This is a genomic window from Virgibacillus sp. LDC-1 (assembly GCF_030137545.1).
GTDB lineage: Bacteria > Bacillota > Bacilli > Bacillales > Amphibacillaceae > LDC-1.
The window spans coordinates 1-57,671 of record NZ_JARUVL010000012.1 but is presented as its reverse complement, the minus strand read 5'-3'; the positions used below and the strand labels follow the sequence as shown (position 1 = coordinate 57,671).

50 protein-coding genes, 1 tRNA gene and 1 pseudogene (1 of these 52 running past the window's edge) are annotated in these 57,671 nt (G+C 37.9%); 5 read left to right on the top strand and 47 right to left on the bottom strand.

The genetic code is table 11. The features are described 5' to 3' along the window. The 8 genes from QBK89_RS11160 to secG form a co-directional block, all read right to left on the bottom strand. Positions 1-1,351, bottom strand: partial view of a M20/M25/M40 family metallo-hydrolase gene (locus QBK89_RS11160; RefSeq protein WP_284141133.1) — the 5' portion only. The gene continues 329 nt to the left of window position 1, outside the view; 1,351 of the gene's 1,680 nt are visible here — the first part of the coding sequence; the start codon lies at positions 1,349-1,351; its stop codon lies beyond the left edge, outside the window. Between the two features lie 118 nt (positions 1,352-1,469). Continuing rightward, the gene (gene smpB, locus QBK89_RS11155) at positions 1,470-1,937 is read right to left on the bottom strand and encodes an SsrA-binding protein SmpB (protein ID WP_284141132.1); all 468 of its coding nucleotides are present in this window, start codon (positions 1,935-1,937) and stop codon (positions 1,470-1,472) included. Between the two features lie 135 nt (positions 1,938-2,072). Beyond that, on the bottom strand, positions 2,073-3,008 hold the full coding sequence (locus tag QBK89_RS11150) for a metal ABC transporter substrate-binding protein (protein ID WP_284141131.1): 936 nt from the start codon (positions 3,006-3,008) through the stop codon (positions 2,073-2,075). Positions 3,009-3,035: 27 nt separating this feature from the next. Continuing rightward, positions 3,036-3,893 carry a metal ABC transporter permease gene (locus QBK89_RS11145; RefSeq protein ID WP_284141130.1) on the bottom strand — a complete coding sequence of 286 codons (858 nt, stop codon included), beginning with the start codon at positions 3,891-3,893 and terminating at the stop codon, positions 3,036-3,038. After that, positions 3,890-4,633: a metal ABC transporter ATP-binding protein gene (locus tag QBK89_RS11140; RefSeq protein ID WP_284141129.1), complete on the bottom strand. Its 744-nt coding sequence runs from the start codon at positions 4,631-4,633 to the stop codon at positions 3,890-3,892. Before QBK89_RS11140 ends, QBK89_RS11145 begins: the two co-directional genes overlap by 4 nt. A 302-nt stretch (positions 4,634-4,935) precedes the next feature. Beyond that, the gene (rnr, locus tag QBK89_RS11135) at positions 4,936-7,128 is read right to left on the bottom strand and encodes a ribonuclease R (protein WP_284141128.1); all 2,193 of its coding nucleotides are present in this window, start codon (positions 7,126-7,128) and stop codon (positions 4,936-4,938) included. A 49-nt stretch (positions 7,129-7,177) separates the two neighbouring features. Then, positions 7,178-7,924 (bottom strand): alpha/beta hydrolase, encoded by a 747-nt coding sequence (locus tag QBK89_RS11130; RefSeq protein WP_284141127.1) that lies wholly within the window; start codon positions 7,922-7,924, stop codon positions 7,178-7,180. A gap of 101 nt (positions 7,925-8,025) precedes the next feature. Continuing rightward, positions 8,026-8,256 carry a preprotein translocase subunit SecG gene (gene secG / locus QBK89_RS11125; protein WP_284141126.1) on the bottom strand — a complete coding sequence of 77 codons (231 nt, stop codon included), beginning with the start codon at positions 8,254-8,256 and terminating at the stop codon, positions 8,026-8,028. A 249-nt stretch (positions 8,257-8,505) separates the two neighbouring features. Between secG and QBK89_RS11120 the strand changes: the two genes are divergently transcribed. Beyond that, positions 8,506-9,420 (top strand): alpha/beta hydrolase, encoded by a 915-nt coding sequence (locus QBK89_RS11120; protein WP_284141125.1) that lies wholly within the window; start codon positions 8,506-8,508, stop codon positions 9,418-9,420. 166 nt (positions 9,421-9,586) lie between these two features. Continuing rightward, positions 9,587-11,299 (top strand): phosphoenolpyruvate--protein phosphotransferase, encoded by a 1,713-nt coding sequence (gene ptsP, locus QBK89_RS11115; protein ID WP_284141124.1) that lies wholly within the window; start codon positions 9,587-9,589, stop codon positions 11,297-11,299. A gap of 48 nt (positions 11,300-11,347) precedes the next feature. Here the strand turns inward: ptsP and QBK89_RS11110 are convergent, their stop codons facing one another. The 9 genes from QBK89_RS11110 to rpoN all read right to left on the bottom strand — a co-directional run bounded on the left by QBK89_RS11110 (position 11,348) and on the right by rpoN (position 20,924). After that, positions 11,348-11,932, bottom strand: coding sequence for a nitroreductase family protein (locus tag QBK89_RS11110; RefSeq protein ID WP_284141123.1), 585 nt, complete (start codon positions 11,930-11,932; stop codon positions 11,348-11,350). Between the two features lie 174 nt (positions 11,933-12,106). Continuing rightward, positions 12,107-13,393 (bottom strand): phosphopyruvate hydratase, encoded by a 1,287-nt coding sequence (gene eno, locus QBK89_RS11105; RefSeq protein WP_284141122.1) that lies wholly within the window; start codon positions 13,391-13,393, stop codon positions 12,107-12,109. A 1-nt stretch (position 13,394) separates the two neighbouring features. Further along, positions 13,395-14,945 (bottom strand): 2,3-bisphosphoglycerate-independent phosphoglycerate mutase, encoded by a 1,551-nt coding sequence (gpmI, locus tag QBK89_RS11100; protein ID WP_284141121.1) that lies wholly within the window; start codon positions 14,943-14,945, stop codon positions 13,395-13,397. Continuing rightward, entirely contained in the window at positions 14,942-15,700 is a 759-nt protein-coding gene (tpiA, locus tag QBK89_RS11095; RefSeq protein ID WP_284141120.1) for a triose-phosphate isomerase, read from the bottom strand. Before tpiA ends, gpmI begins: the two co-directional genes overlap by 4 nt. 44 nt (positions 15,701-15,744) lie before the next feature. Then, complete coding sequence (locus QBK89_RS11090) at positions 15,745-16,926, bottom strand: phosphoglycerate kinase (RefSeq protein WP_284141119.1); 1,182 nt, start codon at positions 16,924-16,926, stop codon at positions 15,745-15,747. A 178-nt stretch (positions 16,927-17,104) separates the two neighbouring features. Beyond that, entirely contained in the window at positions 17,105-18,112 is a 1,008-nt protein-coding gene (gap, locus tag QBK89_RS11085; RefSeq protein ID WP_284141118.1) for a type I glyceraldehyde-3-phosphate dehydrogenase, read from the bottom strand. A gap of 33 nt (positions 18,113-18,145) precedes the next feature. After that, entirely contained in the window at positions 18,146-19,174 is a 1,029-nt protein-coding gene (locus tag QBK89_RS11080) for a sugar-binding transcriptional regulator (protein WP_284141117.1), read from the bottom strand. A 215-nt stretch (positions 19,175-19,389) separates the two neighbouring features. After that, positions 19,390-19,632 (bottom strand): glutaredoxin family protein, encoded by a 243-nt coding sequence (locus QBK89_RS11075; protein ID WP_284141116.1) that lies wholly within the window; start codon positions 19,630-19,632, stop codon positions 19,390-19,392. Beyond that, positions 19,629-20,924: an RNA polymerase factor sigma-54 gene (gene rpoN / locus QBK89_RS11070; RefSeq protein ID WP_284141115.1), complete on the bottom strand. Its 1,296-nt coding sequence runs from the start codon at positions 20,922-20,924 to the stop codon at positions 19,629-19,631. The genes QBK89_RS11075 and rpoN overlap by 4 nt, the downstream gene beginning before the upstream one ends. A gap of 187 nt (positions 20,925-21,111) precedes the next feature. On the opposite strand from rpoN, the gene QBK89_RS11065 reads away from it, so the two are divergent. Continuing rightward, the gene (locus QBK89_RS11065) at positions 21,112-21,267 is read left to right on the top strand and encodes a hypothetical protein (protein WP_284141114.1); all 156 of its coding nucleotides are present in this window, start codon (positions 21,112-21,114) and stop codon (positions 21,265-21,267) included. A gap of 117 nt (positions 21,268-21,384) precedes the next feature. Here QBK89_RS11065 and QBK89_RS11060 read toward each other — a convergent pair whose 3' ends face one another. After that, positions 21,385-22,368 carry a diaminopimelate dehydrogenase gene (locus tag QBK89_RS11060; RefSeq protein WP_284141113.1) on the bottom strand — a complete coding sequence of 328 codons (984 nt, stop codon included), beginning with the start codon at positions 22,366-22,368 and terminating at the stop codon, positions 21,385-21,387. A gap of 212 nt (positions 22,369-22,580) precedes the next feature. Between QBK89_RS11060 and dpsA the strand changes: the two genes are divergently transcribed. Next, on the top strand, positions 22,581-23,465 hold the full coding sequence (gene dpsA, locus QBK89_RS11055; RefSeq protein ID WP_284141112.1) for a dipicolinate synthase subunit DpsA: 885 nt from the start codon (positions 22,581-22,583) through the stop codon (positions 23,463-23,465). A gap of 272 nt (positions 23,466-23,737) precedes the next feature. On the opposite strand, the gene QBK89_RS11050 is transcribed toward dpsA, so the two are convergent. Beyond that, positions 23,738-23,811 (bottom strand) — tRNA-Arg (locus QBK89_RS11050). A 265-nt stretch (positions 23,812-24,076) separates the two neighbouring features. Here QBK89_RS11050 and clpP point away from each other — a divergent pair. After that, the gene (clpP, locus tag QBK89_RS11045; protein ID WP_284141111.1) at positions 24,077-24,670 is read left to right on the top strand and encodes an ATP-dependent Clp endopeptidase proteolytic subunit ClpP; all 594 of its coding nucleotides are present in this window, start codon (positions 24,077-24,079) and stop codon (positions 24,668-24,670) included. A gap of 84 nt (positions 24,671-24,754) precedes the next feature. On the opposite strand, the gene QBK89_RS11040 is transcribed toward clpP, so the two are convergent. The 28 genes and pseudogenes from QBK89_RS11040 to secA all read right to left on the bottom strand — a co-directional run bounded on the left by QBK89_RS11040 (position 24,755) and on the right by secA (position 56,903). Continuing rightward, positions 24,755-25,009, bottom strand: a complete 255-nt coding sequence (locus QBK89_RS11040) for an HPr family phosphocarrier protein (protein WP_284141110.1) — start codon at positions 25,007-25,009, stop codon at positions 24,755-24,757. 145 nt (positions 25,010-25,154) lie between these two features. Then, positions 25,155-26,096: a DNA-binding protein WhiA gene (whiA, locus tag QBK89_RS11035; RefSeq protein ID WP_284141109.1), complete on the bottom strand. Its 942-nt coding sequence runs from the start codon at positions 26,094-26,096 to the stop codon at positions 25,155-25,157. A gap of 34 nt (positions 26,097-26,130) precedes the next feature. Next, on the bottom strand, positions 26,131-27,090 hold the full coding sequence (locus tag QBK89_RS11030; RefSeq protein WP_284141108.1) for a gluconeogenesis factor YvcK family protein: 960 nt from the start codon (positions 27,088-27,090) through the stop codon (positions 26,131-26,133). Positions 27,091-27,092: 2 nt separating this feature from the next. Then, entirely contained in the window at positions 27,093-27,977 is an 885-nt protein-coding gene (rapZ, locus tag QBK89_RS11025; RefSeq protein ID WP_284141161.1) for an RNase adapter RapZ, read from the bottom strand. Between the two features lie 45 nt (positions 27,978-28,022). Continuing rightward, a complete protein-coding gene (locus QBK89_RS11020) occupies positions 28,023-28,487 on the bottom strand; it encodes an NUDIX hydrolase (RefSeq protein ID WP_284141107.1) in 465 nt (154 codons plus the stop codon). Between the two features lie 296 nt (positions 28,488-28,783). Then, positions 28,784-29,737 carry a thioredoxin-disulfide reductase gene (gene trxB, locus QBK89_RS11015; protein WP_284141106.1) on the bottom strand — a complete coding sequence of 318 codons (954 nt, stop codon included), beginning with the start codon at positions 29,735-29,737 and terminating at the stop codon, positions 28,784-28,786. A 78-nt stretch (positions 29,738-29,815) separates the two neighbouring features. Next, the gene (locus tag QBK89_RS11010; RefSeq protein WP_284141105.1) at positions 29,816-30,823 is read right to left on the bottom strand and encodes a tetratricopeptide repeat protein; all 1,008 of its coding nucleotides are present in this window, start codon (positions 30,821-30,823) and stop codon (positions 29,816-29,818) included. Positions 30,824-31,166: 343 nt separating this feature from the next. Next, positions 31,167-32,840 carry a glycerol-3-phosphate dehydrogenase/oxidase gene (locus QBK89_RS11005; protein ID WP_284141104.1) on the bottom strand — a complete coding sequence of 558 codons (1,674 nt, stop codon included), beginning with the start codon at positions 32,838-32,840 and terminating at the stop codon, positions 31,167-31,169. A 256-nt stretch (positions 32,841-33,096) separates the two neighbouring features. Beyond that, positions 33,097-33,609 (bottom strand): acyltransferase, encoded by a 513-nt coding sequence (locus QBK89_RS11000; protein ID WP_284141103.1) that lies wholly within the window; start codon positions 33,607-33,609, stop codon positions 33,097-33,099. Beyond that, entirely contained in the window at positions 33,610-34,248 is a 639-nt protein-coding gene (gene ppaX, locus QBK89_RS10995) for a pyrophosphatase PpaX (RefSeq protein WP_284141102.1), read from the bottom strand. Beyond that, entirely contained in the window at positions 34,223-35,182 is a 960-nt protein-coding gene (locus QBK89_RS10990; RefSeq protein WP_284141101.1) for a nucleoside recognition domain-containing protein, read from the bottom strand. Before QBK89_RS10990 ends, ppaX begins: the two co-directional genes overlap by 26 nt. Before the next feature lie 36 nt (positions 35,183-35,218). Then, positions 35,219-36,052, bottom strand: coding sequence for a prolipoprotein diacylglyceryl transferase (gene lgt / locus QBK89_RS10985; protein WP_284141100.1), 834 nt, complete (start codon positions 36,050-36,052; stop codon positions 35,219-35,221). Between the two features lie 10 nt (positions 36,053-36,062). Beyond that, a complete protein-coding gene (gene hprK / locus QBK89_RS10980; protein WP_284141099.1) occupies positions 36,063-36,998 on the bottom strand; it encodes an HPr(Ser) kinase/phosphatase in 936 nt (311 codons plus the stop codon). Positions 36,999-37,162: 164 nt separating this feature from the next. Continuing rightward, positions 37,163-37,522: a phage holin family protein gene (locus QBK89_RS10975; RefSeq protein ID WP_284141098.1), complete on the bottom strand. Its 360-nt coding sequence runs from the start codon at positions 37,520-37,522 to the stop codon at positions 37,163-37,165. Beyond that, complete coding sequence (locus QBK89_RS10970; protein WP_284141097.1) at positions 37,522-37,716, bottom strand: PspC domain-containing protein; 195 nt, start codon at positions 37,714-37,716, stop codon at positions 37,522-37,524. Before QBK89_RS10970 ends, QBK89_RS10975 begins: the two co-directional genes overlap by 1 nt. A gap of 112 nt (positions 37,717-37,828) precedes the next feature. Then, on the bottom strand, positions 37,829-38,494 hold the full coding sequence (bshB2, locus tag QBK89_RS10965; protein WP_284141096.1) for a bacillithiol biosynthesis deacetylase BshB2: 666 nt from the start codon (positions 38,492-38,494) through the stop codon (positions 37,829-37,831). Between the two features lie 131 nt (positions 38,495-38,625). After that, a complete protein-coding gene (locus QBK89_RS10960; RefSeq protein ID WP_284141095.1) occupies positions 38,626-38,979 on the bottom strand; it encodes a YojF family protein in 354 nt (117 codons plus the stop codon). 137 nt (positions 38,980-39,116) lie between these two features. Then, complete coding sequence (locus tag QBK89_RS10955) at positions 39,117-40,604, bottom strand: APC family permease (protein ID WP_284141094.1); 1,488 nt, start codon at positions 40,602-40,604, stop codon at positions 39,117-39,119. A 360-nt stretch (positions 40,605-40,964) separates the two neighbouring features. Continuing rightward, on the bottom strand, positions 40,965-43,841 hold the full coding sequence (gene uvrA, locus QBK89_RS10950; protein ID WP_284141093.1) for an excinuclease ABC subunit UvrA: 2,877 nt from the start codon (positions 43,839-43,841) through the stop codon (positions 40,965-40,967). A 7-nt stretch (positions 43,842-43,848) separates the two neighbouring features. After that, positions 43,849-45,831: an excinuclease ABC subunit UvrB gene (gene uvrB / locus QBK89_RS10945; protein ID WP_284141092.1), complete on the bottom strand. Its 1,983-nt coding sequence runs from the start codon at positions 45,829-45,831 to the stop codon at positions 43,849-43,851. Positions 45,832-46,098: 267 nt separating this feature from the next. Further along, the gene (locus QBK89_RS10940) at positions 46,099-47,301 is read right to left on the bottom strand and encodes a PDZ domain-containing protein (RefSeq protein ID WP_284141091.1); all 1,203 of its coding nucleotides are present in this window, start codon (positions 47,299-47,301) and stop codon (positions 46,099-46,101) included. A 197-nt stretch (positions 47,302-47,498) separates the two neighbouring features. Beyond that, positions 47,499-48,947 (bottom strand): S41 family peptidase, encoded by a 1,449-nt coding sequence (locus tag QBK89_RS10935; RefSeq protein ID WP_284141090.1) that lies wholly within the window; start codon positions 48,945-48,947, stop codon positions 47,499-47,501. 181 nt (positions 48,948-49,128) lie between these two features. Further along, positions 49,129-50,585, bottom strand: a pseudogene (locus tag QBK89_RS15120) (M23 family metallopeptidase); the annotation flags it as partial. Positions 50,586-50,703: 118 nt separating this feature from the next. Then, the gene (gene ftsX / locus QBK89_RS10920) at positions 50,704-51,597 is read right to left on the bottom strand and encodes a permease-like cell division protein FtsX (RefSeq protein ID WP_284141088.1); all 894 of its coding nucleotides are present in this window, start codon (positions 51,595-51,597) and stop codon (positions 50,704-50,706) included. Then, positions 51,587-52,273 carry a cell division ATP-binding protein FtsE gene (gene ftsE / locus QBK89_RS10915; RefSeq protein ID WP_284141087.1) on the bottom strand — a complete coding sequence of 229 codons (687 nt, stop codon included), beginning with the start codon at positions 52,271-52,273 and terminating at the stop codon, positions 51,587-51,589. Before ftsE ends, ftsX begins: the two co-directional genes overlap by 11 nt. A 339-nt stretch (positions 52,274-52,612) precedes the next feature. Further along, the gene (gene cccB / locus QBK89_RS10910) at positions 52,613-52,954 is read right to left on the bottom strand and encodes a cytochrome c551 (protein ID WP_284141086.1); all 342 of its coding nucleotides are present in this window, start codon (positions 52,952-52,954) and stop codon (positions 52,613-52,615) included. Positions 52,955-53,201: 247 nt separating this feature from the next. Beyond that, positions 53,202-54,303, bottom strand: a protein-coding gene (gene prfB, locus QBK89_RS10905) for a peptide chain release factor 2 (RefSeq protein ID WP_284141085.1) whose coding sequence is annotated in 2 segments (ribosomal slippage) — positions 53,202-54,230 and positions 54,232-54,303 — 1,101 coding nt in all. Because the reading frame shifts where the segments join, the coding sequence is not laid out codon by codon here. Between the two features lie 80 nt (positions 54,304-54,383). Further along, complete coding sequence (gene secA / locus QBK89_RS10900; RefSeq protein WP_284141084.1) at positions 54,384-56,903, bottom strand: preprotein translocase subunit SecA; 2,520 nt, start codon at positions 56,901-56,903, stop codon at positions 54,384-54,386. Between the last annotated feature and the right edge of the window lie 768 nt (positions 56,904-57,671).

Here is a 57,671-nt window from a genome sequence, read left to right as displayed (position 1 = left end):
CTTGTATCAAATTCGTCTCTGCTTTATCCTTTCCTGTTAACGCAACTCTTGGTGAGTACAAGGAAGAATAAAAAACAAAAATAGCCGGACTTTTATCCTCCATCCAACGCCAAGCTTCTTCAATTACGCGCGCAGCAAACATGCGTATATCCAATGTCTCATCATATAATAAATCTTGTTTAAACTGCTCCATATGCGTGCTATACGATTCTCCGTATTTCGAAACGAGCATTGTATCCATCTCTTCATACGTAAAGACCCGCGGCTTCCACGGTAGTGGACGACACACCTGCCCATTTGCCGAACAATATTGCTCATAACGTGCTTGAAATAATTCCAGTGCATTTTGAAAGGCTATCTCTGCCTGATCTTTTAGTAAAGTTAATACTTTTTCTGGTGTCCAAGAATGGACAAAAAAATTATAATAAACAAAAGCAGATAATGCGGTTTGCACCGTATAGGATGGCTTTAAATCGGTTTGCTTTAAGGATACAGGTGGAACTGTCCGTTCTCCTAAGCTAACATCACATAAATCAGGATTATAATTAATTTGTCGCGTTAGCTCAGAAGCAATAAAATTCGGATCAAGCCCATCAAAGCAGGAGCCTACATGTGTTTCATCGCCAGTTATAAAAAATGACGGAAGGAGCTTACCTACCGTTCCTTTGTATACATAGCGATTTTCGTCTCCTTCAAACGCAGGTGCAACAAAATCACTGTTAATTGCTGCTACATAGTCAAAGTCATGGTCCTCACGCCAATGCTTTAACGTTTTTAAAGAAGACAGAATACCATTCGAGCTATCCTCTTCATCACATTCTGCTAAAAATACGATATTGCCATCTAATTGCTCTGGGTGGGTTGCGTAGTGGGATAGTAAGTATAAGTTACTGGCAATGCCACTCTTCATGTCTAGCACGCCTCTTCCAAAAAGCCAGTCACCTGATTCTAACTGGTCTTTCACTGACTCAGATAGCTCTTCTTTGCGTAAAAACTCCATCCAAGCATCTGGATCAAAAGCGAAGTCCTGTTGCTGATTAAAATCATCGACACCAACTGTATCCATGTGCCCCATTAAAACAACGGTTCGATTACTTGTTCCTTTTGTTCCTTTTGTTCCTTTTACAAAAGCTAGAACATTGTATCGTTCTAATTCATCGCCAATTGTTTGTTCAATCGTAAGGTGTGTTGGATTCTCGGTATAATAAGGTAAAGCAGATAAGTACGTGAATATCGAATGCGCAATTACTTTTTCCCCTTCTGTATTCACAATACTGTTAATGCGAACAAGCTGTTTCGTTAAAGCTAATAACTCCTCGCGACAATCAAACCACTCGTGCTTCTCATCCATACCGTCTTCCTCCCTTTGCGCTGCTTGTATACAAAAACCATCAGCATGATTTAGCCTGCTGATGGTGTATTCCCTGATGTGTGTCTATCGAACCTAAACGAAATCATTTTTACGAATATTATTGCATGCGATCCTTGATTGCTCTGTCGATATCTCGTTTCATTTGTTTTTGTTTTAAATCCTCGCGTTTATCGTATTTCTTCTTTCCTTTTCCAAGGCCAATTAAAACTTTAGCAAATCCATTTTTTATATAAACCTTTAGTGGCACGAGTGCATATCCTTGCTGCTGTGTTAAACCTATTAACCGATCAATTTCCTTGCGATGTAATAAAAGCTTGCGAGTCCGTGTTGGATCATGGTTAAATCGGTTTCCTTGTTCATAAGGCGCAATGTGCATGTTAATGAGCTGTACTTCACCACGATGATTTATTCGAGCGTGGGCATCTTTTAAATTGATCCTTCCTGCTCGAATGGATTTAATCTCGGTTCCTTGCAACACAATGCCAGCCTCATATGTATCTTCAATAAAATAGTCATGTGATGCTTTTTTATTTTGTGCAATTACTTTTCCAAGTCCTTTAGGCATAAACGTATTCCTCCAACTTCATGCGTGCCATAATTTTAGCAAATAATCAGGAGAAAGCCAACCCATATTCCATGATAAATGCAAAGTCGATGTCACCCTCACTTTTATTAGAGGAGACTTCGACTCGTAAATTACTTATTTTCCCCCAAGTCCATCCGTTATCATATCTAAATTCCATTCAATCATTTTAATATACGTATCTCCGTCCTCACCAGACTTTCCAATCGAATCGGTAAAGATCTTTCCAGCAATCTCAACACCTGTTTCATTGGATACCGTCTCCATGCTACGTGGATCTACACTTGTTTCCACAAACAGCGCTGGTACTTTCTTTTCATGGATTAAGTCGACAATCGTCTTAATTTGCTCTGGTGTACCTTCGTTATGTGCATTTATTTCCCAAATATAGGCGGCATGAAAGCCGTAGGCCGCTGAAAAATATTTAAAGGCGCCTTCACTTGTTACAAGAATTCGTTTTTCTTCAGGTAACGCAGCAACCTCCTTTTTAATTTTCGCATCAAGCTCTTCTAGTTTCTTTATATATTCGGCAGCATTTTTTTCATAGTCTGCTTTATGATTAGGATCTACTTGAATGAGCGCATCCCTCGCATTCTCTGCATACGTTATTCCGTTTTGTACGTCTAGCCATGCATGTGGGTCTTCTTCTCCCTCATGACCACCAGAGGTTAGGTATTGAGGTGTCACGCCTTCACTAATTCGGAATACCGGCGCATCTTTTCCATCCTTACCAGCCGTTTCGATCATTTTCTGAAACCACGAATTTCCGGTTTCTAAATTCAATCCATTATAAAATACAAGGTCAGCATCCGTAGTAGCTTGAACGTCTGCTGGTAATGGCTCATAGGAATGAGGGTCTTGCCCAATCGGTACAAGACTTTTTACATTCGCGTGTTCTCCAGCAATGTTTGAAACGATATCGTAGACGATAGAATATGTTGTAACGACTTGAAGCTTTCCATCCTCCTTACTCATGCTTTCATTGCTATCGTTGGAACAGCCCGCAGCAGCGAACAAACCAATAGCTATAAAACCAAGTAACCATTTTTTCATATTTATAGTCCTCCGCATTCATTTATATTAAGAATAAGACGTGCGCTTTTGACGAGTACGTATTGCTCTCCATAGCACACCTTGCTTTGGTGAAAAGATTAACGTTAGCAAAAATAACGTTGTTGCTACTAGAACGATCGTTGCACCTGAGGCGAGATTCGCTCGATAGCTAATATAAAGTCCTAATACACTCGACAAGCTACCAAAGCACGCAGATAAAAATATCATGCTTGATAAACGATTCGTTAATAAATACGCGGTCGCAGCTGGTGTAATCAGCATTGCTACAACAAGAATTATCCCTACTGTTTGTAATGAAGCTACCGTTACCATCGTCAACAACGTCATCAAGAAATAATGGATCAATTTATTTGGTAACCCGTAAGCCTGTGCCATCGTTGGATCAAAAGAAGTAATTAATAGCTCTTTATAAAAAGCAAATACACTAATCAATACAATTACTCCAATGATCATCGTCATCCACATATCTGATGGTCGAACAGCAAGCACATTCCCAAATAAAATATGGTAGAGATCTGTACTACTCTTTAAGAGCGTAATTAATATAATCCCTAAGGCAAATGCTGCCGTAAACATAATACCAATTGAAGAATCATTCTTTATCCGACTGTTTTGACTAATATAACCAATACCAACCGCAGTTAGCACACCGGTTACTACTGCTCCGAAGAAAAAGTTAATTCCGAGAAAATATGATACAGCAACACCAGGTAAAACCGCATGAGAAATCGCATCTCCCATTAACGCTAGCCCTCGTAGAACAATAAAGCTTCCGATGACACCGCTTATAATACCGACCATAATCGACGTCAATAACGCTTTTTGTAAATATTCATACTGCATTAACGCTTCTAAAAACATCATGGTTTCACCGCCAATTCTTTTAAAAAGGAAAGCTGCCCCTGGTATGCTTTAGCAATTTGCTCTGGTTGAAGCACATCCTCGACCTTCCCAAATTCAATCAATTCCTGATTAAGCAAAATTAATTCCTGAAAGTATTCTCTTGCTTTGCTTAAATCGTGGTGAACAACGAGTATTGTTTTTCCTTGATCTCTAATTTCCTTTAAAATCCGGACAATCGTTTCTTCACTGCCAATATCAATTCCAACAAATGGTTCATCGAGAAAAAACATATCCGCTTTTTGCGCGAGGGCTCTAGCAAGAAAGACCCGTTGCTGCTGCCCACCTGATAATTCACCAATTTGCTTTTTACTATATGCTTCCATACCTACTCGCTGAAGGCATTCCATTGCCCATTGCTTATGTTCCTTTTTCGGTCTGTGAAAAAATCCAAGCTTTGGATACGTACCTAACAGCACCGTATCTAATACATTAATCGGGAAATCCCAATCTAAATTATTCCGTTGTGGAACATAGGCAATTTGTTTCCGTACTTCTTTTAACGGTCTTCCATTAATGATTACCGTTCCTTTATCCTTTGGTATTAATCCGAGCATGGCCTTCATTAATGTGGATTTACCAGCTCCATTTGGACCGATAACACCAATTAATTTTCCAGTATCAAAGGAAAACGAAATGTTTCGAACAACTTCTTTTCCATAATACGAAACGTGTAGGTCCTTGACAGATAACGCTTTTTCCATTCTATTGTCACCTTCCTGCCTAATATTACATATATTATTTACTTAACCTATAATAGTTTCCTTAATGCAACTTTTAAATTAAAAAAATAGCTTTTATAAAAATATAATCATTCACCTATAAAAATGTACCAACTACATTTAAATTAGGCGTATATCTTTCCCTTTACTTAATAAGTAGTATAACGGTCAAATAATTACCTGTCAACAATTAATTTTCCCTAATGCAACTTTTGTTTTTTACGTTTCTTGCACCATAAAAAAAACCGAAGTTCATTGCTATCGCAATAAACTCGGTTTCCTTTTTATTTTGATTTCTTTTTTTCTTTTTTTGCTTTCAGTTTTTTTCCGTTCCCATTCTTTGCTGAGGCAGTTACAAGTTCAAAATCAACGATATGCTCTTCTTTATTCACACTAATTACTCTTACATCGACTGGCTCGCCAATCCGATACACCTTTCCTGTTCGCTCACCAATTAAAGCATAGCTACGCTCATCAAAGTGGTAATAGTCATCGGTTAAATAACTTACATGAACTAATCCCTCAACTGTATTTTCAAGTTCTACAAATAATCCAAAGCTTGTTACGGAGCTAATAACCCCTGAGAAGATTTCACCAATTTTATCTTCCATATATTCCGCTTTTTTCAAATCATCTGTATCTCGCTCTGCATCAACAGCTCGTCTTTCTCTTTCAGAGGTATGGCGAGCAATTTCTGGTAGCGTATCCTTCCAAGCTTTGATTGTCTTGCCCTGAAGGTTATTTTCAATTAAATACGTTCGAATTAACCGATGGACAATCAAATCCGGATAACGACGAATCGGTGAAGTAAAATGGGTATAAAATTCAGTAGCAAGTCCAAAATGCCCGACACTTTGCGGATCATATTTTGCCTGCTTCATCGACCGTAGCATGAGCTTTGACAAAATCATTTCCTCTCGTGTTCCCTTTGCTTCCTCCAATACTTTCTGTAATGCTTGTGGATGAATGTCATTAGCAGTCCCTTTCACGATATAACCAAGTCCCGCTAAAAATTCAAAGAAATGCCCCAGCTTGCCTTGATCAGGGTCTTCATGGATACGATGTATAAAAGGAACATCCATCCAATGAAAATGCTCTGCTACCGTTTCATTGGCGGCCAGCATGAATTCTTCTATTAGTTTTTCGGCAACTGAGCGCTCTCGTAACACCACATCAATCGCTTTTCCTTCATCATCAACGAGGACCTTTGCTTCTTTGAAATCAAAATCAATTGCTCCTCGACCCATTCGCTTTCCTCTTAAGATAGCAGCTAATTTCTCCATCCGCTCAAACATTGGTACAAGCCTATCGTATTTGTCTCGAAGTGCTTGATCTTGATCAACTAAAATTTTATTTACATCTTGGTAGGTCATTCTCTCTGTTGTTTTTATAACACTTTGAAAAATTTCATGATGCACTACTTTTCCACTCGGATCAATTTCCATTTCACAGCTTAAGGTCAATCGATCTACTTGTGGGTTTAACGAACAAATTCCATTCGATAGTCGATGAGGAATCATCGGTATGACCCGATCAACAAGATAGACGCTTGTCCCACGCTCAAATGCCTCTTTATCAAGCGGACTTCCCGCTTTTACATAATAGCTTACATCAGCAATGTGAACCCCAAGCTTATAGTTGCCATTTTCAAGCTGTTGAACTGTTACCGCATCATCTAAATCCTTCGCATCTGCACCATCAATCGTGACGATCGTTTGGTCACGTAAATCACGTCGATCTTCCATATCAGCTTCTGAGATTGTTTCTGGTGTTTCTGAGGCCTGCTGTAACACTTCATTCGGAAAATCAATTTGAATGCCATGCTTATAAATAATTGAAAGAATATCTATTCCTGGATCATTTTTATGACCAAGAATTTGTACGATTTCTCCTTCTGCACTCATCCGCCCCTCAGGATATTTCGTAATTCTAGCAATGACCTTATGTCCACCGACAGCGCCATTTACATTTCCTTTTGGGATGAAAATATCATTTGGGATACGTTTATCATCTGCAATAACAAAGCCAAAAGAGCGATTATCCTCATATGTACCGACAACCTCGGTTACTGCACGCTCTAAAATGCGGATAACTGTTCCTTCTGGTCTGCTATCTTTTTCATCCTTCTTTTCAATCCGAACAAGGACCTTATCATTATTCATTGCAGATGCTAAGTCCGAATGATGAATATAAATATCAGATTGCCCTTCTTCATCCGGTATTAAAAAAGCAAACCCTTTCGCATGCATCTGAATACGTCCTCGGATAAGGTTCATTTTTTGCGGCAAGCCAAACCGGTTTTTTCTCGTTCGCACGAGTTCACCTGCTAATTCCAATTCATTTAAAGCCTTTACTAATGCTTTAAATTGAACTGCATCCTCTAACTGAAGCTCTTCTTCTAGTTCATTAACGGCAAGTGGTTTTGTTCCATTTTCTTTAAAATAATTGCGTATCGTTTCTTTCATTTGTTCTGTCATCCATTACACCTTCTTTCTATTTATATCATCGGTATCCATCTATTCTTTTTTATTCTTCCCAATTTAGCGATTCTAAAAACTGAAAAATATCCTCATGAAGCTTGTCTTTTTCTTTATCTAATGTAATCACATGTCCTGATTCTTCATACCAGGTTATTTGCTTTGTATCTGTTTCGACATGGTCATAAATATAGTTTGCACTTTCCGGATTAATCATTTCGTCTTTTTGAGCTTGAACGACGAAAGTCGGCGTATAGATTGTATCTACTTGCTTTTGTACCGTTTGAATAAATGCTCCAAGCGCTTTAAACATATTCGCTGAATCTGAAAGTAATGCTTCTACCTCGGTTTTAATCGTTTCTTCCTCTTTACCCTCTAGCTGCTTGTATTCTTTAGCAAAAAGTTTAAACCCTGCTGTTAATTGTGCTTCATTATCAAAAAACATCGGTGCACACATTGGAATAACTGCTTTCACCTGCTCGGAATAAGCAAGCTTTAATCCTAATACACCACCTAATGATAAGCCGGCTACTGCTATTTCATTATGCCCTTCATCTTGCAAAAAACGATACGCCGTTAACACATCCTCCCACCATTCATCAGGATTAGCTTTAATTAATTCTTCTGGTGGAAGTCCATGCCCGCGATAAATTGGCGCATGAGTTGTGTAGCCTTTTTTTTCTAAAAATCGTCCTAGCATTCTTACATCTGCTGAATGGCCTGTAAATCCATGGAGAAGTAATACTGCGCGCGGACCTGCTTTGAATGTAAAAGGTTGGGGTTGTTTTATTTTCATGATTGTTCACCTTCACTTTTAATCTAGATCATTTATTCTATTAATCGATTTTTATTCAAAAGAAAAACCCTCATCATTAACTATGATAAGGGTTGTCTCTATTATATTACATATGCACCAACAAATGCCAATATAAAGAATAACGTTCCTGTAATAACCGTTCCACGGTGTAACACTAAGTCTATTCCACGGGCCTTTTGCTTACCGAATAGCTGCTCTGCACCACCCGAGATTGCTCCTGAAAGACCTTCACTTTTACCACTTTGTAACAATACTAGAACAATTAAAATGATTACATCAATGACTAATAACGCATTAATTACAGTAGCCATTATTCAAACACCCCCACTAAAATAACCACATACTTTAAGCTCGAATTCCGAATAACACCTCGAAGCTTGTCACGTATATATCTAATCTTTACTTTAGCATAATCTTTATTTGTATAGCAAGTCTTATTTATAAATGGATGTTTCTCGTTGTTGGATTTATACTGGAGTTGAATCTTAACTTGATTTCATCAGCTTATGTTGAATGAAACCATAGAGCGAGAAACTCATTAAAAAGGGGATCGGTTAACCATGAAAAAATCATATTGGCTCTCCATGAAAGATGGCGTAGACGTCCATGTTGTAAGCTGGACAAATCCACAGGAACAACCAAAGGCAATTGTTCAGCTCTCACACGGAATGGTAGAACACATTGAACGCTATGATGAATTTGCTAATTTTTTACTAAACGAACGTATTTTTGTTTTTGGAAATGACCATCGCGGACATGGAAAAACTGGTCAAAAACAAGGAATTCTTGGTTATTTTGCGGCTGAGGATGGTTTTACCAAGACTGCTTCAGACTTATTTACCATTACAACGGATATTAAATCAACCTATCCGAATATACCGCTCTTTTTATTAGGTCATAGCATGGGCTCTTTTCTAGCACGTAAGTATATTCAAACGCATAGCCATGCCATTAAAGGCGTTATTTTAGCTGGAACAGGCTATTATCCAACATCACTTACAATGGTAGGAAAACAAATGGCAAGCATTCTTCCCCCAACAAAAAAATCAAAACTTATGAACCAACTCGCTTTTGGCTCGAACAACAACCGCATCAAAGGTAAAATTACGAAATTTGATTGGTTAACACAGGATAAAGAAGCTGTAAAAGCATATATCGAGGATCCATTAACCGGTTTTGTTCCTACAGCACGTTTTTTTTACGACCTAATGTCAGGCTTACAGGATATTCATCAAAAACAAGCCAATGGGTCAATCAGAAAGGACTTACCTATGCTTCTCATAAGTGGAGCTGCTGATCCAGTCGGAAGCTATGGAAAAGGCGTGTGGAAAACCGCACAGCTTTACGAAGAAGCAGGACTAGAAAAAGTTACAACGATGTTATACGAAAATGGTAGACATGAGTTACTAAATGAGTTAAATAAAAAGGAAGTTTATCAAGCAATAAGCGGCTGGATTTCACATATTTTGGAATAGGTGTGTCGAAAATGATAACATTGTAGTCCAAGTGACCAACAATCTTTGAACTATGATCAGAAAAAGCTTAAAATAGAAAGTATACGAACAGGGACACCTGGTATCGGTAGCAAGCTTTCGTAATACTAATTTCTTATTCAACTGAAGACAGAAAGGTGGACAACAAATGAACTCTATGGAAGGAATTGCAGCTTCATCAGGCATTGCAATTGCAAAAGCGTATCAGCTCATTACACCAGATTTATCGTATGAGAAAGTAAAAAGCGAGGACCCAGAATTAGAATTAAAACGATTGGATAATGCACTAGCAGTTTCAAAGGAAGAGCTTGAAAAGATTAAAGCTCATACAAAAGAAGTACTAGGTGACGAGCACGCAGAAATATTTTCTGCACACCTGCTTGTGCTTAGTGATCCAGAGCTAGTCAATCCAATGAAAGATAAAATTAACAATGAAAATAAAACGGCAGAAGCAGCACTAGAAGAAATCGCCAACATGTTTATTGACATGTTTAAAAACATGGATAATGAATATATGCGTGAACGTGCAGCCGACATATCTGACGTAACCAAAAGAGTGATGGCACATTTACTTGGCGTTAAGTTTCCTGATCCAGCCTTAATCGATGAGGAGGTTATCGTGATTGCCCATGATTTAACTCCTTCTGATACAGCACAGTTAAATCGACAGTTTGTAAAAGGCTTTGCAACAGATATCGGAGGCAGAACCTCTCATTCCGCTATTATGGCTAGATCCTTAGAAATACCAGCAGTAGTAGGAACAAAAGATATTACATCAAAAATCACACATGGAGATACCATTATTGTCGATGGAATTGAAGGCTTCGTCCTTATTAACCCAAGTGAGAACGAGCTACAAACCTATCGCAAAAAACAAGAAGCATTTGCAAATCAGAAAAAAGAATGGGAAAAACTAAAGGATGAACCGACATTTACAAAAGATGGGGAACAAGTAGAGCTTGTTGGTAATATCGGGACACCTGAAGATGTTGCCGGTGTAATTAATAATGGTGGTGAAGGTGTCGGGCTTTACCGCACAGAGTTTTTATATATGGGAAAAAGCGAGCTTCCTAGCGAAGAAGAACAGTTTAAAGCTTATAAATCTGTTCTTGAGCAAATGGGGGACAAGCCTGTTGTCGTCCGCACACTTGATGTCGGTGGCGATAAAGAATTAAGCTATTTAAGCTTACCAAAAGAGTTAAATCCATTTTTAGGATTTCGGGCAATCCGTTTTTGTTTAGAGAATGAAGACGTATTTCGTCCACAGCTACGAGCGTTGTTACGAGCAAGTGTTTATGGAAATCTAAAGATTATGTTCCCGATGATCGCAACCCTTGAGGAATTTCGCCAAGCAAAAGCGATTTTATTGGATGAAAAAGAAAATCTTCTAAAAGAAGGAATTGCCGTTTCCGATTCAATTGAAGTTGGGATTATGGTTGAAATTCCAGCTACTGCAGTACTTGCAAAGCAATTCGCCAAAGAGGTTGACTTTTTCAGTATCGGAACAAACGATCTGATCCAGTACACAATGGCAGCAGATCGAATGAATGAGCGCGTTTCTTACTTGTATCAGCCATATCACCCTGCTATTTTAAACTTAGTAAACAACGTCATTGAAGCAGCCCACAGTGAAGGTAAATGGGCTGGAATGTGTGGCGAAATGGCTGGGGACCCACTTGCTATTCCATTACTACTTGCTTTAGGTTTAGATGAATTCAGTATGAGCGCAACATCCATTCTTCCAGCACGTACACAGTTCCGTACACTTTCAAAAGAAAAGCTTGCTTCCTATAAGGACAAGCTACTCTCCATGGGAACAGCAGAGGAAGTAATTGAATTTATTAAAGAAAAGACCGAATAGAAGCATTAAAAAAGCGTCTGCAACGGATATTTCCGCTAGCAGGCGCTTTTATTTCACAATAAAGTCCAGCTTATGCTGAATGGGAGTTCGGCCTTTACTTATTGGCGTCTTTTCCGGATAGCCAATTTGCAGCACTGCCGCTATTTTAATCGTTTCATCCTGCAACCCAAGACTAGCCGGAAATTCAGGGTCATGCATATACGGTGTAATCGTCCATAGCATTCCGACTCCATAAGCCCATGCAGCAAGCTGCGCATTTTGAATAAAGGCGCAAATGGAAGCATACTCCTCCTCATAACGAATCGGATCTTCCTCTTTATGAAAATAGATTAATGCATGGTGTGGGATGTGTGTTAAAAATTGGCGCATTGACTGCATCATTTTCATTGTTTTCATTTCTTTATTTTGCGGAATCATACCAATCCGTTGGTAGCTTTCTAGGATCTCGTCTACTAGCCTCTCTTTTCCAGCTCCCTGATACACCTTAATATTCCATGCCTCTTTCATATAGTGGGTCGGTGCCCAAGATGCATGCTCAAAAATCGCTTCAAGCACCTCCTGTTCTACTTCCTCTCCCTTAAAGGAATGAATCGATCTTCTATTACGAATCACATCCAAAATATCCACTGACATCTCCACCCTATGTTTCATTTTAAGTCATCGCATTTATATGCTTTATTTTTTAGTATACTATGATTATATTTAGATTTAAATCAGGTAACGAGCAATCTAGAATCCCGATTTTTTTCTCATAAAAAACACCTCCAAATCTTCTACGATTTGGAGGTGTTGTTGCATACACACTTACTATTTTTTCAAGTTATAAAAAGCACTTAGACCAGCATATTCGCCCATACCAGCTAATTCGTCTTCAATACGAAGTAATTGGTTGTATTTCGCTACACGGTCTGTACGTGACGGTGCTCCTGTTTTAATTTGACCTGCGTTTGTAGCAACAGCAATATCAGCAATGGTTGCATCTTCTGTTTCACCAGAACGGTGAGAAATAACAGCCGTATAACCTGCACGTTTTGCCATTTCAATTGCTTCAAATGTTTCAGTCAGTGTACCAATTTGGTTTACTTTTACTAAAATAGAGTTACTAACTCCTTGCTCGATTCCTTGGGCAAGACGCTTCGTATTCGTAACGAATAAATCATCCCCTACGAGCTGTACACGATCGCCAAGACGTTCAGTTAGTAGCTTATGTCCTTCCCAGTCATTCTCATCTAATCCATCTTCAATGGAAATGATCGGATACTTGTTCACCATTTCTTCATACCAAGTAACCATTTCCTCAGAAGTACGAACAACGCCCTCTCCTTTTAGATGGTATTTACCATCTTCGTACATTTCAGAGGAAGCAACGTCCATAGCTAGTTTTACTTCTTCTCCTGGCTTATAGCCTGCTGCTTCGATTGCTTCAACAATCGTTTGAAGCGCTTCTTCATTTGAGCCAAGGTTTGGCGCAAATCCACCTTCATCTCCAACAGCAGTATTGTAGCCTTTATTTTTCAGTACATTTTTTAAGGAATGGAAAATTTCTGTTCCTGTACGTAATGCTTCTTGGAATGTAGGTGCAGCAACTGGCATAATCATGAATTCCTGAATATCCACATTATTATCCGCATGCTCTCCACCATTTACGATATTCATCATTGGTGTTGGCAATGTTTTTGCATTGAATCCACCAAGATAATTGTAAAGTGGGATCTCGAGATAGCTTGCTGCTGCATGTGCGACCGCCATGGAAACACCTAATATCGCATTTGCACCAAGCTTTCCTTTATTTTCTGTGCCATCTAGCTCAAGCATAATTTGATCAATGATGTTTTGGCGTGTAACATCAATGCCTAATAGCTCAGGTGCAATAACCTCGTTTACATTTTGTACTGCTTTAAGCACACCTTTTCCATTGTAGCGTGCTTTATCTCCGTCACGAAGCTCTACTGCTTCATATTCCCCAGTGGATGCACCACTTGGAACTAATGCTGCGCCAAAAGCGCCAGATTCTGTAAAAACTTCTACTTCAACTGTTGGGTTTCCTCTTGAATCTAAAACTTCACGTGCGTAAACATCTGTAATATAAGGCATATTAATTCTCTCCTTTTTGTTTGATTAAGCTTGTGCCAGTCATTTCTTCTGGTTTATCAACATGCAGTAAATCCAATAAGGTCGGTGCTAAGTCTGCTAGCTTTCCGCCATCGCGCAGTTCAATAGCCTCTTTTGTTACAATCACAGGAACTGGGTTCGTTGTATGTGCTGTCATCGGTTTTCCGTCTAATGTTAATACTTCATCGGAATTCCCATGATCTGCAGTAATAATCGCATGGCCACCTAGCTCCAAAATCTTATCTACAATTTTACCAAGACATTCATCAACCACTTCTATCGCTTTAATTGTCGGTTCTAGCATACCTGAATGTCCAACCATATCTGGATTGGCAAAATTTAATATAATCGCATTGTGTGCTTTTGCATCTAATTCCTTCAATAATGCATCCGTTACTTCATATGCACTCATCTCTGGCTTTAAATCATACGTTGCTACTTTCGGTGAGTTGATTAATATGCGCTTTTCACCAGGAAATTCGGCTTCTCGACCACCACTCATAAAGAACGTAACATGTGGATACTTTTCTGTCTCTGCAATACGTAATTGCTTTAAATGATGTTGTGACAGAACTTCTCCAATTGTATTGTCCAGATTAACTGGTTCATAAGCAACATAGCCATCAACGGTTTCGCTAAAATTCGTCAGCATGACAAAATCAAGATTTTTAGGTGGATGCTCGCCACGATCAAAATCGCGAAAATCTGCATCGGTAAATGTTCTCGAAATTTGAATCGCTCGGTCAGGTCTAAAGTTATAAAAAATAATCGAGTCTTCATCTTGAACTTTTCCTACTGGATTACCTTCTTTATCTAGAATAACAGAAGGAAGGACAAATTCATCATATACGCCGTTTTTATAGGAATCCGCAACAACATCCAATGGATTTTTATATTGAGGTCCCTCACCATAAACCATTGCATCATATGCCTTTTCTACGCGATCCCAGCGTTTATCACGATCCATCGAATAATAACGTCCAGAAATTGTCGCAATCTCTCCGACACCATATTCTTTAATTTTGGCTTCCGTTTGCTCTATATAATTTTTAGCTGTTTGTGGACCAACATCGCGTCCGTCTAAAAATGCATGGATATATACCTTTTCCAAATTTTCATTTTTCGCCAGCTTTAATAAGGCAAATAAATGGTTTATATGGCTGTGCACGCCACCATCGGAAAGTAATCCAAATAGATGCAAGGCTTTCTGTTTTTCCTTTGCATGTCTCATCGCCTGCAGAAATGCTTCTTTTTCAAAGAACTCTCCGTTTTCAATCGAGAGGTTTACTCTGGATAGACTTTGATATACCACTCTACCTGCACCAATGTTTAAATGACCAACTTCTGAATTGCCAATTTGTCCTTCAGGAAGACCAACTGCATTCCCACTTGCTTGTAATTGACTATGTGGGTACGTATTCCAATAGCGGTCAAAGTTTGGCTTTTTTGCTTGCTTTACTGCATTTCCTGTTACTTCATCTCGTATAGCGAATCCGTCCAGGATAATTAATGCAGCAAGTTTTGACTCCGTCATTTTGCACCAGCCTCCACTAATTTGACAAATGAAGCTGCTTCTAAGCTTGCTCCGCCAACAAGTGCACCATCAATATCTGATTGGGACAGCAATTCATCAACATTTGCTGGCTTGACACTACCACCATATTGAATGACGACTTTCTCTGCTGTTTCTGCATTGGTTACTTTTTCTACGACTTTACGGATATGAGAACAAACCTCATTCGCATCCGCACTGGAAGCAGTCTTTCCTGTTCCAATTGCCCAGATTGGTTCATATGCAATAATTGTTTCCGCAACTTGCTTCTTATCAAGACCACCTAGTGCAAGTTCAACTTGCTTTTCTACATGTGCTTTTGTTTCATTTGCCTCACGCTGTGCTAGCGATTCACCAACACAAACAATTGGTGTCAAGCCATGCTTGAATGCGGCATGAATTTTTTTGTTTACGGTCTCATCAGTTTCTGCAAAATATTCACGGCGCTCTGAATGTCCAATAATTACATGAGTAACGCCAATATCCTTTAACATAACAGGACTAACTTCTCCTGTGTAGGCTCCATCATCCGCAAAGTGCATGTTTTGCGCACTCACTTTTAATGTTGTTCCCTTTGTTTTTTCGACAAGCAACGTCAAGTATGGAAAAGGTGCACAAACAATTGCTTCCACTTCTTCTGAATTTGGAAGGCTTGCAACGGCTTCCTCCACAAATTGCACGACATCCGTCGTTTCCTTATTCATTTTCCAGTTACCAGCAATAACCTTTTTTCGCATCTGATCACCTCTCTGTTTTATTTCTGTCCATTTCTTGCTCGTTTTTATTTGTCATCCAGTGCTTGCAAGCCCGGAAGTAGCTTACCTTCCATGAACTCTAGGGAAGCACCGCCACCAGTTGACACATGATCCATTGCAGCCGCAAAACCAAACTTTTCAACCGCTGCTGCAGAATCTCCGCCACCGATGATTGTATAGCCTTCCGTTTCCGATAACGCTTCTGCTACAGCTTTCGTTCCACCTGCAAAAGGTTCCATTTCAAACACACCCATTGGACCATTCCAAATAATGAGCTTCGAAGCTTTTACAATGTCACGATACGTTTCACGAGTTTTAGGACCGATATCAAGTGCCTCCCAATCTGCTGGGATTTGATCAATATCAACTGTTTTAATCGAAGCTTCCTCAGAAAAGGCATCTGCTACTATAGCATCCTCTGGAAGTACAAAACGAACGCCCTTTTCTTTTGCCTTCTCGATAAATTCTTTTGCAAGTGAAATCTTATCTTCTTCAAGTAGTGAATTACCGATTTCATATCCTTGCGCTTTTACAAACGTATATGCTAATCCGCCACCAATAATTAAATTGTCCACTTTATCTAACAGGTTATCAATGACACCAATTTTGTCCTTTACTTTAGCACCGCCAATAATGGCCGTGAATGGTCGTTCTGGATTTTCTAACGCCTTGCCGAGAACTTCAATCTCTTTTTGCATCAAAAAGCCAGCAGCAGCAGGGAGCTTCTCAGCGACACCAGTTGTCGATGCATGTGCACGATGTGCCGCGCCAAAAGCATCATTTACATACAGGTCTGCCATTTGGGCAAAAGCATCCGCTAAAGCAGGATCGTTTTTCGTTTCGCCTGGCTCAAAGCGAACATTTTCGATAAGCAATATGTCACCATTCGACATTTGGGCAATTGCGTTGTTTACTTCTTCCCCATAGACGGCATCTGTTTTTAGCACGCTTTTCCCAATAAGATCACTTAGTCGTTCCGCAACAGGATCAAGTCGGAGTTCTTCTACTACTTGTCCTTTTGGTCTTCCTAAGTGACTCGCTAAAATAACTATGGCTCCATTATCTGATAAATATTTAATCGTTGGTAAAGCAGCTTTTATTCGCGTATCATCCGTTACTTTACCATCCTTCATTGGGACATTAAAATCAACTCTACAAAAAACTTTTTTTCCACTTACATTTACATCTTGAAGTGTTTTTTTATTCACGAGAAACCCTCCCAATTAAAGTATGTACCAACATCATTATAGTCGGTTTCTTTCTTAATTGCTTTTAATATCATGTGAATTTGCGGAAAAATCATGAGTCTAAACTATTTTAACGCATAAACGTTTAAAAAAGGAGGAGGAATACCCCCTCCTTTTCGAAGATAGCATGTCTACTATATTATAAACCTTTTTCCTCCATATAAACCGCTAAATCAATACAACGAGCAGAATAACCCATCTCATTATCATACCAAGAAACAACCTTTACTAAGTTGTCTTCCAGTACCATTGTTGATAAAGCATCAAGAATAGATGAATGTGTATTTCCAATGATATCTCTTGAGACTAATGGCTCTTCCGTATATTCAAGAATTCCTTTTAGTTCTCCTTCTGCTGCTGTTTTAAATGCTTTATTTAACTCCTCAACCGTTGTATTTTTCTCTAATTCCACAGTTAAGTCGACGATCGAACCGTCTGGAGTTGGAACACGCATTGCCATTCCGTTTAATTTCCCATTTAATTCAGGTAATACTTTACCTACTGCTTTAGCTGCTCCAGTTGTTGTTGGAATAATGCTTTCAGCAGCCGCACGTGCACGACGATAATCTTTATGTGGTAAATCCAATATTTGCTGATCATTAGTATATGCGTGAACAGTTGTCATTAACCCGCGCTTGATGCCGAAGTTATCTTGTAGTACTTTTGCAAACGGTGCTAAACAGTTTGTTGTACATGAAGCATTGGATACAACATGGTGGTTTGCAGCTTCATATTCATTTTCGTTAACTCCCATAACTACTGTTACATCTTCATTTTTACCTGGTGCAGAAATAATTACCTTTTTAGCACCTGCATCAAGATGCTTTTGACAAGATTCGCGATCTACGAAACGACCAGTGGATTCAATTACGATGTCAACACCTAATTCACCCCATGGAAGCTTTGCAGGCTCACGTTCTGCTAGAACCTTAATTTCTTTTCCACCTACTATTAACGCAGTATCAGTTACCGTTACTTCTTCTTCTAATTTTCCGTGAACAGAATCGTACTTCAATAAATGTGCTAGCATTTTGGCATCTGTTAAATCATTGATTGCTACTACTTCTACCTTATCATTCTTTAATGATTGACGGAATACATTACGTCCTATACGCCCAAATCCATTAATACCAATTTTTACTGCCATTTTATACTCCTCCTGTTTTGTGTATTTATATATTTAAAGGGATAAATCCCTTAAAATCTCTTCTGCTGCTGCTTCATCAGTAATAAGTAAATCACTTTTTCCTCTTTGAAAATAAGAGGATATCGCTTGTCCTTTTGATTTACCTCCTGCAACTGTAATAACCGTTTTCGCAGCATCTAAATCCTCCAAATGGATACCTACTGTGTTTACTTTGTGAACGATTTGTCCAGCTTGATCAAAGTAATACCCAAATGCTTCACTTACCGCATTGGTTTCTTGTAACAATGTAATAACTTCACTTGCTGTTTTCCTACGATAAGCCATTTTTAATGCGTTCCCTACTCCATGTAACACAATGTCTGCTTGTTTTATTTGCTTTAAAATTTCATCAATAGAAGGCTCGCTAATGATCGATTGGTAGGAGGCATCACTAAGTAAGTCGGGTACATATAATAGTCGATAATTTCCGTTTGCCTTTTTCGCCATTTCTGAAACAATGGTGTTTGCTTGGTTTTCCATTTTTTCACCAATACCACCGCGGGCGGGGACAAACAATAAATTTCCCTGTTTATCAAAAGGCGTCATTACTGCCGCTATCGCTGCCATTGTTGTACCACCTGTTACAGCGATTGTTGAATTAGGATTAACAATAGATTTTAGATAAGCGACACAGGCCTTTCCCATTTCCTGCTTTACCCAAGCATTTTCATCACTATTACCAGGAATAATGATGACATTACTTAATTTAAGCTTATCCTTAATCTTATTTTCTAAAACACTTAAACCCATTACTTCACCCATGAGCTCTGCTAATTGTTCCAAAATTATTTTACCCTCATTTGCAATAAGCATCCCTTTTGCGGTTACATGGATAAGCCCTTGCTCCTGCAAAAAATCAACTTCACTTCGAATCGTCCGTTCTGTCAAATTAGAATTATCAGCCAATGCTCTTCTTCCGATTGGTTGAAAGCGGGCAATATTGTGAAGAACCGCATATCGTTGCTGCATAACTGCTAACACTTCAGGGTATAATCTCTTTTGTAGCTCAATTAAATGTCTCACAGGTATTGCTCCTTTTCTTTTGGACATTTTTAGTCCCAGCCGGATAATTATCGTCCCACTAAGTGTAAAAAAATATGAAGCTTCTTTACACTTAGATTATACCACACTACTAAAAATATACAATAAAAATCACTTTTCTCTTTGTACTGTATTTTCCTGACAAAAGAAAAATGATAACTTCATTTGTCAGGATCCCTTTGAAACGATAGCGCTTCTTAAGTTTTTAACAATGCTTCTTCCATCACATCAAGCTGGATAGAGCGACAATCGAATTCAGTTTCCCCAATAACAATATGTGGAATTGTTAATTGGTAGGTTTCTAACCATGAATCATTGCTATAAATATCCCGTTCTTCGATAGAAAATGAATAGTCCGTTTGAAGTAGCTCTAAAAGAGTTTTTGCTTCATCGCATAATGGACAATTCGCTTTTGTATATAATATAACCTGCTTCATCATGTTCTTCCTCCCTGTCTTCTTTTTGTTGATGCACGTATGTGTAACAGCTCACGATATTTCGCAATCGTTCTTCGAGCAACCTGGATTCCATAAGCCGATTCTATCTCCTTTTTTATTGCTTCATCTGAAAATGGTTTATGTTTATCTTCAAGTTGAACAACCTCTCGGATAAAGTATTTTAACGCAAAGGCTGAAATCGCACTCCCATTCTTTTGCTTTATTCCCGGTTGAAAAAAGAACTTTAGCTCGATAATTCCCTGTGGTGTTTGTACATATTTACCTTGAATTGTTCGACTTACGGTGGAAATACTTACACGGATACGTTCAGCAACTTCTTTTAATGTAAGTGGCTTTAGCCATGTAGCTCCATGCTCAAAGTACATCATTTGTTTTTCTATAATCGTCTGGATAATACGCTGAATAAGGGTAGATCGATAGCCGATTGCTTGGTTAATCCGTTCAATTTGCTTCTTTTTTTCTTCTATGAATGCCAACGTTGGTGCATCATACCCGTCGAGCTGTTTATATGTCTTGTTTAAGGAAATGGTAGGCGTGCTCCAATGAAAGAATTTAATCTTCCAAGCTCCCTTTTCCTTTATAATGGAGGCTTCAGGAATAATATAGGTTGCCCTTTTTGATGACAATAGTTGTCCAGGCTTGGGATGACTGGCTTTAATCTGTTCGATAATATTTTCGGCATCCGACTTTGCTATTGCGTACGTTTCAGATATTGCGCTCGTATTTTCATCCGCAATCCAATCTAAGTGTTCGTTTAAAAGGATATGAATTGCTTTTTCTTCGTGGGACTTCACTGTTAACTGTAATAAAATACATTCCTGAAACGATCTCGCTCCGATACCAGGTGGATCTAGCTGTTGAATATAATCGAGTGCTTGCTCTACAATTTCAACAGAAGTATTACATGCAGAAGCCCAAACCTCAAGACTGATTTCTAGATACCCATCCTCATTTAATGAATCAATTCCGAATAATACAACCGGCAATATTTCCTGGGGAATATCTAATGTATAAAGCTGTTTTTTCAATTGTTCATACATAGAAATGGCGCTTTCTTTTGTTTCCCCAATCGGTAAATGATTGATTGCTGTATCTTTATATGCCGAGAAATCAAAATTATATTCAACATCTTCTATTAATGGATTCTCTTTGGAAAGCTGCTTCAAGTAATCGACTAATTCCACACTTGAAAGCTGCAAGATGTGAATCGCCTGCAGCAAAGACTGATTCATCTTCCATTGAAGTGATTGTTCTTGAATAAGCTTTGGCTTCATCTAATCCTCTCCAAGTAAACCATGCTTTTTTTCTATTTTGCCATAACTAACTGGAAAACGCACGAGACTGTAATTGGTAAATATATAAAATTAAAACCTATCCACCTATTTTGTTATTTCAAAAATTTTTAATACAATGACATAAAGATTATAAAAAGGTAATTTAATGTTTTAAGGGGGATATGAAATGGAAGGAAGCTATTATGTTGGCTGGGGTACACTTGCGTTGATCAATGCAGGATTGGCACAAGGAAAAAACAGAACCGCTTTCAATTGGTTTTTACTCTCATTGTTTTTGGGGCCTATTGCTACATTAATACTCCTATTTGCTGAAAAGCGGTAAAAGCAGTGATAGAAAAGAAAGACAGACTTATCTTATCTATATAAAAAAGTCAGATTGCCCATCGAAAAATGAACGATCTGACTTTTTTACATTCCTGGGTTTCCGCCATACTTCTTCTTAAAGTAAATCCTTATAAATTTCAGCACTTGATTTATTCGTCATAACTGACAAAGGAATATCAAATGCCGTTTTTGCTCCCGTTTCGCCTCTTTTGTTTAAATGATAGGCTGCTCTTGCATATGCAACTAATACACTAGCCGTAAATTCTGGGTTACTATCCAACGCTAAAGCGAACTCAACCGTTGCTTGATTATCATCACTTGTATTTCCAGAACGAATCACAAAGCCTCCATGCTTCATCTTGCTATGATTTTGCTTTAGCTCTTCTTCACTTATAAAATGAACCGTCGTATCATATGGTGCAAAATAGTCTGGCATTGTTTTAATTTCGTTTTCAATCCGCGTTTGATCCTTTTCATCAGCTACCACATAACAAACTCTTTTATGGCGATCTGCGCCAGTTAGTTCCGCACCTTCACCAGCTCTTGCTTTTTCAAGAATTAGATCAATTGGCACCGTATATTGCACTCCAGCTTTTACACCTTCAATACGTCTCACTGCCTCAGAATGCCCTTGGCTTAGTCCTTCTCCCCAAAAAGTATGTGTGCCACCTGTTGGAAGTACGATTTCTCCTAGTAAACGATTCATGGAGAAGAGTCCTGGATCCCAGCCTACCGAAACAACACCGACTTTTCCACTTTCCTTTGCAACACGATCTACTTTTTCGATATGTGCTGGAATTTTTGAATGATTATCAAAGCTATCTACGATATTAAACTTGGCTACAATTTCTGGACTCATCGTAGGTAAATCACTTGCTGAACCACCACAAAGTACCATAACATCAATTTTATCTGTAAACTTTTCCATTTCATCATATGTGAACACTTCAACACCAGGAAATACAGTTTGAATAGTTGAAGGATCTCTTCTAGTAAATACTCCTACTAATTTCAAATCTGGATTTCGATGGATTGCGATTTCTACACCTTTTCCTAAATTACCATAGCCTACTATTCCTACTCGGATGCTATTTTCCACTTTCTCCACTTCCTTTATCCAAAATTTCTATCTTTCGAGTATAAGGGTTTTCCTAAAATTGTTCAAAAGTTTTCTACTCTGGTGGTACTAATTTTATTCATCATTAATGAATAGGGTCGTCTTCATTAAGGAGCTTCATATGCTATAATAATGCAAACATTGCACGCCAGATAGAAACTGTTATCAACAAAATGCTGAAGGAGGTTATTAGGATGAAACATTCATTTTCTGTACTTATTATTGGGGGAGATGACCGTTACCTAGAAGTCATTCATCAATTAATAAAACAAAATGGGACCATTTATTTAGCCGGCTTTGAAAATGTTCAGGTACAGCTTCAGCACAATCGGATTCATCATGTCAAACTGGATAAGATGGATGTTAGCCAATTGGACGGATTGCTCCTTCCAGTAAGTGGAACAAGCGCACAGGGAAGAGTTGAACATGCTCGTTTTACAAATGAGCCCTTGATTGTGACTGAAGAGTTAATCAAAAATACGCCAAGTCATTGTAAAATCTTTACGGGAATATCAAATGGGTATTTAAATGAAGTGATTCAACGAACAGATCGAACATTAGTGGAGATATTCAAACGAGATGATGTTGCCATCTTAAATGCTATTCCAACGGCAGAAGGTATATTAGCTCTAGCGATAAAACATACAAACTATACAATCCATGGTGCGCGTGTTATGATTCTTGGATTTGGACGTGTCGGGATGACAGTAGCCCGACTGTTTGCTGCGATTGGAGCCTCTGTTTACGTTGGAGCACGTAACCCTACAGCGTTTGCTCGAGCAAAAGAAATGGGACTAATACCTTTTTCTATCCTAAACGAAATGGACAAAGCAAAAGAGATGGACATTATAATTAATACCATTCCTACTGAAATCCTAAATACAACAGTGCTTTCCACTTTATCAGACTCGACACTTATAATTGATATCGCATCCAATCCCGGAGGCACAAATTTTCAATTTGCGAAAGAGAAAGGAATAACAGCAATCCATGCGCTTGGGCTTCCTGGAAAGGTAGCACCAAAAACTGCTGGTACCATTATTGCAGATGTTATCATTAAAAATTTAATTGAGCAGTAGAAATATAGAACTTCCTTATTTCGCTTTTCGACCCCCTGATTATTATTTTTTTCTTCGTACTAATTAAATAGCCGTTACGTATTTCCCCTAATCCCCACGTAACGGCTGGGGAGTTCTGCGCTCCCCTTTTTTAGTTTATGAACTATCCCAATATCTTTCCTTCAACTGAAACAAATCCTATTTTTTGCTAGGTTTTAGAACAACCAAAAAGGACTTTCCATCACAAAAAAAGAGATACAAAGATTGTATCCCTTGCTAAAACGATATTATAGCGCGCTCGAGAGGAATCGAACCCCCGACACATGGCACCGGAAACCATTGCTCTATCCGACTGAGCTACGAGCGCATTTAATAAAATGTAATTAACACACATAGGCTATTATAACGCGACAATAACAACAAAACAAGTATTTTTTCTACCTGTGTTTATGTTTTATTCCATTAGGGAATGCTTGAAATGTGCTATGTTGGTGCGTATATTTAATATAGAAACCGATTAAAATTAAATGTTGTACATAAGAACTTTTTGTTTGACCTTTATTGACCTTTTCGTTATGATAAATTTACAACCTAATAAAAGGGTTATGGCAATCGAAAAAAGGAGGATTTTTATGAATTTAATTCCAACAGTTATTGAACAAACAAACCGCGGTGAACGTGCATATGATATTTACTCTCGTCTATTAAAGGACCGTATTATTATGCTTGGCAGTGCAATTGATGACAATGTTGCAAATTCCATTGTAGCTCAATTGCTTTTCCTAGAAGCAGAAGATCCAGGTAAGGACATTTCGCTTTATATTAACTCCCCTGGTGGTTCGATTACTGCAGGTATGGCTATTTACGATACGATGCAATTTATCAAATCTGATGTATCGACGATTTGTACTGGAATGGCTGCTTCGATGGGTGCATTTTTACTCGCAGCGGGCGAAAAAGGAAAGCGTTATGCATTACCAAACAGTGAAGTAATGATTCACCAGCCGCTTGGAGGTACACAAGGCCAAGCAACAGATATCGAAATTCATGCTAGAAGAATTATTGAAATGAAAAAGAAAATGAATCAAATCCTTTCTGAACGTACTGGACAGCCGCTAGAAGTTGTCGAGCAAGATACAGAACGCGATAACTTTATGACTGCTGAAAGAGCAGTAGACTATGGATTAATTGATAAAATCCTAGAGCGCAAACCAGATACAAAGTAATCCAAAAAAACATAAAAAGCTACCTTCTAAACGTCTCAGCCATTTGGCAAATCGTTTAAGGTAGCTTTTTTATTTGCAGTTCAATTATGTACGCGAAACATATGCTACAAGATGATTTAATGCCGCTTCTTCATCTAATCCATCTGCAAGTAGTAAGATTGTTTCTCCATGACTAACCGCTAAACTCATTAATCCCATAATACTTTTCGCATTAACACGTTTTTTGTCCTTTTCAATAAATAAATGCGCTGCATAACGATTTGCTTCTTGTACAAATTGTGCAGCTGGTCTTGCTTGGAGTCCTGTTTCTAGTTCTACTCTTACCGTTCGTTCAAGCAACCTATTCACCCTCCCCATATTCACCGAAATATAAAAAACGCGTTCCAACTAAAATACCTCTTTTTACCCAGATTCGTCTCTGTTTGTAAATTATCGATATTATAACATGGAACACGCTTTATGAAAATGAAATTTTCCAGAATATTTAAATGTTTTCTCCGCGTCTTATCTTATCGGCAAATTCATCGATTTTCTTTAACCGATGATTTACACCAGATTTAGAAATTTTACCTGAAGCACAAAGTTCCCCTAGCTCCTTTAATGTAACATCATCATGCTGAACACGTAATACAGCAATTTCACGAAGCTTTTCAGGTAATGCATCCAAGCCAACTGTGTTTTCAATTAACTGGATATTTTCAATTTGTCGATAGGCTGCTCCAATCGTTTTATTTAAATTTGCTGTTTCACAATTCACAAGACGATTTACCGAGTTGCGCATATCTCGTACAATGCGAACATCCTCAAATTTAAACAACGCGTTGTGGGCACCAATAATACTTAAAAATGCCGTGATTTTTTCCGCTTCTTTAATATAGACGATATAACCATTTCTTCGTTCTAACTTTCTCGCATGTAATTGAAATGCATTGAATAACTCACATAATGCATTATTATGCTCCTCATAAAAATTAAAGATTTCTAAATGATAGGAGGAAGTTTCCGGATTATTAATCGATCCACCAGCTAAAAAAGCGCCTCGCAAATATGACTTTTTGCAGCAGGATTTCTTTAGATACGTATCGGATATCGTACGAATGAAAGAATATGGTTCTTCTAAGATATTAAGATCTGCTAGCATCTTTCGGACGCCATCCTTTAATCGAACGATATATACATTGTTTTTTTTCAGCTTCATTTTCCTGCGAACTAAAAGCTCAACAGGCATCGCGTATCTCGATTTGATTAACATATAGATTCTCCGAGCAATCGCAGCATTTTCTGTTTGCACATCAAGCATGTATGCCTGCTGTGAAAAAGAAATCGTCCCATTCATTCGGATTAATGCAGCTAGCTCTGCCTGTGCACAGCACGTATCTACTTCAATACTTGTTAGTTCTTTTTTTATTTCTGATGCGAAGGACATGATGATCCCTCCTTTACCAAAAAACTACGTTTAACTAATTTAATACAATAGAATGTAGTAATTTGGATATTTTATGTGTGTCATGTCGTAATGTAAAGTGGTGCTGTGTAATGATATCTCCCTCAATAATCTGTAGACCCATTTCTAACAGTTTCTCGATATCATATTGCACTGGAACAGCATTTTCTTCTGCATAAACATGGAGTATTCTTTCATTGATTGGTTCATTATGAACGACAACTGCATCCACACAGTCTTCTCCGATATGGTTCCAAATTGCTTTCACATGATCGGATGCCGCATATCCCGTTGTTTCTCCTGCTTGTGTCATTACATTACAAACATAAATTACTTTTGCTTTTGTTTGTCTTATCGCCGCATCAATACCTGGAATAATTAAATTCGGAAGAATACTCGTGTATAGACTTCCAGGTGAAATAACGACAAGATCCGCTTCATTTATTGCTTGAATTGCATTAGGCAACGGTTGAACTGGTTCAGGACGCAAAAAAACACGCTTTATTTGCTTGTTTGCAAGCGGAATATTTGATTCACCTGAAACAATGGTACCATCTTCCATTTCTGCATGAAGCGAGATCATTTCGTTCGATATTGGTAAAATATCCCCTTTTACGTTTAGCACACGAGATATTTCCTTAATTCCTGTATAAAAATCACCTGTAATGGATGTCATTGCTGCTAACAATAAGTTCCCCATCGAATGTCCAGAAAGTCCATTTCCACTTGAAAAGCGGTGCTGAAAAAGCTCTACAAGCATCGGCTCTACATCTGATAAAGCTGCAATTACATTCCTTATATCCCCTGGAGCGGGAATATCCATTTCTGATCGTAATCTTCCAGTACTGCCTCCATCATCTGCTACAGTTACCAGTGCTGTTAAATGGACTGGTAAATGCTTTAAACCACGAAGCAAAACAGGCATTCCTGTTCCTCCACCAATGACAACAACACGTGGCTCATGATTTTCTGTCATCGCTAATGTCCCTTTCTCTTGTCGATATCACGATGGCTCACATGCGTAATATAATTGTTCGTTAATTGCTTTGCAAAGAATTCAGCCAACGCTACAGACCGATGCTGTCCACCAGTACAGCCAATCGCTACAACAAGCTGTGATTTTCCTTCTTTTTTATATAATGGAAGCATAAATTGCAATAGCTCAAGAACCTTTTCTTGAAACTTTTGCGTATCGGACCATTTGAACACATAAGAAGAAACATCCGGATTTAAACCGGTTAATGGCTGCAAATTAGATACATAATGCGGATTTGGGAGAAAACGAACATCAAATACAAGATCCGCATCAATTGGCAATCCATATTTAAAGCCAAAGGATACCATATGAACGGAAAATATTTCTTGCTTTTCTTCTTGATAAGCTCGAAGGATTTTTTCTCGTAAATCCTTTGGTTTTAAATTCGTTGTATCAATGATTCGTTGCGCCCTACCTCGCAATTCATCTAGTATTTCTCTCTCCTGCTTAATCCCCTTTAAAGGTAAATCACCGATTGCAAGTGGATGTGAGCGGCGTGTCTCCTTATAGCGACTCACAAGCTGCTCGTCCTTTGCATCCAAAAATAATATATGCTCATCAAGCCATTCCTCATCACCGAGTATATCCAAGGCTTCAAATAATGAATCAAAAAATTCTCTTCCTCGCAAATCCATGACAAGTGCAACTTTGTGAATATTGTTCGTTGAATCTCGCATTAGCTCTAAAAATTTTGGCAGTAGCATTGGTGGTAAATTATCCACACAATAGTAGCCAAGATCTTCAAAGCTTTGAATAGCTACCGTTTTACCTGCTCCAGACATCCCCGTAATAATGACAAGCTTTGTTTCTTGTTCTTTTTCTAACATTGTCATGGTGTGCTCCCCTTTCAACCTCTTATCACAGTACTTCTATTAATCAGTAGATGGATCAAAGCGATATGCTAAAAGATCAAAATCTTTTGTGTATGAAAAAGCGCCGTAAAGCAATTCATCCGATGAAAGAATGTGGGCAAAGATTTTTCGATCTCCCTCTGCCATTGGAAGAGAAGCAATCGTATCAATTGGTATCCATTCCAATTCTCCCTCTTTACAATTGTCTGTCAGCTCTCCAGTAAACGTATCACAAACAAACGTAAACATCATCCATTCCTGCTGTAAATTCTCTTCTTCAAAAATAGAAAAGGTAAAAACCCCAGCTAAGGAAGGGTTTTTAACATGTAATGCTGTTTCTTCTCGATATTCACGAATTGCTGCTTCTTTGATGGTCTCTCCATGCTCCATTTTTCCCCCTGGAATTGCATACCATCCTCGTCTTGGTTTCTTTATCATTAAAATATGATTATTATTTATTAATATGCAGTTTGCAACACGCTGCATAAATCATCACCTCTATTTCTCTCTAAACATTAAAGCTCGTAATTTATTAAATGAATACAGTGGTGTGAATTCTAGTTTCAAGTTAAATCTTCCTAGGCAAAGACCTCCCTTTATTATACATTGAATTATATGAACATACCAGCCAAGAAAGCTCGCTCAAAAAGAAACAAAAAAAGGCACAGATGCTTTTGACATCTGTGCAAAAATAATCTATTTATTAAAAAAGGGGGTCAATTAGTTAACTCTATTGTACCCCTTAATTGTTTCGTGCGTGTTACAGCAACGTTAAAATGAAATTACTTTATCGTTTCCTTCTTTTTATCTTTCAATTCTTCAATATATGCTTGTGCTTCTTCAGCAGCTATACTACCGTCTCCAGTAGCTGTAACGATTTGACGAAGCTTTTTCTCGCGAACATCTCCCGCAGCATAAATTCCGGGAATACGCGTTTCCATATTTTCATTCGTTACGATATAGCCTTCTTCATTTGTAATACCTAATGATTTAAATGGATCACTTAATGGGAACATCCCAATATAAATAAATACACCGTCTGTTGGGAAATCATATTCCTCGCCAGTATTTCTATTCTTTAAGGTTACACTACTTACTTTTCCATCAGGACCATTTATTGTTTTTGCCTCAGTATCCCAAATGAATTCGATTTTTTCATTATTGAATGCACGCGTTTGAATAATTTTTTGGGCACGTAATTCATCACGACGATGAATAATCGTTACCTTGCGAGCGAATTTCGTTAAATAGATGCCTTCCTCAACAGCAGAGTCTCCCCCACCAATAACGACAAGATCTTTATCTCTGAAAAAAGCACCATCACAAACAGCGCAATAAGATACACCACGGCCTGATAATTCTTCCTCACCAGGAATACCGAGCTTTTTATGTTCAGCTCCTGTTGAAATAATTAACGTTTTTGTTTTGTATTCTTTGTTGCCCACTTTTACAATTTTAACATCGCCTTCGTCAACTACTTCTTTAATATCTCCGTACGCATATTCTGCACCGAATTTTTTCGCATGCTCAAACATCTTGTTTGATAGATCAGGCCCTAGAATATAATCAAAACCAGGAAAATTCTCTACTTCCTCTGTATTAGCCATCTGTCCACCAGGAATACCTCGTTCTATCATTAAGGTTTCTAGGTTAGCACGTGATGCATAAACAGCAGCGGTCATACCTGCTGGACCTGCACCTGCGATAATAACATCATATATCATTTCTTCGGACATTTTATTTCGCCCCTTTTTATCCTTTTTATTCGTTAGTAATAGCGTATAAGATTAGACTATTTTCGTCTAATTATTTGCTCACACATACACTTCCCAAGGAAATTTTTCTTGTAACAACAATTGGTGCTTTTTACATCCTTCTTCCCATAAGGCAATCGCTTTTTCTTCAAAACCAGTCATATACAATGTAAGACTATACCATCTATAAAACGATATATGGCTCCGAACGATTCCTTTATCCACCAGCTTAAAACGTTGTAGGGCTTCTGAATAACATGCTGTTCTAGCAAATGTTACCGCTATTTTTAATTTTTGCTGCTCGTGTATAGGATATACATTTAGTAATGCACGCTTATGCTTTTCATATTCACTAATATCATTCATTTCATAAAAGAATAAAGCCAAATTAGCATGCGGAAACAACGCATTCGGCTCTTCTTTCAGATGCGCTTGTTCCATTTGAATAGCATCTTCTTGATAACCAGCAAAAAAGAGGGCATGAGCATATTCGTGCTTTGTCGTTTTATGCTCTGGAAATAGATGAAGCATTTCTTCTAGCGTAGCAATTGCATTATCCCAATCCATCGTTTCCATATAATAAAAAGCAGACTCTTGATAAATGATTAATTCATCTTCGTCTTCTACATCCCAATCGTCATCCTGTTCCTCATCAATTTCGATAAAGTAGAGTAAGTCCTCTGCCTCTTCTCGAAAATCACCTTTAGGAGCTAAATTAAGATAAGACAATGCGTATTTTTTGGCATCATGTAACAAGCCTAGGTGGGCATAATTGTTTGCAAGCAAATAATAACAATCAATATATTTATCACCAGAGGTTTGCAAAACATTCGTCAATAACTGATTTGCCTTATGAAAAGAACCGATTTCGGTATATATTATTGACATTTGACATTTATAAAGTGGTTCATCAGGTGTTGCTTCAATTGCTTTCGTTAGCCACTTAATCGCAATCTCAAACTTCCGTTTCTGAAAGGCTTTAACACCCTTCATGTAATAAAAATCTCCTTCAGGAATAAAAGGAATAATCTTATTGGAAGCCTCCACCCTATTCTTCGTTTGTTGCATGTATATTCCCCATTTGTTATGTTGACATCATTTATTCGAAAACGTCGCATAAGCTACGTTTCACCAGAACAAAGTATACCATATCTACTATGGAAATAATAGTTGCCAACATCAGTTGCATACACCCAATCATGTTATGGGATTTATGGAAGACAAATTTATGTAAAAAAAGCGGTGGGACAAAAGAGAAGTATCTCACCGCAGTTTGAAAATGGGTTCGCTTTCACCATAGGAACAAGTGCAACATCTGCTCAAAATAACTTTAGCAGAGTCTTCTTTGCCCAAGAAACGGTCTTAACTATTTCAATCGAATCTTTTCTTTCGGCCGCCCTCTTCCATTTTCTTATTCATAAACAGTTTCAGTTGGACGTGTTGCTTCATAAATCTCCCTATCCAATTCAGATTGATAAGATGCCGCTTCTTCCTCTTCCCAATTTAGTGCTTTTTTCATATAATTCATTACCGCTTCTTGATGTTCCTTTACCCAGTTTATTTCAAAAAATAAGGCGCCAGTTCTTCGGATGAAGAAGTCTACTGGTTTATAGACAAGCTCATATTGTAATCCATATTCAAGCTCAGCAAGTACAACTGTATCCATTTGTTCCTTTTTAGCTTCTTCTTGTAAATCTTGATATAACTGGAATACACGCTCAACATTTGCCCCATATCGCTCGATTAACCGAAGCGTTGTTCTTTCATCTAATCCTAATGCGATCCCTTCTTTTGACTTTTTCCTTACATAGGTTGAAAAGCCTTTTGACCCACCAACTTCTCCTCCTGCTATTGGCAGGTGCTTTGTGGTTGATTCGGAATAAAGGATACCTTCCTCTTGCTTAAGCATAGCAACAACCTTATCAACTGCTTGCTCTGCCATTTTACGATACCCCGTCAATTTTCCTCCTGCCATTGAGATAAGTCCAGAATTAGAGATAAAAATCTCGTCCTTTCGCGAAATTTCTCCAGGCTTTTTTCCTTCCTCTGCGATTAATGGGCGAATTCCTGCCCAGCTTGACTCAACATGTTCTGCATTAATTTGCAATGAAGGGAACATGTCATTCACCGCGTTAATAATATAATCACGATCTGCCTCTGTTACGGTCGGGTGTTCGATAGCTCCGTCGTAAAATGTATCCGTTGTTCCTACATATGTTTTATTCTCACGCGGTATAGCAAAAATCATGCGTCCATCTGGCACATCAAAATAAACCGCCTGCTGAAGCGGAAAATCCTTCTTCGAAAAGACGAGGTGAATACCTTTCGATAGGTGCAAATGCTTCCCTTGTTTTGATCCATCTATTTCACGAAGCTTATCTACCCATGGTCCACCAGCATTTACAATTTTTTTTGCATAGATTTGCTTCGTTTCATTTGTTAGTTGATCCTCCACAACCACACCAGCTAGCTGCCCTTGATCTGAATAAATAAAGTCAATTACCTTTGCATAGTTTATTGCATGCGCACCTTTTTGCACTGCTTTTTTCATTACTTCTATCGTTAGCCGTGCATCATCTGTTTTATATTCAACATAATAGCCAGCTCCTTTTAAATTCTCTTTTTTTATGAGTGGCTCTTTTGTTAATGCTTCTTCTACATTTAACATTTTCCGTCGTTCTGATTTTTTAACAACGGCCAAAAAATCGTAGACACGAAGTCCGATGTTCGTTGAGAACGGTCCAAATGTACCTCCTTTATGAAAGGGAAGCATCATCCATTCTGGTGTTGTGACATGTGGTCCATTTTCATAAACAATTTCTCGTTCTTTTCCTACTTCTGCAACGAGTTTTACTTCAAATTGCTTTAAATAACGTAAACCCCCATGCACTAGCTTTGTCGACCGTGATGAAGTCCCAGCAGCAAAGTCCTGCATTTCAACAACACCTGTATTCAAGCCTCTCGTAGCGGCATCTAATGCAATTCCTGCTCCTGTTATTCCACCTCCAATAACTAATAGATCAAGTTTTTCCTTTGTTAAACTACTCCATATATCCTTACGCTGTCTACTAGAAAATGTCGTCATACAATTCACTCCCACTTATTATTTTCCCTCTACCTATCCATACCCGAAACACGATAGGTTCATGTCATACAATAGGTTCTAATTCATACTTATGGCGAAACATAGAGACTAGTCCTAAAAAAAGAAAAAAACCACAAAAACATCCCAACACAAAAATAATTGTATTAGAAGTTTGCGGTTTCTCCATATCTCCGTCCATTTATTCACTTTTCAAAATTAATCTTATCATAGCAATGGTACAAAGACAATATATAGTTTATTCTTTCTGTTGTCTTTGCTCCATTTCTTCCTTCGAATAAATTAGCTGCATCGGGTTTCCCCCTACAAAAGCACCTGCTGGAACATCTTTATGCACAAGCGTACCAGCAGAAACAATTGCATGGTCCCCAATCGTAACTCCGGGCAATATCGTTGAGTTTGCTCCGACCATTACTTCATTTCCTATCTTGACTTCCCCTATGCGATATTCCTTTAATAAATATTCGTGGGCAAGAATGGTTGTATTATACCCAATAATACTGTTTGTACCAACAGATATTTTTTCCGGAAACATAATATCAGGCATTACCATAAGCGCAAAGGCTGTTTTATCTCCGACTTTCATTCGCAAACATACACGATACAACCAGTTTTTCATACGTAAAAAAGGCGTATAACGGGCAATTTGAATAATAATAAAATTTTTTACAACCTTCCAAAAAGAAACCGTTTGATATATTTGCCACAGTGAATTCGCATTTTTGACCTGATATCGTTCCGTTTTCCTCATTTATCGCACCTCAATTATTCGCAATAAATCACGCATATCTTCAAGCATATAGGTTGGGTGATAGGATTGTAGAAATTCCTTCCCTTTATGTGACCATGAAACGCCAGCGGTTTGAACGCCTGCTCGATGTCCTGCCTCAATATCATGGTAATTATCCCCTACCATTAATGTCGATTCTGGCTGTCCAGCTAGAAGTTCCATTCCTTTTAACACAGGCTCTGGATTCGGCTTAGCATTGGTCACGTCATCTAATGTGACAATTGCATCAAACATCTTTTCGAGCCCACAAACCTGAAGTCCCTTTAGAACGCCTTTCTGCATCTTCGTAGAAACAATCCCAATTTGAATCTGCTTATTTTTTAGTTCAATAAGTGTCTCAATAACATGTGGAAACGGCTTTACATAAGCATCATGATGTAAAAAATTATGGGCACGATATGTTTCCACCATCTCCTCTACTTTATTTGGATCAATAGAAGCGAATGTGTCCTTTAATGGTGGACCATTAAATTCCTTTAGCTCTGCCCGTGTATATTCTCTTCCATACTGCTTAAAGGTATGAATAAACGATGCTATTATTAATTCATTGGTATCAATTAGTGTTCCATCTAAATCAAAGAGTATTGTACGAATGCTCATCTTTCATTTCCTTTCCTTTTCGTTCATCCAACCGTTTCCATATATGCGCAACGAGCATTGTCAGTATAATCGCTGTAATGAGACGAATAACAAGTAACGGCCATACAGGTATGCCAAGCGGAATAAAAATTAACGTATCTTCAACTACAGCGTGACAGGATACAAGAAAAATAAGTGCAAGCATCATATCTTTTCTTGATACGCCATCTTCCTTTACAGCCTGTATCATTACACCAGCACCATAAGCAAGACCAATGGTAAGTCCGGCAACTAAGGTCATGGAAGTATTGCGCTTCATTCCTAGAAGCTGTGTAACAGGCGCAAACATATTGGAAAATTTCGTTAGCCATCCTTTTTCACGCAAAAACTGCATTACTATCATTAACGGGATAACAATTAAAGCAAGCTGTACAATCGCCATGAAGGCAGTTTGTACTGCTTGAAACCCAATTTCTTGCCACCCCGAAAGCACTGCCTGCTCTGTGGAAATAAAACCGTATTGTGCAAGCTCCTGGCCGCCATTCCAAATCAGATGAATGAGCGAACCAGCTAGCAACGCAAGTCCTATTCGAATTCCAGAAATAAGCCACCAGCTTACCCCAACTTTTGCTGCTACCGAGGACTCAATAAATAAATTATGGGAGAACGATAGCATCATTGCCATAATAAATACTTCTTTCACGGTAAAGTCAAAAGAAATAATAGCTGCAATCCCAGCATATAAATTTAGTGCATTCCCTAATACTAGTGGTACAGCTGCTTCTCCTGATAAACCGAACAGCCCCATAATTGGACTAATTTTATCAATTAACCATGGCAAAATAGGTGTGTGCTGCAAAATTGTAACAATAAGTGTAATTGGAAAGATTACCTTTCCTAACGTCCAGGTTGTGTCTAATCCTTGGCGTAAGCCTCTAAAAATTATTCCCGCCAATCTCCCATCCCTCTTCTTTCTATCCAATAAACATGTTTATTTTCTATTTACCTTTTTTCCATCATAATGTTTATCTGCTATTCCAGATTTTCGGCGATAGATCATCAACCCTATAGAGCCTATAATCAGAATAATTGACATCACTTGTGCAGCACGTAGGCCGCCTCCGTACAGACTATCCGTCCGCATACCCTCTATAAAGAAGCGTCCAACAGAATAAGCAATAATATACGTAAGGAACACATTTCCTCGTAATGGATTCTTCCGTCGCAAAACAAGTAGCAAGATAAGTACGAGTATATTCCACACGGATTCATATAAGAATGTTGGATGGTACATCACACCGTCAATACACATTTGATTCATAATAAAATCAGGTAAATATTGATGAAAGCTTTGATAAGCAGACTCAGATATTGGACCACCATGGGCCTCTTGATTCATAAAGTTACCCCAGCGACCAATTGCTTGCCCAAGTATTAAGCTTGGAGCAGCTATGTCTGCTAGCTGCCAAAAGGATACTTTTTTAACTCGTGCATAAATGATGGCTGTTAACACCGAACCAATTAACGCACCATGAATAGCTATTCCGCCTTCCCATACTGCAAAAATCTTCCACCATGGCTGTCCTACATAGTTTTCCCATTCAAACATTACATAGTATATACGCGCAGAAATAATGGCGATTGGAATAGCAAAAACGACAAGATCGACCATCAAGTCTTTTTTTAATCCAAGTCGATCTGATTCCTTCGTCGCTAAATATAATCCTAAAAAAGCGCCGGTTGCAATAATAACGCCATACCAATAGATGGTGAACGGGCCAACTTCAAAAAATACGCGATCCAACGCAGGTGCATTACAAGTCATAACATCACTCCTATTCCATAACATCCTTTTCATGCTCAATCATTTTCGTTAATCGTTCTGAGAATTCTTCTGCTGCATTAACACCCATTCGTTTTAAACGGAAATTCATTGCAGCAACTTCAATAATAACTGCTAAGTTCCGTCCTGGGCGAACAGGAATTGTTGCTTTTGGAAGGTTTACATCCATAATTTTCATCGTTTCTTCATCTAATCCTAAACGATCATACTGCTTTTGCTGATCCCATAGCTCTAAATTTATAATAAAAGAGATTTTTTTATAATTGCGAACGGCACCTGCTCCAAATAATGTCATTACATTAATAATTCCTAACCCACGTATTTCTAATAAATGTTCAATCAGGGGTGGAGAATTACCAATTAATGTATCATAGTCTTCTTGCCGTATTTCCACACTATCATCGGCAACTAGACGATGCCCTCTTTTTACGAGTTCTAATGCTGTTTCACTTTTACCAACGCCACTTTCACCCGTTATTAGTACACCAACACCGTAAACATCAACTAGCACACCATGAATGGCGGTAAATGGTGCAAATTTAACTTCAAGGAAATTCGTTAGTCTACTAATGACCCGTGTTGTTTTTCGCGGAGAGTGTAGAATAGGAACCCCTGCATTATTCGCTGCCTCTATTAAAATTTGCGGAATCTCCATACCTCGAGAAACAACAATGCCTGGGGTGATATCCGTGCATAATCGTTCACATCGATCTTTTTTTTCTTCGTCAGAAAGGTCTAGAAAATAAGCCATTTCTGTTTTACCGATAAGTTGTAGCCTTTCACTTGGATAATATGTAAAAAAACCTGCCATTTCAATTCCAGGTCGATAAATATCACTTGTCGTGATTTCCCTATGTATGCCTTCTTCTCCGGCTACTAAGGTTAAATTAAAATTTTCAAGTAAATCCTTTGTTCGCACAACTGTCATGACGTATCTCCTCCAGATCTAACTGCTCTTTATTGTAGCACATTTTAACATGTCGTAGGAATGATTAAGAAAGCAGAGTACGTAAAGGTAATCTGTTCGTTTCTATCATCATAGAAACTTCATAACGGCGTCTTTCTCTATAAAAAATAGCGCAGACATATCGTCTACGCTCGAAGCGTATCCTTCACAAGTCGATTTAAAACGAGATTGATGATGGAAATGATAATAGCTGCAATAATTGCTGTACCAAATCCTGAAATTTCAAAGGAATCCCCCATCAGTCCTTGTGTTAGCATCAATGTAATTGCATTGATGACAAATAAAAAGAACCCAAGTGAAACAATCGTAATCGGCAAGGTGAGAATAATTAAAATAGGCTTTACGATTATATTTAATATCGCAAGGATAACACTCGCAAGTAACGCTGTTCCAAACCCGTCCAAATAAAAGGAATCAAATAACTCTGCTACCGCTATTAACGCTACAGCATTTAAAAAAATAGATAAAAAACCCCGTAATAGCATTAGTAATCCACTCCTCCATCTGGGATGATAAATATAGCAATTACATAAATAATCGCCAAAGTAAACGCACTGAAAAACAATGCAATGATGAACAATAAGCGTAAAATAGTAGGGTCGATACGTGTATATTCTCCTAGACCGCCTAGTACACCAGCTAGCATGCGGTTTTGAGTTGAACGATAAAGCTTTTTCATCCTTATTCCTCCCATCTTTATTTACTCTAGCTTATGGTTTTCTTTCATTTTGGTACAAATTTAATGTATTGCTACTGCTTAAAAGCCACAATTTACGTTGCTACATGCTTAATCAAAACTCCCAAATATAAAATCTTTCGATACCGAGGCGTTGTTTTGCAGCGTCTTGCACATCTTTTGCTAGCTTATTCGCCTTTTTAAAATTGCCTAATATACCATCTGCCTGAGATTTATGTGCTTTAATTGTATCCATCTTCTTCTCAAAGTATGGGGAAATATCATTGATAATATCCGGTTTTCCCAAATCCTCCATAAAGGAATTCGTAATCGCTTGTGCCCAAACCGTTGGTCGAATCGAAGGATCCATTAATCCAACTGCTTCTACTGCGGCCGCACCAAGTGCATTATGATCCGGATGGACTGCATGTCCAGGATAATGTGTAATAACCAAACTTGGTTTTATTTCTTCGAGCATTGTCTTTAAACGTTTTGCAATTTCCTGCCTGTCTTCAAATTCTAACGTTTTATCCCGATAACCTAACATTTTCAAATCGATATCTAACACGTTACACGCATTTTGTAATTCTTGCTTGCGAATCATAGGCAATGATTCTCTATTTGCGAATGGAGGTGCTCCCATATTTCTCCCCATTTCACCAAGTGTTCCACATAGGTAAGTAACAGGAACACCTTCTGCACGAAACTGAGCAATGGTTCCAGCCGCACCAAACGCTTCATCATCTGGATGCGGATAAATAACAACCACATGTTTTTCCATTTTATTCACCATTCCTTTAAAGTCAAAATTCTAATAGTCAATAACGTAATTTTTGTACGACAAATCCTTCACTAATTGAAGCATTATTTTATCGCTGAACACAACTTTCAATTTAATCTACAAAAATCGAATTAATAATCAAAAGGTGTTTCACTAATTTGCATTGCGACCATTAAGCGACCTTCACGGTCATGGCCGGCTAAAAGTAATTTATCATATTCGTAAATTTCCCAATCAGTTAGACCTTCCGCATATATCCAGCCCATCGGCATTTTCAAACCTGCGCGATAAACATTGCCATCCCTTACAATCTTTGCTTGCGAGAAAGTAACCTTAGCGTTTCTTACAAATACACCTACATTATATGCCTTTTCATTAAAGTGGCTTGCATAGGCTCCATTGGTTGTTTCAACATGGACATATACTTCTTTGTTAATAAAGCTTTCTAGCATTTGCTGCGCGTTTTCTATATCTATTGGTTTCATGTCATTGTTCCTCCCAACATCTTCTCTTTTTACATTACCGAAATAGACGGGTGTCGTCAAAACATACAATCTATCCAAGCTAAAAAACTCATTCAATGTATTGGAAATCTACATTGAATGAGTTTTTATTCGAAATTTTATTTGTTTTTCGCAATTACTTCTTCATTTCCAAGGATTAAATAATTTAATTCTTTCGTAGGTATTTGTTTAAGTTCTGTGCGCTTTGCTAAGTAAAATATCACACCAAGTATAATCCATACTGTGAGTGCAATTCGCGATTCAATACCTAGAAAAGCTGGCGATCCAGGTACTAATAATAATCCTAAAAACACTAGACTAGCAATCATACCGATTGCTGCAATTGATTTTTTAAGTGGTGATACAACATGCTTCGATGGATTAAAATCTTTATCCTTTGACCATTTAAATAGAGAAAATGCGGTGAAGCATGTATAGAAGTAAGCGATCGTCACTCCAACTGAGGACATATCGACTACCCATAGTAATGCCTGTCTACCAAACCACGGTGCAATCATAGCAAGTATCACTGTAAAAGCGATGCCAAAGTAAGGTGTCTTATAGGTTGGATGGAGCTTTGAAAACGACTCTGGGATAATTTTCGCGCGTGACATGGCGAACAATAAGCGGCTAGATGAAATAATAAAACCATTTAGCCCGGTGAATATTCCCATCGTTAAAGCGACAACAAGAATAAGCAGGCCAATCGTTCCTAGTAAATCATTAATTGCAGCTGCTGTTCCCCAAGCATGACTTGCACCAGCTAATGTTTCCCAAGGCTGAATCATTGCTGTAGAAATAATCATTAAGCTATATAAAATCGCTGCAAAGAAGATTGCTAGAATAATTAACAGAAATGCCTTCTTTGAAGAAAAATGGAATTCTTCTGCAGCTTGTGGAACGTTATCAAAGCCTACAAATGCCCATGGAGCTATAGCAACAATGGAAATAATTGCTGCGAATGCAGTTTTATCTGTTGAAAATAATGGCTGCACATTACTTAATTCTGTACTCGGATGGAACCCAACCATTGCCGTGATCGCGAGCACACTTATAATCATAATACTGCAAAAAACAAACTGCATACGTCCAGATAATCCTGTCCCTTTGACATTAAAATAACCAAATATAGCTAAAACGAATGTAGATATAACAATCTCCATCGCATAGATATCCCAACCAGCAATTTGATAAAGTTTAAGATTTTCAATTATTTTTGGAAAAATAAATTTGAACATTAAAGCAAAAGCAGAGGCATTAAGAGCAACGATACAAATATAGCCGAGGGTTAAAAACCATCCACAAATAAATGCATGCGTTCGTCCAAGACTGATAAATGAATAAGCAAATTCTCCTCCTGAAACTGGAAAGCTTTTAATGAGAAATCCATAGCTTACAGCGATGAGCATCATAAGAAAAGCACCAATGATAAAACCGAGAATAACACCTATAGGCCCTGCAGTTTCAAGCCAATTCGTCGGCTGTACAAATGCTCCCCAACCAATTGATGAGCCTAGAGCTATTGCCCATACCCAGTGTGCTTTTAACGACTTTTTCAGCGTCGTTCGTTCTTCATACTGGTAATTTGTCTGTCGTTTATTAATCATAATTCGACTCCTTTTCTTTCTCTACACTCTATTATTTCAAAACAGGAATATCTTTACAATTTAGCTTTCCACAATGATATTGGCGTATTTTTGCTTAATTAATCGTATGAGGATACTGATATCGTGCAGAAAGAGAAATATGCGTTTATTTGCTCTAAAATGGCGAACTACGTATGTTAACACCATATTTTGTTTTATCTACCCCTTCTTCTCCTTTTCAAAACAAACAAAGAAGGGCTTGACAAAAATCTAGTAAATAAAAAAAGTCAGTTAGTTCATCGAATAATTGATGATCTAACTGACCTATTTATTTGCATTCTGTTATGTTTAATTAAATTTCTGGTGGTTACGACTACCAGTTTATTTACTTACGAGCTTTTCTTTTTCAGAAAGACTTTCTTCCATACGTTTTAAATCACGTTCTAAAACCGACTTTAAATAACGTCCTGTATGTGATTTTTTTACGTTTGCAATCTGCTCTGGGGTTCCTGTTGCAATAATTTGTCCTCCACGATCCCCGCCTTCTGGACCAAGATCAATAATATGATCAGCAATTTTTATTACATCGAGATTATGTTCAATGATTAATACGGTATCTCCATTATCTACTAAGCGTTCTAGTACAGCTATTAAACGTTTAATATCGTCAACATGTAAGCCTGTCGTAGGCTCATCAAGAATATAAAATGACTTTCCGTTAGAGCGACGATGCAATTCACTAGCAAGCTTCACGCGTTGTGCTTCTCCACCAGATAATGTCGTTGCCGGCTGTCCTAACGTGATATACCCTAATCCTACATCATAAATCGTTTGGAGCTTTCGTTTAATCTTTGGAATGTTTGCGAAGAACTCTAATGCTTCTTCAATCGTCATGGCAAGCACATCTGCAATGTTCTTCCCTTTATATTTTACTTCTAACGTTTCACGGTTATAGCGTTTGCCATGACAAACCTCACAAGGTACATAAACATCTGGAAGAAAGTGCATTTCAATTTTAATAATACCATCACCATGGCACGCTTCACAGCGACCGCCCTTCACATTAAAGCTAAAACGTCCTTTTTTATATCCGCGAACCTTTGCTTCATTTGTTTGCGCATAAACGTCACGAACATCATCAAACACGCCTGTATAGGTAGCTGGATTAGAACGCGGCGTTCTCCCAATTGGCGATTGATCTATATCAATTACTTTTTCAATATGCTCTAAACCGTTTATTGTTTCATGCTTTCCAGGCTTTTGCTTTCCACGATAAAGATGTTTTGCTAATGATTTATATAATATCTCATTCACGAGCGTACTTTTACCTGACCCGGAAACCCCTGTTACAACCGTCATCAATCCTATTGGGAATTGAACGGATACATTCTTTAAGTTATTCTCTGATGCTCCAACAACCTCAATATGACGATCATCTGCTTTTCTTCGCTTTGCTGGTAATGGAATATATTTCTGTCCAGATAAATATTGACCGGTTAGTGATTTCTTCGTTTTCATTACTTTTGCAGGCGTACCACTTGCAACAATTTCTCCACCATGCTCTCCAGCTCCTGGACCAATATCAATAAGCCAATCGGCTGCAAGCATCGTATCTTCATCATGCTCTACTACAATTAGTGTATTGTCCAGATCACGCATACTTTGTAATGTTCCGATTAATCGATCATTGTCACGCTGGTGAAGTCCAATTGACGGTTCATCTAATACATATAAAACACCGGTTAGTGCTGAACCGATTTGTGTAGCAAGTCTAATTCGCTGTGCCTCACCACCTGAAAGTGTTCCAGCTGCACGAGATAACGTTAAATAGTCTAATCCGACATTATTTAAAAAGTCCAACCGATTACTAATTTCTTTTAGGATTAATCGTGCAATTTGCGTTTCCTTTTCAGTAAGCTCCAATTGTTGAAAAAAGGACTTCGCTTCTGTTATAGATAAATCCGTAATTTTACTAATATGCTTTCCATCAATGCGTACCGCTAATGCTTCTTCTTTTAATCGATATCCTTTACATGATGGACAATTTTTCTGTGCCATATATTTTTCTAATGTTTCACGAATGTAGTCAGAAGAAGTCTCTCGATACCGTCTCGCGATATTTTTTAGCACACCTTCGAATTCAATTGTGTTGTCTCGCACATTACCAAAATCATTCACATAATAGAACCGGATTTTGTCTTTACCACTTCCATGCAAAATTTTATCCATTTGTGTTTTAGGAATATCCTTTACCGGAATATTCATGTCAATCCCGTAATGCTCACAAACACTTTTTAATAGCTGTGGATAATATTTTGAACTAATTGGTTCCCACGCGGCAATGGCGTGCTCATTTAAGGTTTTATCCCAATCTGGTATCACTAAATCCAAATCAACTTCCAGCTTTGTACCAAGTCCATCACAGGTTGGACATGCCCCGTACGGACTATTAAAAGAAAAGAGACGAGGCTCTAGTTCCCCAATTGAAAACCCACAAATGGGACAAGCGTGGTTTTCACTAAATGTAAGCTCTTCTTCTCCAATAATGTCGACGATTACTTTACCTTCTCCTAGCTCAAGCGCTGTTTCCAATGAGTCACTTAGCCGTCCAGTTACGCCTTCCTTCACGACAATGCGGTCCACAACAACTTCAATCGAATGCTTTTTATTTTTTTCGAGGTTAATCTCCTCTGTGACCTCACGCATTTCCTTGTCTACACGGATGCGAACATAACCCTCCTGCTTTAGCTTTTCAATCGTTTTAATATGCTCACCTTTTCGGCCAGAAACGACTGGGGCAAGAATTTGGATCCGTGTACGCTCTGGATAATCCATAATTCGATCCACCATTTGCTGCACCGTTTGTGAGCTTATTTCAATTCCATGCTTTGGACATGTCGGTCGACCAACACGAGCATAAAGCAAACGTAAGTAGTCGTATATTTCGGTTACTGTTCCTACCGTAGAGCGTGGATTACGACTCGTAGTTTTTTGATCTATTGAAATCGCTGGGGATAGTCCTTCAATTGTATCAACATCCGGCTTATCCATTTGCCCTAAAAATTGGCGCGCATAAGCAGAAAGTGATTCTACATATCTACGTTGTCCTTCAGCATAAATTGTATCAAAAGCTAAGGAGGATTTTCCTGACCCTGATAGTCCGGTTAATACGACCAATTTATTTTTGGGAATGGTAATATCAATGTTCTTTAAGTTATGAGCCCTAGCGCCTTGAATTTTTATTGATTTACTTGGCATGCAACCGTCATCCTTCCGCTTTTAGTTCCAATATGATATCACGAAGCTCTGCTGCTTTTTCAAAATCTAATGCCTTTGCAGCTGCTCGCATTTCTTTTTCCATGTTTTGAATCACTTTTTGACGTTCTTTCTTCGTCAGCTTCGTTAGCTCTTTTGCTTTAGATTCATACTGGATAGTATCCTCTGCAGCAACGGTAGCACGAATAACATCCCGCACTTCTTTTTTAATAGTTTGTGGTGTGATGCCATGTGCTTCGTTATAAGCAATTTGTTTTTCTCTCCGGCGATTTGTCTCATCAATTGCATATTGCATGGATTTCGTAATCTTATCTGCATACATAATTACGCGCCCATTTTCATTACGGGCAGCACGTCCCATTGTTTGAATTAGGGAACGATCTGAGCGCAAAAAGCCTTCTTTATCAGCGTCTAAAATTGCTACTAAAGATACTTCGGGAATGTCTAAGCCTTCTCGAAGTAAATTAATACCGATAAGCACATCATATTTTCCGACCCGAAGCTCCCGAATAATTTCAATTCGTTCTAACGTTTTGATTTCAGAATGGAGATAGGCAACTTTAATACCAATTTCCTTTAGATAATCAGTCAAGTCTTCCGCCATTTTTTTCGTTAACGTCGTGACAAGTACACGCTCATTCTTTTTGGATCGTTTGTTAATTTCACCGATTAAATTATCAATCTGTCCTTCAATTGGACGAACTTCTACTTGCGGATCCAATAGACCAGTTGGACGAATGATTTGCTCGGTCATTACTGGACAATGCTCTAGCTCATATGGACCAGGTGTTGCCGATACATAGATGAGTTGATTAGTTGCTTTTTCAAACTCCGCAAATGTCAATGGGCGATTATCCAGAGCAGAAGGTAAGCGGAAGCCATGATCAACTAATACTTGTTTTCTAGCTTGGTCACCATTATACATTCCTCTAATCTGCGGCAGAGTAACATGAGATTCATCTACAACAACTAGAAAATCATCCGGAAAATAGTCTAACAGTGTATATGGTGTAGAACCTTGTTCGCGAAAAGCAAGATGCCTAGAATAATTCTCTATACCCGAACAAAAGCCCATTTCATTCATCATTTCAATATCGTAATTTGTTCGCTGTTCAAGTCGCTGTGCCTCTAAAAGCTTATTTTGTTCGCGCAGCTCTTTTAGTCTATCTTCTAATTCCTTCTCAATATTAGTAATCGCTTTTTTCAGCTTTTCCTCACGCGTAACAAAGTGGGAAGCTGGAAAAATAGCTACGTGCTCCCGATCACCAATAATTTCCCCTGTTAAAGCATCTACCTCACGAATTCGATCAATTTCATCGCCAAAAAACTCAATTCGAATACAATGCTCCTCACGTGAAGCTGGAATAACTTCAACAGAATCACCACGGACGCGAAACGTTCCACGTTGAAAGTCAATATCATTTCTAGCATATTGAATATCAACTAGGTCTCGTAGGAGTTGATCACGATCTTTTTCCATACCCATTCGTAATGAAAGCACTTGACTTCCATATTCTTCTGGAGACCCTAAACCATATATACAAGAGACGCTGGCAACAATCAATACATCACTTCGTTCAAATAATGACGATGTTGCCGAGTGTCTTAGTTTATCAATTTCATCATTGATGCTCGCATCCTTTTCAATAAACGTATCTGTAGAAGGAACGTATGCCTCTGGCTGGTAATAATCATAATAGCTCACAAAATATTCCACCGCATTATTCGGGAAAAATTCCTTGAACTCACTATATAATTGGCCTGCCAACGTTTTATTATGTGCGATTACTAATGTTGGTCGATTAATTTCTTTCACTACATTTGATACAGTAAATGTTTTTCCTGTACCTGTTGCTCCAAGTAAGGTTTGATGTCGTTGTCCTGCTAAAATTTTATCCACAAGCTCCTTGATTGCTTTTGGTTGATCTCCTTGTGGTTTATATGCAGATACGAGTTCAAATGTATTTTCCAAAAATCGTCCCTCCGATCACCTGAATAATATCAGCTTATCATAGATGCATTTCTATTTTAACATAAAAGACGAACAAATATTCGTTTTTTATGTTAATTTTAATTTTATTTGTATCCATGAGCATAAAATCTTATTTTGTCCATTTCAACTAAAAAGCATTAGCCTATATTAGGCTAACGCTAGTATAATTCTCATTTTATTGGGTGAATCTAGTCTGATTCTGTTCGATAAACAAGCAACAAGATGAAAATCTTGCTTATTAATTCATTATTGTCCGACAACCTGTTGAATGCTTTTCTGATGATGTGGGGCTGTTACAAAAAGTAAACCAAGCTCATGATGCTCCCCTTCATACAACACGCTTTGCACAAAACGTAATTCGCCATTTTCATCAAGCACATCTAATTTAAAGGAAGCCCTGCTTTCCTGAAGCGCTTCATAGAATTGATCTGCTGAATTTATTTTAATTCCATTCACTTTCGAAATTATTTCACCTACTTGAATATCAAGACGTGAAGCAGGAGTACCTGGAATAACACTCAAAACCGTTATTCCTTTTTCAGTTTGACAAAAATACGGCTTTTTATTTTGCTCATCCGAACGATATCGAAAATTGATAAACTCTCTACCTGCAACAGCAAAGACAATTGCAAGAAGTGTTAGCCACGTCACATACATACTTAAAAATCCTAGCACAAGAACGATAGACGCAAGTAAAAAGAGAGGCTTAGCCATCCTTTTTGCTGCTAATTCCGGGAGTGTTCCTCTTACAACTTGTTCGATTCCTAAGACAAATGGGAGAATAATAATGCTAAATGTCTGTTCATCTCCTACTGAAAAATAAGGCCAGAAGGAAGCGAATGGTGTGATCATTCCTGTTGGTACAACAAGCAAAAAAGGAAGAAACAGGATTTTCTTCATTCGAAGCTGTCCAATCCACCCTCCTCTACTGCTCAAAGAGAGCTCTGGAAAGGTTTCATTTCTACGAACACGAAAGTATAAGAAGCCTTCTATAAAAAGAAGGAGACCAAGTAAAATAACAATGCCTGTAAAGTTAACCTCGGAAAATAAATCAGCTGTAAAAAAGGTTTGGTACTCCATAATAAATGGCGCCAGCCATAGAATGAAAAAAAGCACACCAATTGTATAAGCAGGAGAAAGCAGCGTTAAGCCAGCAATTAATGAAAATAAAATAATAATTCCACTTAGTACAAGCACAGTTTCATATGAAAATACGACTCCAATCCCAACCATCACTATGGATAGAATCAATCCAAAGCAAACAGAAAGTATCCATGTATTCTTAAACTCTGAAAAAACATCGAATACTTTTGTGCCAAAATGGTTCCGCTCTTTTTTTACTCGTTTGAATCCTAATATCATCCCTAACAATAGAAGCCAATAAGACAGAGGGTTTAAAAATAGGCTTCCAATTGTTTTCCCAGCTTCAATTAATCCTGTTTCAAACATATGATCACCTTCCGTGAAGTAGCAATGGAAAACATCGTTTATTCGCTAGTCAAACGAATATTTCCTACTTAATTGTAACCTTTATTATATCATAGTACTGGGAAAAAATAGCTGTCCCAAAGTGATTATCCTTAAAAGTTAAATGAGAAACCATCTTTCTTTCAAGGAAAGCCTTCACCTTGGAACAGCTATATTAATTATTTATATAAAGAATCTAAAGCCTTCTCCAATTGCATATCATTCTCTCCGTTACGAATGCTTTCAACTACTTTTGCCTCGACCATTCCAGCTGTCTTTGAATCAACATCGCCTGTCACTTTTAAATCGTTGTCTTTTTGAAAGGCTTTCACTGCTTCTACTGTCTTTTGGCTAAAATAACCATCTGTACGTGCTGTGTCATAGCCTAAACCCGTTAGCATTCTTTGAATGTTTTCAATGGCTTCTCCAGTATGGTTATAAGTTAACGTTTTCTCTAGCTGCACTGGATTTGCATAATAATAATCTGGCTGTTTTACTTCAATTGTAGGCTCTACGCCTTTTTCATGAATCCAATTTCCTTTTGGTGAAAGCCATTTATAAAACGTTAGTTTTATTGTACTGCCATCTCCAAGTGGAACTGCTTGCTGAACTGTTCCTTTCCCAAAACTCGTCGCTCCAACAACGTCATAGCCAATCTCTTTCATCGCAACTGCTAATATTTCTGAAGCTGATGCACTTCCTTCATTGATCATCACTCGAATTGGGTAATCTTTCTTCTGATTTAATTCAGTATAATATTTTTCCTTTTTTCCGTTTTTATCTTCGATTTGCACGTAAGGCGTGTCCTTTGGTATAAAATTTCGTAAAATATCTTCAACGGAATTTAATAAACCACCTGGATTTCCTCGAACATCTAAAATTAATCCTTCCATACCATCTTTTTCTAGCTTTTCTAATGCAGTGCGAAATTCATCTGCAGTTCGTTCGGAAAAATTAGTGATTTCAATAATTCCTGTTTTTTTATTATCGATTGTTTTCATGTCCGCGTAGATTGTTTCTAAAGGAATAGTATCCCGTACAATTGGCACGTCAAATGGTTTGGAAGCTCCAGTCCGTTGAACCTGTAACACCACTTCAGATCCTTTTTCACCACGTATCTTGGATACAGCTTCATTTAAGTCAAGCCCTTCTAGGCTTTCACCATCTACACTTAATACTTGGTCATTTGGTCTTAATCCAGCTTTTTCTGCTGGTGAATCTTTAATCGGAGCAACAATCGTTACTTTTCCATTCACCATACTTACTTCTGCACCGATACCTTCAAAGGAAGATTCAATTTGCTCATTGAACTGCTCCATCATTTCAACATCCATATAAGCGCTATAAGGATCTTCTAATGAAGCAAGCATTCCCTGTATAGCTCCTTCGATTAATTGCTTCTCATCTACGTCCTGTACATAATTCTTTTTAATTAAATCATAGGCCTGCCCTACTTTATCTATATCAGTAGCTGGCTTAGACGATTCTCCCGAAATACTTGCCGAAGGGTCATTATGTGCTTCTTCACTTTCCTTTTGTGCATATGAAACGCCAAAGTATGCGCCGACAAACCCTAAGAAAAGTGCTGCAACCAATATTAGGACAACATGGCTCTTTTTAAAGTTCATTATCTCACCTCTATATGTAAAGTTAATGGAAACCGCTTAATAATTTGGTTTGCATCGATACTAAAATTCATTTTACCACTATTATTATGTATATTCTAATACAAAAAGACATCACAAAAATTTTATGTGATGTCTTTTTCAATCAAACGTCATGTCATTCCAGTGCTTAATTTAAGTAAGATAATGGGTTAACGGCATTTGATTTACTCATATTCCAACTCGGATTATGCAGCTCAAAATGAAGATGTGTACCAAATGAATCACCAGTGTTACCCATGATGCCAATTTGCTGTCCTTTTNGGCATTTGATTTACTCATATTCCAACTCGGATTATGCAGCTCAAAATGAAGATGTGTACCAAATGAATCACCAGTGTTACCCATGATGCCAATTTGCTGTCCTTTTGAAACCGTTTGTAGCGTCCGAACCATTGGTGTATATTTCATGTGAGCATAAACGCTCTCATATTGCACACCATTTACAATATGTGTAATAAAAACGACATTACCATAGGATTGAGAATAATATGCTTTTGTAACAACACCTGATGCAACTGAAAAAATTGGAACATTTCCGCCAGCTTTTGCAGTTGCATTCCCTATATCCAGTCCTTTATGAGTCCCACCACGCGTTCCAAAGTGATCGGTAATGTATCCTGATACTGGCCATGTAAATGCTCCATTGCCAGAAGGCTTTGTTACAGTGCCCCCACCTGAGTTGTTATTCTTATTATCAGAAAGCTGTTCTAATTCTTCTTTTTCTTTTTTCGCTAATTCTAAGGCTTTCTTAACGGCAGCTTCTTGGGAACGTATTATTTCTTGTTCCTCAGCAATACTCATTTTATGATTCTCCAAAATGGCATGCTCTTTTTCTAGCTTTTGTTGTAATTTTTCCTTTTCTGCCATCTGGCTATCTAGTTCACCTTTTAAGGATAAGAGTTCTTTCTTTTGGCCTTCCAATGAAGCTTTCTTTGCTTCCACTTCCTGCTTATTATCTTCTATCTTTGTTTTCTTTTTTTCCACATCTTTTTTCATCTGTTCCATCGCTTTTTTATCCGCTGCAAGCTGATCCATTATCGATCTATCCTGATCCATAATCGTATTTACTGCAGAGGAACGACTAATAAAATCACTAAAACTTCTTGACCCGAGAATTACTTCCATATACTTCATCTGTCCACCGTTCTTTTGAATGGCACGCAACCGATCCTTTAAAATTGCTTCTCGTTTTTTTATGCTCTCCTGAAGTTCTTTAATTTCTTCTTTTAATTTTTTTATTTGCTTCTCTAAATCTTTAATTTGTTGCTCAAGGCGATTAATTTCCTCGTTTGTTTCATTAATTTCATTTTCCTTTGTACTAATTTTAGACTTTGTATTAGCTAGCTTTTCGTCAATGGATGCCATTTCGTTTTTCACAGAATCCTGCTTATCTAGATTCTCATCTATTTTTTTCTGTGTTTTAGACTTATCACTATTTAGTGCACCGTCTTTTTTATCTAGCTCTTGTTGTTTTTTTTCAAGATCGCTAAGCTTGTTTTGAATATCACTTATTGATTCTGCTTGTACAGTATGTACTCCAATACCACCTGAGCTGATGAGAAGCGCGGCTACTGCAACATATGTAATCGTTTTTTTCAATTTAATTACTCCTTTCTCGAAATCTATGTATGTTCGTACAAGGATCAAGCATCTATTTTATTAGTGACTCTCATCGAGAATGAAGCATTCCCGATGAGAGACTTACTAGATTAAAAGATTATACTTTGAGGAATTTCCGAACACTCATAACGCTTCCCCAAATTCCGATTAATGCTCCGATAAGTAAAATTAGTAAGGATAGCTGCCATGCAAACGGATTAAATGGTAGCAACTCTACAAATCGAATCGTTATCTTACTAGCGAGATTTGATAAAATATAATGGTATCCTGTTAATAAAGCTGTAATAGGGATAACGGATCCTAGTACACCTAAAAGCATCCCTTCAATAAAGAATGGCCATCTAATAAAACCATTTGTTGCTCCAACTAGCTTCATAATTCCAATTTCTTTGCTTCGTGCCATGATGGTAAGCTTAATCGTATTGGAAATGAGAAAGATAGCTGTAAACACTAAACCAACAATTAATGCTAATCCAATTAATCTAGCATAGTTATTAAATTCAAATAAGCGTTGTACAACATCCTCGCCGTAGGTAATGTTTTCTACGCTTTTCATTTGTTGAATTTGTTCTGCAATAAGCTTTGTATCAGTTGGATTTTTGGCTTTTACGATGTATGCATGATTTAATGGATTATCCTGCTGGAACATTTTCCATGTTTTTCCTTCTTCACCCATACTGTCAATTAGCGCTTTTAATTCATCATCCTTTGAGGAGAAAGAAACAGCATCGACTTGATCTATTTCGTCAATTTGATCGCCGAGAGTTTTAATTTGCGCATCATCAGCTGTTACATCAATAAATACCTTTATCACTACATCTTCTTCTACTTTATCAGCCATGTGGTTTAAGTTAAGCATCAGAGCTAGAAACGCAGCAACTAAGATTAGTGTAACGGTCACTGCCCCAACCGAGGCTATCGTCATCCAACCATTTCTAAAGATGTTTTTTACTCCTTCACGCAAATGACGTTTCATTGTTCTAACTTTCATAGCCGTATTCACCTCGGTCTTCATCTCTTACTATTAAGCCATTTTCAATAGCAATAACACGTTTTTTAATCGTATTTACAATTTCTTTACTATGGGTTGCCATGATAATTGTTGTGCCACGAGAGTTGATTTCATCAAAAACACGCATTATTTCTCTAGAGGTTTCTGGATCTAAGTTCCCGGTAGGTTCATCCGCGATCACAATTTTAGGATGATTAACAATAGCACGGGCAATAGACACGCGCTGTTGTTCTCCACCAGAAAGCTCATCTGGGAGAAAGCGTGCCTTATTTTTCAATCCTACTAGATCTAGTACTTCCATGACACGCTTGCGAATATTTCGAGGTGTTTCCTCAATTACTTCTAAAGCAAATGCAATATTTTCATAGACTGATAGCTTTGGAAGCAGTTTAAAATCCTGAAACACGACACCGATATTTCGGCGTAGTTGCGGTACCTTTCGCTCACTTAAATCACTCATATCTGTATCATTAATAATAATAGAACCACTAGTCGGCTTTACTTCACGATACATAAGCTTGATAAATGTTGACTTACCGGCCCCACTTGGTCCAACTATGTACGCAAATTCGCCTTGGTCTATATTAATAGAAATTCCATTTAGTGCAGTTACTCCATTGGCATATGTTTTATAAACATCATTCATTAATATCATTCATTCTCACCTTTACTTCATTTAATTAGGACAAAAGAATGTCGAAACTAATCATAAAGTCCCTATTTTTATGTATAAGTTATTCTTTTATACAATTTCTTACTTTAATGATAACATTTCCACTATATTATAACATCTTTCGCCATGTTTTTTAGACATAAAATTATTACATTTGTATTTCAAACCAACAATTTTCTGTTATTTTTTTGAAATTGACTGGAAATTCGTGTAATATTTTCTATCAACAAAGAGGTTTGATAGGCATAAAGTCCCTGTTAATTTGCACAAAAAAAACGTTTATCCAATTAGATTGGATAAACGTTTTAACACTTTTACCTGTTACTTCTTTTCAGCGAGCCAGTTAGCAAGGGTTGTTGCATCCTGATCAGAAACACCCTTTACTGCAGGCATGCTGCCGATTCCGTTATGGATAATATCGGTAATTTCTTCAGCACTATACTTAGATCCGATATTTGCTAGCTCTGGACCAGCACCTCCTGAAAGATCAGAACCGTGACACGCGGAACAATTACTTTGATAAATCTCTTCTGCTGCTGCAGTATCAACTGTTCCACCATTTTCATTTTCCTTCGCATTATCATCGGCGTTATCATCCCCACCACCGCATGCACCAAGCACAAGTACTGCTCCAAAAAGCACTGCTAATAACGACTTTTTCATGCTAAAATCCCCCTAACAAAATATTATAATTCTCTACATAATTATAACCTATTTCCAGATTTTTAAAACCTTACTTTCTACTATTAAAATAGTGTAAATCATAGGAAAATGCTGGTATCGTAAGGGTTTTAGCAAATTGTGGCAATTTGATGAAAACGCCGCTACGATGTGTTCTTGAAATAGGAGATCGCTTATTCTACCTGCGATCTTTTGTTTGAGAACATGCTACAGTTTTAGCTCTGCATCTTTAGCTCATAGTTGCTCGTAAATAGGCATCAATAAATGGATCAATCTCTCCATCCATTACACTTTGCGTATTTCCAATTTCAATATTGGTTCGATGATCCTTCACCATAGAATAAGGGTGGAAAACATATGAGCGAATTTGACTTCCCCAACCAATTTCTTTTTGCTCACCGCGAATCGAAGCTAATTCAGCTTGCTGTCTTTCGATTTCTGCTTGATAGAGCTTTGATTTCAACATTTTCATAGCAGCTTCACGGTTTTTAATTTGCGAGCGTTCGTTTTGACAGGTGACAATCGTATTCGTTGGAATATGCGTAATCCGAACCGCCGAATCAGTTGTATTTACATGCTGTCCTCCAGCCCCACTTGCTCGGTACGTATCAACTTTAATATCCTCTGTTCTAATTTCAATATCAACATCATCTGACATCTCTGGTGTTACATCACAGGATACAAAAGAAGTATGTCTACGACCAGAGGAATCAAATGGAGAAATGCGTACAAGTCGATGAACTCCTTTTTCAGCTTTTAAATATCCATACGCGTTATGGCCTTTAATTAACAATGTAACACTTTTTACACCAGCTTCATCTCCTGGTAAGTAATCAAGTGTTTCTACTGAGAAATTCTTTGCTTCTCCCCAGCGTTGATACATGCGTAAAAGCATACTTGCCCAATCCTGAGATTCTGTTCCACCTGCTCCTGGATGCAGCTCAAGTATGGCATTATTTGCATCGTATGGCTCATTTAACAACATTTCCAACTCAAAATTATTAATCGATTCCTGTAGTGCAATGATTTCTTGATTTAGCTCTGCAAACAAGTCATCATCATTTTCTTCTTTTACTAGCTCATAAGAAACCTCTAAATCATCGAACTTAGCCGCAATCGCTTCAAAACTATTCACATACTGCTTTAAACCGTTTACCTCCTGAATTACTGTCTGTGCTTCGTCTTGATTATCCCAAAAACCTGGCTCCGTCATTAAGAGCTCTAGCTCATTGATTCGTTCTTTCTTTTGATCTAAGTCAAAGAGACCCCCTAAATTGTGTAATTCTTACTTTCATTTGTTCTAATTCATTTCTTATTTCTGCTAATTCCATTCTCTTCACCTCTACACATTTCATTCCATGCCTATTTTTGATAAAGAAATCGGCCATACAGCCGATTTCAGTTTTTATTGCTATGATCTTCCATGACAGTTTTTATATTTCTTTCCGCTACCGCACGGACAAGGGTCATTTCTTCCAACATCTTCTTTTTTAATATACGGCTGTCGCTTTTTTTGTTTCTCATCCTGTCCACCGGAAACAGCTTGCGTATTTTTCGCGACCTCTTGTCGCTGCAAGTTATCTTTAATTTGTGCTTTCATAATATATTTAGCAACTTCGTCTTCTATACTTGCGATCATCGCTTCAAACATTGCAAATCCTTCAAATTGATATTCTCGAAGTGGATCATTTTGACCATATGCTCGTAAGTGGATACCTTGTCGTAGCTGTTCCATTTGATCAATGTGATCCATCCATTTTGTATCGACAGTGCGTAATAAAATGACTTTTTCAAATTCACGCATCTGCTCTGGAGAGAGCTCTTCTTCTTTTTGATCATATTGACTCTTTACTTTTTGCATTATTAAATCGGTTATTTCTTCTGGTTCTTTTTCTTTTAATTCTTCTTCGGTAATTTCTTCTGTAGTTAGCAGATTCCCTTGAGCAAATTCTACGATTGATTTATAATCCCAGTTATCTTCGTCATCGTCCTGAGTATGCGTATGAACAACACGCTCAATCGAGGATTTGATCATGTTTTCTATAATCTCTCGCAACTCTTCGCCATCAGAATCAATTACTTCAAATCGTTGTTTATAAATAATTTCACGTTGTTCACGTAATACATCATCATACGAAAGCAGCGTTTTACGTGCATCAAAGTTATTTCCTTCCACTCGTTTTTGCGCCGACTCTACAGCTCTAGAAACCATTTTACTTTCAATCGGTTGGTTGTCATCCATTCCTAATCGTTCCATCATCGACTTCAAATTATCCGAGCCGAAACGACGCATCAATTCATCTTCCATAGAAAGATAGAACTGCGATAATCCTGGATCACCTTGACGACCTGAACGTCCACGAAGCTGATTATCAATACGCCGTGATTCGTGTCTCTCTGTACCAATAACTGCAAGTCCTCCGAGTTCTTTTACACCTTCACCAAGTTTTATATCTGTACCACGCCCAGCCATATTCGTAGCGATTGTTACTGCACCCTTTTGCCCTGCCTGTTCAATGATCTCGGCTTCACGGAAATGGTTTTTTGCGTTTAACACGTTATGCTTAACGCCTGCTTTTTTAAGCAACTTAGAAATAAGCTCTGATGTTTCTACTGCAACTGTACCTACTAGAACAGGTTGCCCAGCTGAATAACGTTCCTTAATATCACTTACAACGGCCTGAAATTTTCCTTCCATTGATTTGTAAATCATATCTGCTCTATCATCTCGGACAATCGGACGGTTCGTAGGGATCGCAATAACATCCATGTTATAAATGTTACGAAATTCCTCTGCCTCTGTTTTCGCTGTTCCAGTCATACCTGCAAGCTTATTATACATCCGGAAGTAATTTTGAAACGTAATGGAAGCTAATGTCATGCTTTCATTTTGAATGTTTAACCCTTCTTTTGCTTCAATTGCTTGATGAAGCCCGTCACTATAACGACGTCCTTTCATCAATCTTCCGGTAAATTGGTCAACAATGACAACCTCTCCATCATCGACAACATAATCATCATCTCGGTGCATGGAAGCATGCGCTTTTAAAGCTTGATTAATATGGTGTGTCAATGATACGTTCGCTAGATCAAATAAATTATCTATGGCGAAAAAGCGTTCAGCTTTGTTTATTCCTTCCTCTGTAAGCTGAACCCCTTTTGTTTTTTCATCATATGTGTAATCTTCCTCGCGTTTTAAGGTGCTTACAAAAGAATTTGCCTGTAAATAAGCTGAAGCTGATTTTTGCGCCGATCCGGAAATAATTAATGGCGTACGTGCTTCATCAATTAAAATAGAGTCAACCTCATCAATGATTGCAAAGTTCAACGGACGCTGTACCATTTGCTCTTTATAAAGAACCATATTGTCACGCAAATAGTCGAAGCCGAACTCATTGTTTGTACCATAAGTAATATCTGCTAGATAAGCTTCTTTCTTTTCTTCCTTAGATAATCCATTTGAATTTAGTCCTACCGACAAGCCTAAGAAATTAAATAACTGACCCATTTCATTTGCATCACGGTCAGCTAAGTAATCATTTACCGTAATAATATGCACTCCTTTACCAGAAATAGCATTTAAATAAGCAGGCATAGTGGAAGCAAGTGTTTTACCTTCCCCTGTTTTCATTTCTGCAATATTTCCTTCATGAAGTGCGATTGCTCCAGTAAGCTGTACTGGAAACGGACGCATTTGCAACACACGTTTTGATGCCTCGCGAACAACAGCATATGCTTCTACTAAAAGATCGTCTAATGTTTCACCATCTGAATAACGTTGCTTAAACACCGCTGTTTTTTCGGTTAGTTGTTGGTCTGTTAGTTTTTCCATTTCAGGCTCTAATGCTTCAATTTGATCAACAATCTTTTGCATTCGATTTAGTTGCTTCTGATTTCCATCACCAAAAATCTTCTTTAATATTCCAGCCATGAATAAACGCTCCTCTATCTATAAAAAAATGACATACTTAAGTGTAATATTAGCAATATATGTTAAATCACATTGAAAAAATTGAAATGAATCCACCATTAATAATAACACTTCTACTTCTATTATGACAACCAGTAACGGGTAGAGTCGGTTTCAACAAGCTCGACCTGAAAAGTGAAAAGAGTAGTTCGGGGATAAACTACTCCTTTCGGTGAGGATATAGCGGGGACATTTCGAGGAAATCGACCAACGGAGTCAAATCGTTATTCTAGGGATGGTAGTAGAAGGGGATCACACGTATTGTGCGTATTGTTTATTCGGGTAAAATTGTGTTCCATTTTTGAATTTTTCTCTAAATCAAGAGCAATGTGTTCCCCCTATTTCCGTTACGATCTTCTCCATACTAGTTATAGCATAAAGTGGTTCTAATTTCCTAATGGCTATTTTCTTATTATCAACGGTATTTCGACAGGATTATTTAGCGAAAATCAATCTTTTCGACATCTATTGGCAATAATTTTATTGTTTTCAATCTTTTTTTTATGCATTTTAATATAAAAACAATCGTTAGACAACATTCGACATTACCGGATTCAGATATACAAAAAATTAGAGCACAACATATGTATAGATGTAATTACGTAAAGTAACTATCCGCCCGTAAAACGGGCGGTTTTAGTTTCGCCCTATAAGGGCACTTTACCAACGAGGCCCCTAAAGGGGCTTCGAAATTGACCGTCAACCGTTTATATTCCTATCTATTTTTTA

Coding starts and splice junctions, on each gene's coding strand:
- smpB (WP_284141132.1), bottom strand. CDS start 1,937: ATGCCTAAAGGACTTGGAAAAGTAATTGCACAAAATAAAAAAGCATCA.
- QBK89_RS11150 (WP_284141131.1), bottom strand. CDS start 3,008: ATGAAAAAATGGTTACTTGGTTTTATAGCTATTGGTTTGTTCGCTGCT.
- QBK89_RS11145 (WP_284141130.1), bottom strand. CDS start 3,893: ATGATGTTTTTAGAAGCGTTAATGCAGTATGAATATTTACAAAAAGCG.
- QBK89_RS11140 (WP_284141129.1), bottom strand. CDS start 4,633: ATGGAAAAAGCGTTATCTGTCAAGGACCTACACGTTTCGTATTATGGA.
- rnr (WP_284141128.1), bottom strand. CDS start 7,128: ATGACAGAACAAATGAAAGAAACGATACGCAATTATTTTAAAGAAAAT.
- QBK89_RS11130 (WP_284141127.1), bottom strand. CDS start 7,924: ATGAAAATAAAACAACCCCAACCTTTTACATTCAAAGCAGGTCCGCGC.
- secG (WP_284141126.1), bottom strand. CDS start 8,256: ATGGCTACTGTAATTAATGCGTTATTAGTCATTGATGTAATCATTTTA.
- QBK89_RS11120 (WP_284141125.1), top strand. CDS start 8,506: ATGAAAAAATCATATTGGCTCTCCATGAAAGATGGCGTAGACGTCCAT.
- ptsP (WP_284141124.1), top strand. CDS start 9,587: ATGAACTCTATGGAAGGAATTGCAGCTTCATCAGGCATTGCAATTGCA.
- QBK89_RS11110 (WP_284141123.1), bottom strand. CDS start 11,932: ATGTCAGTGGATATTTTGGATGTGATTCGTAATAGAAGATCGATTCAT.
- eno (WP_284141122.1), bottom strand. CDS start 13,393: ATGCCTTATATTACAGATGTTTACGCACGTGAAGTTTTAGATTCAAGA.
- gpmI (WP_284141121.1), bottom strand. CDS start 14,945: ATGACGGAGTCAAAACTTGCTGCATTAATTATCCTGGACGGATTCGCT.
- tpiA (WP_284141120.1), bottom strand. CDS start 15,700: ATGCGAAAAAAGGTTATTGCTGGTAACTGGAAAATGAATAAGGAAACG.
- gap (WP_284141118.1), bottom strand. CDS start 18,112: ATGGCAGTAAAAATTGGTATTAATGGATTTGGGCGTATAGGACGTAAT.
- QBK89_RS11075 (WP_284141116.1), bottom strand. CDS start 19,632: ATGATGAAGCAGGTTATATTATATACAAAAGCGAATTGTCCATTATGC.
- rpoN (WP_284141115.1), bottom strand. CDS start 20,924: ATGAAGCCAAAGCTTATTCAAGAACAATCACTTCAATGGAAGATGAAT.
- QBK89_RS11065 (WP_284141114.1), top strand. CDS start 21,112: ATGGAAGGAAGCTATTATGTTGGCTGGGGTACACTTGCGTTGATCAAT.
- dpsA (WP_284141112.1), top strand. CDS start 22,581: ATGAAACATTCATTTTCTGTACTTATTATTGGGGGAGATGACCGTTAC.
- clpP (WP_284141111.1), top strand. CDS start 24,077: ATGAATTTAATTCCAACAGTTATTGAACAAACAAACCGCGGTGAACGT.
- whiA (WP_284141109.1), bottom strand. CDS start 26,096: ATGTCCTTCGCATCAGAAATAAAAAAAGAACTAACAAGTATTGAAGTA.
- QBK89_RS11030 (WP_284141108.1), bottom strand. CDS start 27,090: ATGACAGAAAATCATGAGCCACGTGTTGTTGTCATTGGTGGAGGAACA.
- rapZ (WP_284141161.1), bottom strand. CDS start 27,977: ATGTTAGAAAAAGAACAAGAAACAAAGCTTGTCATTATTACGGGGATG.
- QBK89_RS11020 (WP_284141107.1), bottom strand. CDS start 28,487: ATGCAGCGTGTTGCAAACTGCATATTAATAAATAATAATCATATTTTA.
- trxB (WP_284141106.1), bottom strand. CDS start 29,737: ATGTCCGAAGAAATGATATATGATGTTATTATCGCAGGTGCAGGTCCA.
- QBK89_RS11010 (WP_284141105.1), bottom strand. CDS start 30,823: ATGCAACAAACGAAGAATAGGGTGGAGGCTTCCAATAAGATTATTCCT.
- QBK89_RS11005 (WP_284141104.1), bottom strand. CDS start 32,840: ATGACGACATTTTCTAGTAGACAGCGTAAGGATATATGGAGTAGTTTA.
- QBK89_RS11000 (WP_284141103.1), bottom strand. CDS start 33,609: ATGAGGAAAACGGAACGATATCAGGTCAAAAATGCGAATTCACTGTGG.
- ppaX (WP_284141102.1), bottom strand. CDS start 34,248: ATGAGCATTCGTACAATACTCTTTGATTTAGATGGAACACTAATTGAT.
- lgt (WP_284141100.1), bottom strand. CDS start 36,052: ATGACTTGTAATGCACCTGCGTTGGATCGCGTATTTTTTGAAGTTGGC.
- hprK (WP_284141099.1), bottom strand. CDS start 36,998: ATGACAGTTGTGCGAACAAAGGATTTACTTGAAAATTTTAATTTAACC.
- QBK89_RS10975 (WP_284141098.1), bottom strand. CDS start 37,522: ATGCTATTACGGGGTTTTTTATCTATTTTTTTAAATGCTGTAGCGTTA.
- QBK89_RS10970 (WP_284141097.1), bottom strand. CDS start 37,716: ATGAAAAAGCTTTATCGTTCAACTCAAAACCGCATGCTAGCTGGTGTA.
- bshB2 (WP_284141096.1), bottom strand. CDS start 38,494: ATGGAAAAACATGTGGTTGTTATTTATCCGCATCCAGATGATGAAGCG.
- QBK89_RS10960 (WP_284141095.1), bottom strand. CDS start 38,979: ATGAAACCAATAGATATAGAAAACGCGCAGCAAATGCTAGAAAGCTTT.
- QBK89_RS10955 (WP_284141094.1), bottom strand. CDS start 40,604: ATGATTAATAAACGACAGACAAATTACCAGTATGAAGAACGAACGACG.
- uvrA (WP_284141093.1), bottom strand. CDS start 43,841: ATGCCAAGTAAATCAATAAAAATTCAAGGCGCTAGGGCTCATAACTTA.
- QBK89_RS10940 (WP_284141091.1), bottom strand. CDS start 47,301: ATGTTTGAAACAGGATTAATTGAAGCTGGGAAAACAATTGGAAGCCTA.
- QBK89_RS10935 (WP_284141090.1), bottom strand. CDS start 48,947: ATGAACTTTAAAAAGAGCCATGTTGTCCTAATATTGGTTGCAGCACTT.
- ftsX (WP_284141088.1), bottom strand. CDS start 51,597: ATGAAAGTTAGAACAATGAAACGTCATTTGCGTGAAGGAGTAAAAAAC.
- ftsE (WP_284141087.1), bottom strand. CDS start 52,273: ATGATATTAATGAATGATGTTTATAAAACATATGCCAATGGAGTAACT.
- cccB (WP_284141086.1), bottom strand. CDS start 52,954: ATGAAAAAGTCGTTATTAGCAGTGCTTTTTGGAGCAGTACTTGTGCTT.
- secA (WP_284141084.1), bottom strand. CDS start 56,903: ATGGCTGGAATATTAAAGAAGATTTTTGGTGATGGAAATCAGAAGCAA.